General features: G+C 63.7%; 57 protein-coding genes and 1 pseudogene (2 of these 58 running past the window's edge). 28 read left to right on the plus strand and 30 right to left on the minus strand.

Annotated features, from left to right (window positions below):
• Nucleotides 1-454 carry the 5' portion of a ferritin-like domain-containing protein gene (locus CQ13_RS10420; RefSeq protein ID WP_082637403.1) on the minus strand. Its footprint begins 440 nt before the window's first position, so only the first 454 of its 894 coding nucleotides appear in the window; its start codon is at nucleotides 452-454; the stop codon falls past the left edge of the window.
• Nucleotides 455-933: 479 nt separating this feature from the next.
• Nucleotides 934-2,019 (minus strand): AbrB family transcriptional regulator, encoded by a 1,086-nt coding sequence (locus tag CQ13_RS10425; protein ID WP_430649675.1) that lies wholly within the window; start codon nucleotides 2,017-2,019, stop codon nucleotides 934-936.
• 247 nt (nucleotides 2,020-2,266) lie between these two features.
• Here CQ13_RS10425 and CQ13_RS10430 point away from each other — a divergent pair, with 247 nt between their 5' ends.
• Entirely contained in the window at nucleotides 2,267-2,737 is a 471-nt protein-coding gene (locus tag CQ13_RS10430; protein WP_057842817.1) for a hypothetical protein, read from the plus strand.
• A gap of 53 nt (nucleotides 2,738-2,790) precedes the next feature.
• Here the strand turns inward: CQ13_RS10430 and CQ13_RS10435 are convergent, their stop codons facing one another.
• Nucleotides 2,791-3,387 (minus strand): TetR/AcrR family transcriptional regulator, encoded by a 597-nt coding sequence (locus CQ13_RS10435; RefSeq protein WP_082637404.1) that lies wholly within the window; start codon nucleotides 3,385-3,387, stop codon nucleotides 2,791-2,793.
• Between the two features lie 98 nt (nucleotides 3,388-3,485).
• Here CQ13_RS10435 and CQ13_RS10440 point away from each other — a divergent pair, with 98 nt between their 5' ends.
• From CQ13_RS10440 to CQ13_RS10455, 4 genes are all read left to right on the plus strand, one after another.
• Nucleotides 3,486-3,911, plus strand: coding sequence for an acyl-CoA thioesterase (locus CQ13_RS10440; protein WP_057842818.1), 426 nt, complete (start codon nucleotides 3,486-3,488; stop codon nucleotides 3,909-3,911).
• Between the two features lie 3 nt (nucleotides 3,912-3,914).
• Complete coding sequence (locus CQ13_RS10445; protein WP_057842819.1) at nucleotides 3,915-4,400, plus strand: PaaI family thioesterase; 486 nt, start codon at nucleotides 3,915-3,917, stop codon at nucleotides 4,398-4,400.
• Nucleotides 4,401-4,491: 91 nt separating this feature from the next.
• Entirely contained in the window at nucleotides 4,492-5,277 is a 786-nt protein-coding gene (locus CQ13_RS10450; RefSeq protein ID WP_057842886.1) for a sulfite exporter TauE/SafE family protein, read from the plus strand.
• 30 nt (nucleotides 5,278-5,307) lie between these two features.
• A complete protein-coding gene (locus CQ13_RS10455; protein WP_057842820.1) occupies nucleotides 5,308-5,979 on the plus strand; it encodes a DsbA family protein in 672 nt (223 codons plus the stop codon).
• Between the two features lie 75 nt (nucleotides 5,980-6,054).
• Here the strand turns inward: CQ13_RS10455 and CQ13_RS10460 are convergent, their stop codons facing one another.
• From CQ13_RS10460 to CQ13_RS10495, 8 genes and pseudogenes are all read right to left on the minus strand, one after another.
• Complete coding sequence (locus CQ13_RS10460; RefSeq protein WP_057842821.1) at nucleotides 6,055-6,261, minus strand: hypothetical protein; 207 nt, start codon at nucleotides 6,259-6,261, stop codon at nucleotides 6,055-6,057.
• 54 nt (nucleotides 6,262-6,315) lie between these two features.
• Entirely contained in the window at nucleotides 6,316-7,173 is an 858-nt protein-coding gene (locus tag CQ13_RS10465) for a COG3904 family protein (protein WP_057842822.1), read from the minus strand.
• An 8-nt stretch (nucleotides 7,174-7,181) separates the two neighbouring features.
• Nucleotides 7,182-8,537: a hypothetical protein gene (locus CQ13_RS10470; protein ID WP_057842823.1), complete on the minus strand. Its 1,356-nt coding sequence runs from the start codon at nucleotides 8,535-8,537 to the stop codon at nucleotides 7,182-7,184.
• Between the two features lie 118 nt (nucleotides 8,538-8,655).
• Nucleotides 8,656-9,729 carry a carboxylesterase family protein gene (locus tag CQ13_RS10475; RefSeq protein WP_057842824.1) on the minus strand — a complete coding sequence of 358 codons (1,074 nt, stop codon included), beginning with the start codon at nucleotides 9,727-9,729 and terminating at the stop codon, nucleotides 8,656-8,658.
• Between the two features lie 96 nt (nucleotides 9,730-9,825).
• Nucleotides 9,826-10,797 carry a S1C family serine protease gene (locus CQ13_RS10480; protein ID WP_057842825.1) on the minus strand — a complete coding sequence of 324 codons (972 nt, stop codon included), beginning with the start codon at nucleotides 10,795-10,797 and terminating at the stop codon, nucleotides 9,826-9,828.
• Nucleotides 10,798-10,958: 161 nt separating this feature from the next.
• Complete coding sequence (locus CQ13_RS10485; protein ID WP_057842826.1) at nucleotides 10,959-12,476, minus strand: AMP-binding protein; 1,518 nt, start codon at nucleotides 12,474-12,476, stop codon at nucleotides 10,959-10,961.
• A 227-nt stretch (nucleotides 12,477-12,703) separates the two neighbouring features.
• Nucleotides 12,704-13,018, minus strand: coding sequence for a hypothetical protein (locus CQ13_RS10490; protein WP_156433609.1), 315 nt, complete (start codon nucleotides 13,016-13,018; stop codon nucleotides 12,704-12,706).
• 114 nt (nucleotides 13,019-13,132) lie between these two features.
• A pseudogene (locus CQ13_RS10495) lies at nucleotides 13,133-14,058 on the minus strand (division plane positioning ATPase MipZ).
• A 299-nt stretch (nucleotides 14,059-14,357) separates the two neighbouring features.
• Here CQ13_RS10495 and groES point away from each other — a divergent pair.
• Both groES and groL read left to right on the plus strand, forming a co-directional pair.
• Nucleotides 14,358-14,672 (plus strand): co-chaperone GroES, encoded by a 315-nt coding sequence (gene groES, locus CQ13_RS10500; protein ID WP_057842828.1) that lies wholly within the window; start codon nucleotides 14,358-14,360, stop codon nucleotides 14,670-14,672.
• A 53-nt stretch (nucleotides 14,673-14,725) separates the two neighbouring features.
• Nucleotides 14,726-16,366, plus strand: coding sequence for a chaperonin GroEL (gene groL, locus CQ13_RS10505; protein ID WP_057842829.1), 1,641 nt, complete (start codon nucleotides 14,726-14,728; stop codon nucleotides 16,364-16,366).
• Between the two features lie 98 nt (nucleotides 16,367-16,464).
• On the opposite strand, the gene CQ13_RS10510 is transcribed toward groL, so the two are convergent.
• Nucleotides 16,465-17,022 carry an HNH endonuclease gene (locus CQ13_RS10510; RefSeq protein WP_057842830.1) on the minus strand — a complete coding sequence of 186 codons (558 nt, stop codon included), beginning with the start codon at nucleotides 17,020-17,022 and terminating at the stop codon, nucleotides 16,465-16,467.
• 411 nt (nucleotides 17,023-17,433) lie between these two features.
• Entirely contained in the window at nucleotides 17,434-17,859 is a 426-nt protein-coding gene (locus CQ13_RS10515) for a YybH family protein (protein WP_057842831.1), read from the minus strand.
• Nucleotides 17,860-18,086: 227 nt separating this feature from the next.
• On the opposite strand from CQ13_RS10515, the gene CQ13_RS10520 reads away from it, so the two are divergent.
• A complete protein-coding gene (locus CQ13_RS10520; RefSeq protein ID WP_245309120.1) occupies nucleotides 18,087-18,992 on the plus strand; it encodes a LysR family transcriptional regulator in 906 nt (301 codons plus the stop codon).
• 24 nt (nucleotides 18,993-19,016) lie between these two features.
• Here the strand turns inward: CQ13_RS10520 and CQ13_RS10525 are convergent, their stop codons facing one another.
• From CQ13_RS10525 to CQ13_RS10535, 3 genes are all read right to left on the minus strand, one after another.
• Entirely contained in the window at nucleotides 19,017-19,985 is a 969-nt protein-coding gene (locus CQ13_RS10525) for a peptidyl-alpha-hydroxyglycine alpha-amidating lyase family protein (protein WP_057842833.1), read from the minus strand.
• A 91-nt stretch (nucleotides 19,986-20,076) separates the two neighbouring features.
• Nucleotides 20,077-20,748, minus strand: a complete 672-nt coding sequence (locus tag CQ13_RS10530) for a response regulator (protein ID WP_430649677.1) — start codon at nucleotides 20,746-20,748, stop codon at nucleotides 20,077-20,079.
• Nucleotides 20,749-20,759: 11 nt separating this feature from the next.
• On the minus strand, nucleotides 20,760-22,163 hold the full coding sequence (locus CQ13_RS10535) for a sensor histidine kinase (RefSeq protein ID WP_057842835.1): 1,404 nt from the start codon (nucleotides 22,161-22,163) through the stop codon (nucleotides 20,760-20,762).
• Between the two features lie 165 nt (nucleotides 22,164-22,328).
• Between CQ13_RS10535 and CQ13_RS10540 the strand changes: the two genes are divergently transcribed.
• Nucleotides 22,329-23,318 (plus strand): DUF2380 domain-containing protein, encoded by a 990-nt coding sequence (locus tag CQ13_RS10540; protein ID WP_057842836.1) that lies wholly within the window; start codon nucleotides 22,329-22,331, stop codon nucleotides 23,316-23,318.
• Here CQ13_RS10540 and CQ13_RS10545 read toward each other — a convergent pair.
• The 5 genes from CQ13_RS10545 to CQ13_RS10565 form a co-directional block, all read right to left on the minus strand.
• Entirely contained in the window at nucleotides 23,278-25,044 is a 1,767-nt protein-coding gene (locus CQ13_RS10545) for a flavin-containing monooxygenase (RefSeq protein WP_057842837.1), read from the minus strand. The two genes, CQ13_RS10540 and CQ13_RS10545, sit on opposite strands and share 41 nt — an antisense overlap.
• Nucleotides 25,045-25,142: 98 nt before the next feature.
• A complete protein-coding gene (locus CQ13_RS10550; protein ID WP_057842838.1) occupies nucleotides 25,143-26,240 on the minus strand; it encodes a DUF2855 family protein in 1,098 nt (365 codons plus the stop codon).
• A gap of 211 nt (nucleotides 26,241-26,451) precedes the next feature.
• The gene (locus CQ13_RS10555; protein WP_057842839.1) at nucleotides 26,452-27,984 is read right to left on the minus strand and encodes an acyl-CoA synthetase; all 1,533 of its coding nucleotides are present in this window, start codon (nucleotides 27,982-27,984) and stop codon (nucleotides 26,452-26,454) included.
• A gap of 30 nt (nucleotides 27,985-28,014) precedes the next feature.
• Complete coding sequence (locus tag CQ13_RS10560; protein WP_057842887.1) at nucleotides 28,015-29,202, minus strand: ABC transporter substrate-binding protein; 1,188 nt, start codon at nucleotides 29,200-29,202, stop codon at nucleotides 28,015-28,017.
• Nucleotides 29,203-29,254: 52 nt separating this feature from the next.
• The gene (locus CQ13_RS10565) at nucleotides 29,255-30,229 is read right to left on the minus strand and encodes an NAD(P)H-dependent flavin oxidoreductase (protein ID WP_057842888.1); all 975 of its coding nucleotides are present in this window, start codon (nucleotides 30,227-30,229) and stop codon (nucleotides 29,255-29,257) included.
• A gap of 206 nt (nucleotides 30,230-30,435) precedes the next feature.
• Between CQ13_RS10565 and CQ13_RS10570 the strand changes: the two genes are divergently transcribed.
• Nucleotides 30,436-31,323, plus strand: a complete 888-nt coding sequence (locus CQ13_RS10570) for a LysR family transcriptional regulator (RefSeq protein WP_057842840.1) — start codon at nucleotides 30,436-30,438, stop codon at nucleotides 31,321-31,323.
• Here the strand turns inward: CQ13_RS10570 and CQ13_RS10575 are convergent.
• The gene (locus CQ13_RS10575) at nucleotides 31,280-31,972 is read right to left on the minus strand and encodes a DNA-3-methyladenine glycosylase family protein (RefSeq protein WP_057842889.1); all 693 of its coding nucleotides are present in this window, start codon (nucleotides 31,970-31,972) and stop codon (nucleotides 31,280-31,282) included. The genes CQ13_RS10570 and CQ13_RS10575 overlap by 44 nt on opposite strands.
• A 195-nt stretch (nucleotides 31,973-32,167) precedes the next feature.
• Here CQ13_RS10575 and gluQRS point away from each other — a divergent pair, with 195 nt between their 5' ends.
• Both gluQRS and CQ13_RS10585 read left to right on the plus strand, forming a co-directional pair.
• On the plus strand, nucleotides 32,168-33,070 hold the full coding sequence (gene gluQRS, locus CQ13_RS10580) for a tRNA glutamyl-Q(34) synthetase GluQRS (protein ID WP_057842890.1): 903 nt from the start codon (nucleotides 32,168-32,170) through the stop codon (nucleotides 33,068-33,070).
• Between the two features lie 64 nt (nucleotides 33,071-33,134).
• The gene (locus tag CQ13_RS10585; RefSeq protein WP_057842841.1) at nucleotides 33,135-34,391 is read left to right on the plus strand and encodes an ATP-binding protein; all 1,257 of its coding nucleotides are present in this window, start codon (nucleotides 33,135-33,137) and stop codon (nucleotides 34,389-34,391) included.
• On the opposite strand, the gene CQ13_RS10590 is transcribed toward CQ13_RS10585, so the two are convergent.
• Nucleotides 34,315-35,175 (minus strand): YihY/virulence factor BrkB family protein, encoded by an 861-nt coding sequence (locus CQ13_RS10590; RefSeq protein ID WP_430649678.1) that lies wholly within the window; start codon nucleotides 35,173-35,175, stop codon nucleotides 34,315-34,317. The genes CQ13_RS10585 and CQ13_RS10590 overlap by 77 nt on opposite strands.
• 178 nt (nucleotides 35,176-35,353) lie before the next feature.
• On the opposite strand from CQ13_RS10590, the gene CQ13_RS10595 reads away from it, so the two are divergent.
• The 6 genes from CQ13_RS10595 to CQ13_RS10620 all read left to right on the plus strand — a co-directional run bounded on the left by CQ13_RS10595 (nucleotide 35,354) and on the right by CQ13_RS10620 (nucleotide 39,346).
• Nucleotides 35,354-35,548, plus strand: coding sequence for a twin transmembrane helix small protein (locus tag CQ13_RS10595; protein ID WP_057842891.1), 195 nt, complete (start codon nucleotides 35,354-35,356; stop codon nucleotides 35,546-35,548).
• 23 nt (nucleotides 35,549-35,571) lie between these two features.
• Complete coding sequence (locus CQ13_RS10600; RefSeq protein ID WP_057842843.1) at nucleotides 35,572-36,144, plus strand: cob(I)yrinic acid a,c-diamide adenosyltransferase; 573 nt, start codon at nucleotides 35,572-35,574, stop codon at nucleotides 36,142-36,144.
• Nucleotides 36,145-36,281: 137 nt separating this feature from the next.
• Complete coding sequence (locus tag CQ13_RS10605; protein ID WP_057842844.1) at nucleotides 36,282-37,031, plus strand: electron transfer flavoprotein subunit beta/FixA family protein; 750 nt, start codon at nucleotides 36,282-36,284, stop codon at nucleotides 37,029-37,031.
• Nucleotides 37,031-37,975, plus strand: a complete 945-nt coding sequence (locus CQ13_RS10610) for an electron transfer flavoprotein subunit alpha/FixB family protein (protein WP_057842845.1) — start codon at nucleotides 37,031-37,033, stop codon at nucleotides 37,973-37,975. Before CQ13_RS10605 ends, CQ13_RS10610 begins: the two co-directional genes overlap by 1 nt.
• Before the next feature lie 188 nt (nucleotides 37,976-38,163).
• Entirely contained in the window at nucleotides 38,164-39,045 is an 882-nt protein-coding gene (locus CQ13_RS10615) for a 3-hydroxybutyryl-CoA dehydrogenase (RefSeq protein ID WP_057842892.1), read from the plus strand.
• A 112-nt stretch (nucleotides 39,046-39,157) separates the two neighbouring features.
• Nucleotides 39,158-39,346, plus strand: a complete 189-nt coding sequence (locus tag CQ13_RS10620; RefSeq protein WP_057842846.1) for a putative motility protein — start codon at nucleotides 39,158-39,160, stop codon at nucleotides 39,344-39,346.
• Between the two features lie 12 nt (nucleotides 39,347-39,358).
• Here the strand turns inward: CQ13_RS10620 and tlpA are convergent, their stop codons facing one another.
• Complete coding sequence (gene tlpA / locus CQ13_RS10625; RefSeq protein ID WP_430649676.1) at nucleotides 39,359-40,036, minus strand: thiol:disulfide interchange protein TlpA; 678 nt, start codon at nucleotides 40,034-40,036, stop codon at nucleotides 39,359-39,361.
• A 122-nt stretch (nucleotides 40,037-40,158) separates the two neighbouring features.
• On the opposite strand from tlpA, the gene argH reads away from it, so the two are divergent.
• The 3 genes from argH to lysA all read left to right on the plus strand — a co-directional run bounded on the left by argH (nucleotide 40,159) and on the right by lysA (nucleotide 43,197).
• Nucleotides 40,159-41,550 carry an argininosuccinate lyase gene (gene argH / locus CQ13_RS10630; RefSeq protein ID WP_057842847.1) on the plus strand — a complete coding sequence of 464 codons (1,392 nt, stop codon included), beginning with the start codon at nucleotides 40,159-40,161 and terminating at the stop codon, nucleotides 41,548-41,550.
• A 107-nt stretch (nucleotides 41,551-41,657) separates the two neighbouring features.
• Complete coding sequence (gene lptM, locus CQ13_RS10635) at nucleotides 41,658-41,918, plus strand: LPS translocon maturation chaperone LptM (RefSeq protein WP_057842894.1); 261 nt, start codon at nucleotides 41,658-41,660, stop codon at nucleotides 41,916-41,918.
• A 13-nt stretch (nucleotides 41,919-41,931) separates the two neighbouring features.
• On the plus strand, nucleotides 41,932-43,197 hold the full coding sequence (gene lysA / locus CQ13_RS10640) for a diaminopimelate decarboxylase (protein WP_057842848.1): 1,266 nt from the start codon (nucleotides 41,932-41,934) through the stop codon (nucleotides 43,195-43,197).
• 92 nt (nucleotides 43,198-43,289) lie between these two features.
• On the opposite strand, the gene CQ13_RS10645 is transcribed toward lysA, so the two are convergent.
• Together CQ13_RS10645 and CQ13_RS10650 are read right to left on the minus strand one after the other, a co-directional pair.
• Nucleotides 43,290-44,180, minus strand: a complete 891-nt coding sequence (locus CQ13_RS10645) for an NAD(P)-dependent oxidoreductase (protein ID WP_057842849.1) — start codon at nucleotides 44,178-44,180, stop codon at nucleotides 43,290-43,292.
• Between the two features lie 11 nt (nucleotides 44,181-44,191).
• Nucleotides 44,192-44,572 (minus strand): carboxymuconolactone decarboxylase family protein, encoded by a 381-nt coding sequence (locus tag CQ13_RS10650; RefSeq protein ID WP_057842850.1) that lies wholly within the window; start codon nucleotides 44,570-44,572, stop codon nucleotides 44,192-44,194.
• Nucleotides 44,573-44,741: 169 nt separating this feature from the next.
• Between CQ13_RS10650 and CQ13_RS10655 the strand changes: the two genes are divergently transcribed.
• Nucleotides 44,742-47,378: a TIGR02302 family protein gene (locus CQ13_RS10655; protein ID WP_057842851.1), complete on the plus strand. Its 2,637-nt coding sequence runs from the start codon at nucleotides 44,742-44,744 to the stop codon at nucleotides 47,376-47,378.
• A 195-nt stretch (nucleotides 47,379-47,573) separates the two neighbouring features.
• On the opposite strand, the gene CQ13_RS10660 is transcribed toward CQ13_RS10655, so the two are convergent.
• Nucleotides 47,574-47,951, minus strand: a complete 378-nt coding sequence (locus tag CQ13_RS10660; protein WP_057842852.1) for a response regulator — start codon at nucleotides 47,949-47,951, stop codon at nucleotides 47,574-47,576.
• Nucleotides 47,952-47,990: 39 nt separating this feature from the next.
• Nucleotides 47,991-48,896 carry an MJ0042-type zinc finger domain-containing protein gene (locus tag CQ13_RS10665; protein WP_057842895.1) on the minus strand — a complete coding sequence of 302 codons (906 nt, stop codon included), beginning with the start codon at nucleotides 48,894-48,896 and terminating at the stop codon, nucleotides 47,991-47,993.
• 219 nt (nucleotides 48,897-49,115) lie between these two features.
• Here CQ13_RS10665 and ftsE point away from each other — a divergent pair, with 219 nt between their 5' ends.
• The 5 genes from ftsE to CQ13_RS47065 all read left to right on the plus strand — a co-directional run bounded on the left by ftsE (nucleotide 49,116) and on the right by CQ13_RS47065 (nucleotide 52,225).
• Entirely contained in the window at nucleotides 49,116-49,775 is a 660-nt protein-coding gene (ftsE, locus tag CQ13_RS10670; RefSeq protein WP_028348200.1) for a cell division ATP-binding protein FtsE, read from the plus strand.
• Nucleotides 49,768-50,739, plus strand: coding sequence for a cell division protein FtsX (locus CQ13_RS10675; protein ID WP_057842853.1), 972 nt, complete (start codon nucleotides 49,768-49,770; stop codon nucleotides 50,737-50,739). The genes ftsE and CQ13_RS10675 overlap by 8 nt, the downstream gene beginning before the upstream one ends.
• A 96-nt stretch (nucleotides 50,740-50,835) precedes the next feature.
• Complete coding sequence (locus CQ13_RS10680; protein ID WP_057842854.1) at nucleotides 50,836-51,549, plus strand: YdcF family protein; 714 nt, start codon at nucleotides 50,836-50,838, stop codon at nucleotides 51,547-51,549.
• A gap of 159 nt (nucleotides 51,550-51,708) precedes the next feature.
• The gene (locus CQ13_RS10685; protein WP_197427296.1) at nucleotides 51,709-52,005 is read left to right on the plus strand and encodes a leucine-rich repeat domain-containing protein; all 297 of its coding nucleotides are present in this window, start codon (nucleotides 51,709-51,711) and stop codon (nucleotides 52,003-52,005) included.
• Nucleotides 52,006-52,027: 22 nt separating this feature from the next.
• Nucleotides 52,028-52,225, plus strand: coding sequence for a hypothetical protein (locus CQ13_RS47065; protein WP_430649679.1), 198 nt, complete (start codon nucleotides 52,028-52,030; stop codon nucleotides 52,223-52,225).
• 89 nt (nucleotides 52,226-52,314) lie between these two features.
• Here the strand turns inward: CQ13_RS47065 and CQ13_RS10690 are convergent, their stop codons facing one another.
• A complete protein-coding gene (locus CQ13_RS10690; RefSeq protein WP_057842856.1) occupies nucleotides 52,315-53,316 on the minus strand; it encodes an NADPH:quinone oxidoreductase family protein in 1,002 nt (333 codons plus the stop codon).
• 1 nt (nucleotide 53,317) lies between these two features.
• Nucleotides 53,318-54,082, minus strand: a complete 765-nt coding sequence (gene mddA / locus CQ13_RS10695; RefSeq protein ID WP_057842857.1) for a methanethiol S-methyltransferase — start codon at nucleotides 54,080-54,082, stop codon at nucleotides 53,318-53,320.
• Between the two features lie 97 nt (nucleotides 54,083-54,179).
• Between mddA and CQ13_RS10700 the strand changes: the two genes are divergently transcribed.
• Nucleotides 54,180-55,374, plus strand: partial view of a bifunctional AfsR/SARP family transcriptional regulator/alpha/beta hydrolase gene (locus tag CQ13_RS10700; RefSeq protein ID WP_197427297.1) — the 5' portion only. It continues 341 nt past the right edge of the window; the window shows 1,195 of its 1,536 coding nt (coding positions 1-1,195); the start codon lies at nucleotides 54,180-54,182; its stop codon lies beyond the right edge, outside the window.

Genomic DNA, 55,374 nt, shown 5'->3' on the forward strand with positions numbered 1-55,374 from the left:
CGGCTGGCAATCCGGCAGCCTCAGCAGCAGCCTTGAAGCCGGCGTCGAAGTCGATCGCAGGTCTTGAAATAGCGTTTCGGCCAAGCGTCTTGCGATAGAAGCGAACATGGGCCAGTTCGTTCTCCGCCGTCTCTTCAATGAACTCGCGGATCGCTTTCTCCTTGAACTGGGCCTCGTGGCCGCCCACGACCCTGCCGGCATCCATACCGGCGTCGGTATCGCTGATGCCCTTGCCGGTCGTTGCACGCAGATAGAACTCGGCTTCCATGTATTCGAGGTTCAGCGCGAAGGTGAGAATGTCCTCGTCGTCGATCGCTGCTCCCTTCTTGCCGATCCCAACGCCCGTGGTCTCGCGCTTCTGCTGGGCATAGGCAGGTGGAATAAGCAGTCCCGCGAGTCCTGCGACGGACAGGCCGGCGATCGATTGCCGGCGAGAAATGCGCAATGCATCCATGGCGTAACCTCCTCCGTTCTGGATTGGGGGCCGCGCCACTCACTGTTCAACGCTAATAAGGGCGCTTCATGGCGCGACCTCGGTACCAGCTAGTACTGGCGCGGTACAACGTTAGGCCGCAGGCCACGTTCCAAGCGAACTCGAAATCAGGCAGGCACGACGTCGTGAGGCCGCTGAGCCATGCTTGGCCTGTGCATGCAAGAGTGGACAAAGGCGCGAAGGCGTCGTGGGCGAATCACTTCTGATTTTCAGAAATCGAGACCATGGATGCGCGCGCACCCGGTCTTCCCTGCGGCCCTCGAACGAGAGGGCGGGAGGTTGAGAGCAAACCTTGGGCAGTTCATGTCGCGAGACCGGGCGATCAGTATTCCAGAGACGTCAATGATTGAACCGAGAAGCCGCGGCGTACTGGATCCTGGATACCCCCTTGCGGGGCGTAAGGGGGAGGGAGCCCATCGTCCGTGTGGGGACGGCGTGCCCTAATCGTCCACGTCCTCCTGCGGGCGGCCGAACAGGTGCACGATGCCGGGCGTGGTGATCGAGACGAACACGAAGCGCGACAGATGATGGGCGCCGACGAAGATCGGATCGATATGCAGCGTGAGCGCCAGCGCCAGCATGGCGTCCATCGCGCCTGGTGCAAACGCCACGACGACGTCGGCGAAGCGCACATCGGTGGCCAGCATGATCAACGTGACGAAAATGGCGGAGATGAAAATCGCGACCGCAAACGAGCCGAGCCCGGCATTGATGTGGCTGAGCAGCGTCGACTTGCTGATCCGCGCAAAGCGCGTGCCGATCACGGCGCCGATGCCGACCAGCGCCACGCCGCGCATCCAGGGCGGCAGGCCGCCCTCGATCACGTCGGTGCCGTGCAGCACGGCGGAGGCGATCATCGCGCCGAACATCCAGCTCGCCGGAAATTTGGCGAGCCGCAGGAGCAGCGCGACCGCGATGGCCGCGGCCGCCAGCACGGCGAGCTCGAGCGGCGAAGCAATGAGGCTCGCCACTTCCCTCGGCGTACTCGACGCAACGCCGGTGAAGGCCAGCAGCAGCGGCAGGGCGGCGGTCAGGATGATCACGCGCATGGTCTGCACCACGGCGATTGCAGCGACATCGGCACCCTTCTCGGCGGCGAGCATGGTGATCTGCGACAGCGCACCGGGACTTCCCGCCAGCAGCGCCGAGGTCGGGTCCCAGCCGTGTACGCGCTGCAGATAGAAGCTCGAGCCGAAGGTCGTGCAGAACGTCGCCAGCGCCAACAGGCCGATGGTCAGGGGATAGGCGCTCATGTGCTGGATCAACTGCCGCGATACCAGTGAGCCCAGCGTGATGCCGAGCAGCACCAAAACGCTCTGCGTCAGGGTCGCCGGCATGGTGACCGGCCGCCCCGCCAGCGCCGCGATGCCCACCGCGACCATCGCGCCGGAAATCAAGCCGCCCGGCAGGTTGAGCCACAGAAACAAGAGGCCGCCGGCGGCGCCGATGACGAGCGTCTCGAGCGTGCCGAGAATCTTGGCGCGGTCGGACATAGCGGAGGATATCGAGGCGGGGATCAGGCTCACGCCGCCTTATGGCAAATCCTCTTGCACCGGACAAATGCGCCACGCGATTGCAGCAATGCAGGGAGGAGGCCTGCATTGCCTGCACAAACGTTCCGTGGCCTTGGCTGAACGCGGGCTGAATGCGACGGCGGATCGCGCCTATTCGCCTCAGAAAATTTTTACCGCAGGGTTCGTTCGATGCGTTGTCGCAAGCTGTGGTTGCGCTAGGATGGTCGCGCAGATGACTACTGCCCTAAGGAGACCAGGGATGACTATCGAAGCAAAAATACTGGGCGCGTGTGCGCTGTCGGCATTGGCTGCGTTTGCGATGACCTCGCAGGCGAATGCCCTGACGGCGCAGGAATGCAGCGCCAAATACCAGGCCGCGAAGGCCGCCGGCACGCTGGGCGACCAGAAGTGGAGCGACTTCCGGAAAGCCCAGTGCGGCGCCGACGCCGCGCCCGCCGCCGCCGCTGCGGCTCCGGCCGCCGCGAAGGAAGAGAAGACGGCTGCCAAGAAGGAAGCCGCACCTGCGGCGGCGCCATCCGGCCCCGCGACTTTTCCGAGCGCGGTCGACGCAAAATATTCGAAGGAGACGGCGACGAAGCAGCGCTTCCACACCTGCCTCGATCAATACAACGCCAACAAGGCCAGCAACGCCAACGGCGGGATGAAGTGGGTCCAGAAGGGCGGCGGCTATTACAGCGAATGCAACAAGAAGCTGAAGGGCTCGGCCTAGCCAGCAATCGACGCGGGCGCGGCCGGAGCTTTCGGCCGCGCTCACAATTCGGCTTACAATCCACGGAGCAACGTCTCGGCCGACTTCGCCACCAGTTGTGTGCGCTTGCGCTGGCCGCGTTCGAGAAACAGCAGGCTCTGTCCGAACACGAAGCAGTAGAACAAAAACGCCTGCGCATCGGCCTCCTCGGCCGCCAGTCCCGTCGCGCGATAGAGATGCCCGACATTCTTCAGCCGCGCGGCGTCCACGCTCGCCACCGCATTGGCTGCCAGCTCGTCGGAGCGGGCCCATTGCCGGATCGCCAGTTCGACCGCCATGCCCTCGGTGTTCATGCGCTCGGAATAAAGCGCGATCAGCGCCTTCAGCCGCTCGCGCGCGGTCGCGCCGTCGAGGCTGGTCTGTTTCTCAATCGCGGCGATGCGGCCCGCGCTCCAGTGCTGCAGCATGGCGTCCAGCAGGGCCGCGCGGTCGCGGAAGCGGCGGTAAAAGCCGCCCTTGGTGACCCCGAGGTTCTTGGCCAGCACCTCGACCCGTACGCCTTCGACGCCGGTCCGGGCGATTTCCTCAAAGCCGGCCTCGATCCAGCTCTCGTGGCGAACCTCGCCGGCGCGCGCCTCTCCGGTTCGCGCCTCTCCTTTGGCATCGCTCATGGTCCGGTCCCACGGAGTGGTTGATACGGTACCGTATTGCTAACCCGGGGAGGGCATGATACGCTACCGTATCGAGAACAAAAGAGCGGGAGCAAGCGATGGAGACGGACGCGACCTATCGCGGCACGGTCTATCCGTGGCAATGCGATCATGTCGGGCACATGAACATCATGTGGTATGTCGGCAAGTTCGACGAAGCGAACTGGAATCTGTTCGCCCGGCTCGGGCTGACGCCGTCGTACTTGCGCACCTCCGGCCGCGGCATGGCCGCCGTGCAGCAGAACATCACCTACAAGCGCGAAGTCCTGGCCGGCGATATCATCGAGGTCAGAAGCCAGGTGCTCGAGATTCGCGACAAGTCGATCCGCTTCGTCCACGAGATGCGTAACGCCGAAACCGGCGAAATCGCCGCGACTTGCGAATTCGTCGGCGTCCACATGGACCGGCAGGCGCGCAAGTCGATCCCGTTCGCTCCCGTGATCCGCGACGCCGCAAGGCGGCATCTCGAACCGGCGATGGCGTGACCCATGCCGCGCTTCGAGCCGAAGAACCCGGATTATCGCGCGGTCGCCACCGCCATGTTCGAGCAGCAGCGGGCGATGAAGACGCTGGGCATTTCGATCGCGCGGCTGGAGCCGGGCGAGGTCGATCTGGCGATGGACTATTCGGCCGATCTCACCCAGCAGCACGGCTTCATACACGCCGGCATCATCACGGCGGCGCTCGACAATGCCTGCGGCGTCGCCGCCTTCACGCTGATGCCGCCGGGTGCGGGAATTCTCACCGTGGAATTCAAGACCAACTTGCTGGCGCCGGCGCGCGGCGAGCGGTTCGCGTTCCGCGCCAGCGTCGTCAAGCCCGGCCGCACGATGACGGTGTGCGAGGGCCGCGCCTATGCGGCGGATGACGGCAAGGAGACGCTGATCGCGACCATGACCGGCACGCTGATGGCGCTGACCAGCCGCGAGGGCGCTTCGCCGGAGAAGGGGGTACGTCGTAGCCTGATCGGCTGATGTGTATTGCAGGGCAGCTTTGTGCTGCGGCCATGGCGATCTGCAGAAAATCCTTCTATGGTCGCGCCGTGCAACAGAGTCTTTCAACTTGATCATCTCCACCGCGCAAGGCGTGCTGGGACTGGCGTCGGGGATGCTGGTCGGGTTCTCGCTTGGCCTGGTCGGCGGCGGCGGCTCGATCCTGGCGGTGCCGCTGATGGTCTATGTGGTCGGCGTGGCGGAGCCCCATATGGCGATCGGCACCAGCGCGATTGCGGTGGCCGCCAACGCCGCGCTCAACCTGTCCAACCATGCGCGCGGCGGCACCGTGATCTGGTCCTGCGCGCTGATCTTCGCCGCGGCCGGCATGGCCGGCGCCTTCGGCGGCTCGATCCTCGGCAAGATGATGGACGGTCAGCGGCTATTGGCGCTCTTCGCGCTGGTGATGATCGTGATCGCGCTGTTGATGCTGAAGACGCGCTCGCGGATCGGCCTGCCTGACGTCAAGGTCTCGATGGCGAACATGCCGGCTATCGTCGGCCTCGGCCTCGCCACCGGAACGGTGTCGGGATTTTTCGGCATCGGCGGCGGATTCCTGGTCGTGCCGGCCCTGATGCTGGCGACCGGCATGCCGATCATGAACGCGGTCTCCTCCTCGCTGGTCGCGGTTACCGCGTTCGGCCTGACCACCGCCGCCAGCTATGCCTGGTCCGGGCTGGTGTCGTGGGCATTGGCGGGACTGTTCGTGGCGGGCGGCCTCGCCGGCGGACTGGCCGGCACGCGTTCGGCGCGGCACCTCGCCGAGCGCCGCGGCGCGCTCAACATCGTGTTCGCCGTGGTCATTATTGCCGTGGCGCTCTATATGCTGGCGCGTAACATATCCCTATCTCAACCGTAGACAGGAAATGCAGCCCTTGGCGAGACCCAGATGAAGCGATTGAATAATCCGGCCGGGACGATCCCAGGCCCGACGCGGCGCGAAGCGCTTGGCTTGCTCGGCGCGGGCGTGGCGCTGTTCGGCGCGGGCATGTCGCGTCCGGCGTTCGCGCAAGGCGACGACGTCCTGACCGAAGCCCTGGTGCTCCGCGACCCCGACGCTCCCGCGACCGGCAATCTCGACGGCGACATCAACATCGTCGAATGGTTCGACTACAACTGCCCGTATTGTCGCAAGATCGCGCCCGAGATCCAGCAGGTGGTGCAGGACGACGGCAAGGTCCGCCTGGTGCTGAAGGACTGGCCGATCCTGGGCGACGTCTCAAAGTACGCGGCGCGGGTGGCGCTCGCCGCCAAGTATCAGGACAAATACCTGCCGGCGCACGAGGCAATGATCGGCGTCAGTTCGAAATTGACCGAACCGCGCATCCGCGAACTGGTAGCAGGCGCCGGCATCGATATGGACCGTCTCAACCGCGACCTCACTTCCAATGCGAAGGCAATCGACACCATTCTCGCCCGCAACCACGATCAGGCGGTGGCCTTCGGATTCAAGGGAACGCCGTCCTTCATCGTCGGCAAGTTCCGCGTGCCGGGAATCCTGACCATGGCGGAATTCGAGATGGTGATTGCCGACGCGCGCAAGGCGAAGAAGAGCAATTAGAGCGTCAAAACGCCGTCGTTCGGGACGACGGCGTTTGAATGTTGCGATTGATCTCGCCAGGAAGTTATCAAGGAACTATCGCGACGAGAGCTTGACCCAATCGTCGTGGGCGCGCGTTTTCAGCGCCTTCCAGTCCTCTGCCACGACATCCCAGTTGACGAGGGTGCGACTAGCCTGCGCGACCTGGCCGCTGGCGACACTCGACGTCCGCATGGAATCGTAGACATAGACGCCGAAAACCAGCAGCAGCGCGCCCAAAATCATTCCGACAAACGTCCGCATGCGATACCTCCGTGACCGCTCACTAACGCGGAGGACGAGGGATGGTTCCCTGATCTAGGATCGCGCCTTCGGCGGCGCCGGGCGGGGAGCCGAGGCGGAAGGTGCTGCCGCCCCGGTGGCTGTCGCCAGGTTGAGCGACTTCAATTCATCGGGCTTGAACACGAAAAGCTTGTCGTGCGGCGTCTCCATCGCATGTACCCAGACCTGGAGGTTCACGCCCATATCGCCGAGATAGCGTTGGCACCGCGCCGAGACATTTTGCGCCACGTTCATCTCGTCGCGGGGCAGGCCGGCTGTGGTGCCCAGCGCCGCCACCTGATGCACGCCGACGATGGCCTTGTCGCCGACCCGGCGCTCGACGCCGCCGGCGAACATCAGCGGGCAGGATGAGGCGCAGTATTTGCCAGCCTCGATCTCGGTCGCGAAACTACGCTCTCGAATGAGTCGTCCCATCGCCAACGCATCGCTGACCGAGCCGCCCGGCGAGTTGAGCACCACCGTCTTGATGTAATCGCCGCGCTTGGCGACCTCGGCTGCAAACGCATCCGAAATCCCTGGCGTAATGGTGCCGATCGCCATCAGCTTGCCGCCACCCACCAGTTCGAAGGTCATGGGCTCGGCCATCGCGCCATCTGCTTGCGGTCGCGGCGTCAGGCGCTTGTTGTCGCCGGGTGCCAGCGGCGCCAGAATGGATGGCACCGCATTGGGAAGGTTCAGCGAAGGCGTGTCCTGCCTAAGCTCGACGGCAGGATCAGCAGTGCCGATCCATCCATTCATGCCGGCGAGGTCGGCCGCCAGTACAGCGATCGTGATCGTGACGATGCTGCGGAACAGCCAGCGCAGGATCGCTTCGTCCGGATTGGCCGCAAGAAAGGCTTGAACGCGCTGTTGAAGCGTTGCGGAGCGCTGCATCGCGACACCTACTTGGTATGCCGCGCCGACGATAGCGAGGTAACGTTTTCGTCCGTCTCCGCCGCCTGATCGGCCACAGGCTCTTCAGCGGGCGCCTTGGTCCCGGCCTCACGTGGCGCCACCTGGCGCGCGTCCTCGACTTCGCGGGCCATCTGCAGGGCCGCAACCAGTTCGCCCGCGGTCATGTCAGAGGCGCTGAACGCGGGAAGCCCCTCGCGCCGGATCGCGGCGTGCACGACACACAGGATCAAGACCAGCACCGCCGGCATCAGGTCGATCGAGATCGCGCCGGCCCAACTCGGAATGAAATCGCCGGCATAACGAAGCACGGCTTCGGCGGGCGACATGGTCTGGAATCGGGCCGGCTCGACCCGTGGCAAAGCCAGGATCTTGTCGGCCGCCCCGGCGAGCGAAGCCGCCTGTGTCGCGATGGAGCCCTCGACCTTGCCGACCACGGCAGTCTGCCGGTCGGCGAGATCGGCAGTGCGGCCGCCCGCCGCGGGCGCGATGAAGCCTGACGACAGCGACGCCGCCGCGCGCTTGACGGCGGGTGCCACCGAGGTCTGCTGCAGGTTGGCGATCACGCCGGAGAGCGCCAGCGATTCGGTCGCAAAGGCGTCGCTGCGCGTCGAGATCGGCCCCCGGTCGGAAATCAATTCGCGCATCTTCGCCAAATGCTTGCCGCCCTGCTCGAACAGGGTCGAGACGCGCTTCGCCGACGCCTGGACTTCCTGCCCGAGACTGTCGAGCTGTCCGGACATCTGCGTCAGAAGCTGCACGACGGTACCGGATCCGGAGGTGCCGGTCAGCGATCCCGCGCGTTCGGCGTCGGCCAGTTTCGCAAACCGGGATGACGCCAACTGAATATCAGGCAACAGCCCCTGCGCGGCGATAGCATTGCTGTTGGCGGTATCGAGGTCGCGGGTGTAATTCTGCACGGTGATGGCGAGATGCTGCTGGATCGCGGCCGCGCCTGCCAGCGCCGAAGCGTTGAGCCAGGATGACATCGCCACGATCATCAGCGAGCCCAGCAGCATGCAGCCGAACATCAGGCCGCGGCCGGTGCGGTCCACCACGTGGGGCATGAACTGCATCAGGAAAATCCAGAAGGCGTAAATGCCGACCGATACGGCAACCGAATAGATCACGGCGGCGAAGAACACCGTGGTCGGATCGCCGTTGAGCAGTTCGCGGACGCCGAGATAGGTGTAGACGCCGGCGGCCAGCGCGAGAATCGCAGTCGTCAGCTTCAGCGTGACTTCAAGGCGCGTGACGCCTTTCGACAGCAGCAGCGAATTGGAGGAAGGCGCGTTGGAGGCAGGCGTGGTGGCCGCGGGAGCGCCGAGGCCGGAGTTCGAGGGCATGACGTATCCTCTCGCGGTTCCAATGAACCGGCTGATCAACGCCCCCACGTTGTTGGCTAAGTCGTTCTGCTCATAGGGATAAATTCAGACGAGATTGTGTCGGCAGCATCGTCGGTGGTCAGGCTTGGCCGTTCAGCCAACGCAATATCTCTGCATTCATCTCGCGCGGATAGGTGTGGCTGAGATCGTCGAGCTCGCGATAGATGACGTTGGCGCCTGCGGCCGACAGCGCTTGGGCCGTTTGCCGCGCCACCTGCACAGGAAACATCCAGTCGAGCCTGCCGTGCACGATGTGAACGGGCAGGCCACGCAACCTGTCCGCATCGGCCATTTCGGCCATCAGCGGATGAAACGTTGCCGAGACCGGCGCGAGATGGGTGAAGGGCGAGGCGCTCTCGAATCCCGTGACATAGCAGAACGTGCCGCCGTCGCTCATCCCGGTCAGCAGCATCCGCCTGGGATCGACGTTCCAGCGCGAGCGCACGGCGTCCAGGATGCGCATCAAATTCGGCGTGTCGGTATCGTCGCCCATCAGTGCCCAGGTCGAGCCGGTCGCGGTCGGGGCGACCAGGATCGCGCCGCGGCTACGGGCATCGCGCAGCCAGCTCCACAGAAAACCGCGGCCATTGCCGCTGCCGCCATGCAGCGCCATCACCAGCGGAAGCGCGCGGTCGGGGGTGTAATATTCCGGCACGTAGGCGGAGAAGCCGCCGCGGCTGCCCGACTCGTTACGATCGTGAAAGACGCCGGTGTTTGGATTGGCTGGCGCCGCCAGCCGCGCCGCGAGATCGTCGTTGTCGCGCAGCGACGGGTCGACGAAGAATTCGCTCACCGGCGGCAATTTTGTAGCCAGCGCGTATAGCGCCTCCTGCGCACGCGGAGCGTAGCGAAGTGCGCGAAACACGCTAACGAGATCGCCATTGCCATTTTGCACGACGCGAAGACCCGCGAACGCGGCGAGTGCCGCATCGCTCGCCGCGTCGAGGGAGGTCTTGATATCTGCGAACTCCGCCGGCCATTCTGCGAGCTTCGACCGAACCGCGCGCAAGGCCTCGTCAGGCTGGCCTGCGGCCTCCATCACGCGGTCGAAATCGGGCGGGTTCAGGTAGCGCGCGATAAAGCCGAGGGCTTCCAGCGATTGCAATAGCGGTGGCAGCACGGCCACGATGTCGTCCACCACGGCCTCATTCATCACGCCATCCCTTATTGCAATGCAGCCTCAATCCAGTGAAGTCTTGATCTAGTGAAGCCTTCATCTAGTGAAGCCTTCATCTAGTGAAGTCTTCATCTAGTGAAGTCTTGGCGCCTTCAGTAGCTTGGCGCGGTCGGTCGAGGCCAGCACCACGTCGAAGGTGAGGCCCTCGTGGTAGACCGTGAGCGGTACGTCGACGCCGGCGCTGCCGAGCGACCAGAGCTTGCGATAGAAGCCGGTCTGGCTGGTGATCTTGTCGCCGTTGACAGCGAGAATGACGTCGCCGGTCTTCAGTTCGGCGAGCGCCGCGGGTCCCTTGCTGGCGATGCCGACCACCACGACGCGGTTGTCGATTTCGGTGGTGAACATGCCGAGCCACGGTCGCGCCGGCTTGTTGGCGCGGCCGAATTTCCTGATGTCATCGAGTACCGGCTTCAACAGGTCGATCGGCACGATCATGTTGACGTGTTCGGCCTTGCCGTCGCGCTCGCGCTCAAGCTGCAGCGACCCAATGCCGATCAGTTCGCCGCGGCTCGAGATCAGCCCGGTGCCGCCCCAATTGGGATGCGCGGGATGGGTGAAGATCGCCTCATCCAGCAGATATTCCCAATAGCCCGCGAATTCCTGTTTTGCCGCGATCTGGCTGGCGACTGAGCGCGTGCGCCCGCCGGCGCCGCCGACCACGACGCGGTCGCCGATTGCAGCAGTGGCGGAAGAACCGAGCGGCAGCGGATCGAGGTCGAGGTCGCCGAGCGCTTGCACCAGGCCGAAGCCGGACTCGAAATCGAAGCCGAGCGCGTGGCCTTCCACCACGCGGCCGTCGCTGCGGTGCAGCCAGACGGCCTCCGCTTCAGTGATAAGGTAGCCGATCGTCAGCACCAGCCCGTCATCGATCACGACGCCATTTCCGGCGCGTTCGGTGCCGAGCGTCTCGGCGCTAAACGCATCGGGTGGAATGATCGAATGCAGCCCGACCACCGACGACAGGGCTTTGTCGAGGTCGAAGGCGTAATCGCCCGGACGCGGCTGGTTTGCGGGCGGCACTCTCCATTCGGTCAAAGAAGGCATGGATGGTCTCCTGGCGAACCGGCGCGCGTTTCGGGCGAAAGCGCGGGAAATTCATTCACAATCTATGCTGCAAACTGCCGTCTTGAAAGTGTCCCCCAAAATGAGCCGGCATGCGACTCATAAGGGGGCAGATTCTCAATTGTTCCACGGCCAGTTAAGGATCATTCCACATTTACCCGCGCGCGGGCCGGCATGATCCGGAAATCGCGGTTCTCCTTCAACCAGCCGACGCGTTCGTCGCGCAGCAACGTGCGGCGAACCTTACCGGAATCGTCGCGCAGGCCGACATCGACGGCTTCGAAACTTTCCGGGTGCTTGTAGCGGCTGAGCCGGTCGGCGAGGAACGCAGCCATGCCGTCGGCGATAGCCTTCGCGTCTGTGCCCCGGTCGAGTTCGAGAATAGCGTGCACGCGCTGCCCGAATTCGGGATCGGGCAGGCCGACCACGACGCAGGAGCGCACATCGGGATGCGCCGATACCGCAGCCTCGACTTCGGCCGGATAGATGTTGGCGCCGCCGCGCAGGATCATGTCGGCGAGCCGGTCGCCGAGATAGAGATAACCTTCCGCGTCGAGCCGGCCGATATCGCCGAGCGATTCCCAGCCGTCAGGCCGGCGCTTCGGCTCGGCTCCGAGATAGTGATAGGTGGAGCCCGGGCCGTCATTGGGCAGGAAATAAATCTCGCCGGTCTCGCCCGGCGCTACGTCGTTGCCGTCCTCGCCGATGATCCTTAAGCGGCAGGTGTCGCCGATCTTGCCGACCGAGCCCTTGTGCGCCAGCCATTCGGTGCCGGAGATGATCGTGGCGCCCTGTGCTTCGGTGCCGCCATAGAGTTCGTAGATGCGCTCGGGCCCGAGCCACTCGATCCATTTTTCCTTCAGCCATGGCGGCATCGGCGCGGCCATGTGAAACACGATCTGCAGGCTCGACAAGTCGTAGCAGTTGCGCACCTCCTCGGGCAGCGCCCAGATCCGGTGCATCATTGTGGGCACGAAATTGACCCACTGTACCCCGCTGGCCTCGATCAGGCGCAGGCATTCCTCGGCGTCGAATTTGACGAGGCCGGTGACGCGTCCGCCGTTGAACAGCGCGGTGTGCGAAACGATGAAGGGTGCGTTGTGGTAGAGCGGGCCGGGGTTGAGCAGGGAAGCGCCGAGTGGCATGCCGAGCGCCGCCGGTCCGGCGGTATCGACCACGGCGGGCCGGTGATCGAGGATCACTTTCGGCCGACCGGTCGAGCCGCCGCTGGTCATCGCCTTCCAGTAGCGCGCCACCGGATTGTTCACAGGCTCGTCCGAGAAGCCGTCAGGCATGAAATCGGCGGGCAGCGAATTCGGCGCATTCCAGTCGGGCTGGCCGCCGACCACCAGCGACGGCTTGAGAATGTCGAGCACGGCTGCGGCTTCGCCGCGCGGCAGCCGCCAGGTCAGCGACGTCGGCGTTGCGCCGCATTTCCACACCGCAAAGGTGGTTTCGAAAAACACGTTGCTGTTGGGCAGCCCGATTGCGACGAAATCGCCGGGCTTGACGCCTTTGGCGGCAAAGGCCCGCGCGCGGCGGTTGGCGTTGCGCTCGAGCCGCTCCCAGGTGATGGCATCGGCGCCGTGACTGACCGCGATGGTGTCCTTCGGTTTCCGTTCGGCATACCAGCGTGGCACGTCGGCGATAGGAATGAGCATGGGACGTTTCCGTTGGAGCGTTGATGCCGCTCTTGTGTTCTGACGAGGCGGGCGCCTCAAAGCTATCGTGACAGAATTGGATCGCGGAGTGAAGGTGCAGCTTGCGTTCCAAGATTGCGCGCGCCGCCTAGTCCGACCCAAAGGAATTCGACGGACCGACGCGCGACGCGAAAAGAAAAGGCCCCGCTCGGCGGGGCCTTGCTGCGCGGGCCGTCTAGGCGATCGGCTTACCAGTCGGAAACGGTATAGCCGACTTCCGTGGTGTAGCCGTAGGGTCCGTAATAAGGCACCGGCGCGCCAAACGCGGGGGCCGGCACATAGGCCCGACGGCTTACCACCACGGTGCGTGGCCGTACAATCGGCGGCGCCGCGACAACCGGCGCCGGCGCGACGTAAACGCTGCCGGGAGCCACTGCCACGGGATAGGGGTCGACGTACGAATCGACATAGATTGTCTGCGCGGATGCACTGGTGATGCCAAGGGCCAACGAGCCGGCGATCGCCATGCCGGCCATCGAGCAAATGCGCGATCTATTTGTCATGTTCCGCAATCTCCTTCACTGCTTGTTACGGCTTCCAACGAACCCACACCGCGCACGGGCGTTCCGGTGCTCACGAAGTTTTTTAGACGCAAGCTCCGTAATGACGCCCCCCGCTCACGAACCGGCCAGGATCTCGGTATCCAGCGGGCTGTTGTGTGAAGCAAACCATTCGGCGCGAAGCGCTGCACGGCGGCGACCGCGATCGTTGATTGGCAGCTTCAACCCCTCGATCAGGCCCTGAACCTCGCGGCGCGCGGCGAGGCGAGATGCCTCCTCCACGTCGGTGGCAGGCATTGTCTCGCATAGCTCGTCCAGCGCGGTCAGCCCACGGGGAAAAAGATCGCGATAAATTGCCCGCTCCTGAAGGCCAGTCGCAGCCCGGAAACCTGCATTGAGGGCCAGTTCCTGCAAGCAGCCGCAAAGAACCGGGGCGGTAGATGACCGTTGCGCCGAATTGCGGTTGCGCACGACCACCCAATCGATGAGGGCGCCGTCAACCGGCCGGCGATGCCGGCGTATCTCGCGCACCAACTCGCCGTAATGGCCGACCCCGGTGACCGTCAACGTAACCGGATCGAGTGTCGCCAGCACGTCGAGGTCGAGAAAACTGTCGTTCAGCGCGTCACCAGGGTGTCCGTGATCGAATGGGCAAGCCGCATCAGGTAGCTGTCATGCGGGGGCGTACCGATCACGACGAAGTCATGGCGATCCTGCGCGGCGGCAACGGCCCGCTGGAATTCGGAGCATTCGGCGGCCTCGTTTTCCGCCACCATGGGGCGTTCGGCGCGTGCGATGCAGAAATGCGTCGGCAGTTCCAGATCGACCTGGCTCCGCCGCGCCCAACCGCGCCGGCTCTCGACGTAGTGGGTGAGGGTCCGTTGCCGGCCGTCGAGGTCGATGGTTGCGACGCGCTGGCCGGCCTTCAGCAGCGCAACGGCAACGTGCATCGCGATTGTGGTCTTACCTGAGCCGCCCTTCTCGTTTCCGACCACGACGACATGCGGCGACGGGCGTAATTGATATGCGGGCGCGGTAAGCACGGCTGCGCCTCCACGAACCGTCGGTTGCTTCTCAGCCTGCTCAGGACGGGCGCTCTGTAAAGGCGCGGCAGTCCTGTGCGGCAGGCAACGACATAACAGACGCGTGGAGCCGTTTGTTCCTGGAAACGCTTGCAACCCCCGCTGTCGTCGATCATTTTTTTGCAAGTCCCTTGAAGCGCAACTCTGAGCCACCTAGGTCGCATGCTGCAGCCGCAGACTTCCGCCTGTCTGTCGCAGACTTCCGCCTGTCGATGGCTGCGATTCCCTGTCACGTCCACAAACAGCCGAGGAGGAGCGCAATGAAATTCCGTCCGCTTCACGATCGGGTAGTCGTCAAGCGCATTGAGGCCGAGGAAAAGACTGCTGGAGGCATCATCATCCCCGATACCGCCAGGGAGAAGCCGCAGCAGGGGGAGGTCGTGGCGGTCGGGCCCGGCGGGCGCGACGAGGCCGGCAAGCTCGTTCCGATCGACCTTCAGGTGGGCGATCGCGTGCTGTTCGGCAAATGGTCGGGCACCGAGGTCAAGATCGACGACACCGAGTATTTGATTATGAAGGAGAACGACGTCATGGGCGTGCTGGTGGAGTCGGGCGCCAGTCGCAAGGCCGCTTGAAAGCCCGCCCGATGTAATGGGTAACCGATGAACAGTATCTTAGGAGCAAGACCATGGCTGCCAAGGAAGTCAAATTTTCGGTCGATGCCCGCGAGAAGATGCTGCGCGGCGTCGACATTCTTGCCAATGCGGTGAAAGTAACGCTCGGACCGAAAGGCCGAAACGTCGTCCTCGAAAAGTCGTTCGGCGCGCCGCGCATCACCAAGGACGGTGTCACCGTCGCCAAGGAGATCGAGCTCGAAGACAAGTTCGAGAACATGGGCGCCCAAATGGTGCGCGAGGTCGCGTCCAAGACGTCCGATCGGGTTGGCGACGGCACCACCACTGCCACCGTGCTTGCCCAGGCGATCGTGAAGGAGGGAGCGAAGGCTGTCGCCGCAGGCGTGAATCCGATGGACCTCAAGCGGGGTATCGATCGCGCTATCGATGCCCTGATAGGGGATATCGAGAAGAACTCGAAAAAGGTCACATCGAACGATGAGATCGCGCAGGTTGCAACCATTTCGGCCAACGGCGACGCCGAGATCGGCCGCTTCCTCGCCGACGCCATGAAGAAGGTCGGTAACGACGGTGTAATAACGGTCGAGGAGGCGAAGTCGCTGCAGACCGAGCTTGAAGTGGTGGAGGGCATGCAGTTCGACCGCGGCTACATCTCGCCCTACTTCATCACCAACGCCGAAAAGATGCGGGTCGAGCTCGAAGACCCCTACATTCTAATCCACGAAAAGAAGCTGTCGGGACTGCAGCCAATGCTGCCGTTGCTCGAATCCATCGTGCAGTCGGGCAAGCCGCTGCTTATCATTGCCGAGGACGTGGAGGGGGAGGCGCTCGCCACCCTCGTCGTGAACAGGCTGCGTGGCGGATTGAAAGTCGCGGCGGTGAAAGCGCCCGGCTTCGGCGATCGTCGCAAGGCGATGCTCCAGGATATCGCCATCCTTACCGGCGGCACCATGATTTCCGAGGATCTCGGTATCAAGCTGGAGAGCGTGACCATCAACATGCTCGGCCACGCCAAGCATGTGAGGATCGATAAGGAAAATACCACGATCGTTAACGGCGGCGGCAAGAAGGCCGACATTGAAGCTCGCATTACCCAGATCAAGGCCGAGATCGAGGAGACCACCTCCGACTACGATCGTGAGAAACTCCAGGAGCGGCTCGCCAAGCTCGCGGGCGGTGTCGCGGTGATCCGTGTCGGTGGGGCGACCGAAGTGGAGGTGAAGGAGCGCAAGGACCGCGTCGACGACGCGCTGCATGCGACCCGCGCGGCAGTCGAGGAAGGCATTTTGCCCGGCGGCGGCGTTCCCCTGCTCCGCGCCGGCAAGGCGCTCGACAGACTGAAACCAGCCAACGAGGACGAGCGCTATGGCGTCGAGATCGTCAAGAAAGCGCTTTCGTGGCCGACCCGCCAGATCGCGATCAACGCGGGCGAGGATGGTTCGCTCGTGATTGGACATATCCTGGATAAGGATACATACGCCTTCGGCTTTGATGCCCAGACCGGCGAGTTCGGCAACCTGATCGCAAAGGGGATTATTGATCCCACAAAGGTGGTGCGCACCGCGCTTGAGGACGCCGCATCCGTGGCTGGCCTGCTCGTCACCACGGAGGCAATGGTTGCTGAACTTCCGAAGAAGAAGTCGCCGCCGACAGCTCCGGGTGCGAGCATGGCCGATATGGATTACCAGATCTAACTCGCGAGTGATTGGCGGCCTGCGAGGGCGCGTCAATCACCGAAATTCAACTTCGTTATCGAACGGGTGACGCGCTTTACAGGTGTTGAACCGCTCGCTTACGGATCGAGCTCGGTATCCCAATAAAGATAATCCAGCCAGCTATCGTGCAGATAGTTCGGCGGAAATAATCGCCCATTGCGATGCAATTGATGCACCGTCGGCGCGAACGGGTGTTGCCGCGGAAACATCTTCGCCTGCTGCGGGGTTAGATTGCCCTTGCGCAAGTTACACGGCGAACAGGCCGCGACGACGTTCTCCCAGGTGGTCTGGCCGCCCTTGCTGCGCGGAATGATGTGATCGAATGTCAGGTCGTCATGCGCGTTGCAGTACTGGCAGACGAAGCGGTCGCGCAGGAAGACGTTGAATCGGGTGAAGGCGGGATGCGTGGTCGGCTTGACGAAGGATTTGAGCGACACCACGCTCGGAAGCTGGATCTCGAAGCTCGGGCTATGCACCGCGCGGTCGTAGTGCTCGACGATGTTGACGCGATCGAGAAACACCGCCTTGATCGCGTCCTGCCACGACCAGAGAGACAGCGGGTAATAACTCAGCGGCCGGAAATCCGCGTTCAGCACCAATACCGGCCAACCGCCCTGCGAGACATGTGCGTTCAAGTAACGCTCCTGACCCCCATGTTAGCTGCGAAGCAGCGTGTGCCCTGCATACTACAGGCAGCGTGACGGGATTGTGAAGAGCGTTCCGGGGCTTATCCAGCAGCGGGAACGCGTGATTCTCTGCCGACCCTGGAAAAAGCCTCGGTTCCTGACCTCGCCAATGCCGGACATTCGCGGTCAATCCATCGTGATAGGCGGCCCGGGCCGCGCGATCCGAGGGTAGGCGCGCATTGTTGAAGACTTCGGGGGAATGGCGATGGGTTATCGTCGCGCTGGCCTCTACGGCTTGGCGGCGCTGGTCAGGATGCTCTGCAGCCCGAGCAGCGCGGCCGCGCCGAAGCTCGTGCCGCCTGCTGGCGAGCGCGGCAATTCCTGCATGCCTATTCCTCCGGCGTGGGCTGTATGGCGCGACTATTCGGTGTGCGGCGGAGCTTTGACCGCCCAGCTCGGATCGGCACCGAACGGGTGGTCAATGAAGAACACCCATGTGCCGTCGGGCATCCGGCGGTGAACCTCCATTCCGTGGTGATGCACCTCGGTGCGCTTGCCGTTTTCGTCGGTGCCCTTGATCAGCCACTGCGACCGCGTCATCGCGAAGTCGCCGGAAACCGTCGTGTGATGGGTCACGACATCCATGTGCGGCTTCAATCCGACATAGGCCGCCATCGTCTTGCGGATACCGTCGGCGCCGCGCGCGACGCTGCTGCCGCCATGGACCTCGTCGACCTGAACGATCGAGGCGTCCGGGTGATACATCGCTGCCGCGGCGTCAACGTCCTGCGCATTGAACGCGCGTGCCAGCCAGAGATTGCAAAGTTCGGGGGACGGAGCACCCATTTCTCGGACTCTCCCATGTGTTGAACGTTGTCGATGCGAGGAGGCCGTGGCCTCACGCTCCGGTACAAGGCCGGATCGCGGTCACCTTAAGTTCTCATCTCGCTTCCCGTTGCGGTAGGTAACGTTTGGCGCGGCGGAAAGCACGTTGGGAATACGCCAGCGTCACTTGCGAAACTGCAAGCGGCCCTTACGTTTGCGTTATGGAGGACTGGAACGAGCCCCAACTCGTGTTGGCGGTACATCGGGCAAGCAGCCTCACCGGCGCCGCCAAAGCGCTTGATATCGATCACTCGACCGCGTTTCGGCGCCTGAATGCCCTGGAGACGCGGCTCGGCGTGCGTCTGTTCGAGCGTCTTCCCGGCGGAGCGTATCAAGCGACGCCGGCCGGCGAGCGGATGGCGGCAGCGGCCGAGCGGATGGAAGATGAGGCGCTCGCCATCGACCGCGACATTGCGGGGCGGGATCACCGTCCCTCCGGACGCCTGCGCGTAACCTCCTCGGAGACGCTGGCATATCGAAAGCTGACCAGCCATCTCGCCGCGTTCCGGCGAACCCATCCCGGCATCGTCGTCGAGCTCGTGGTCGACAACCGCGTCCTCAATCTCTCGCGCCGCGAGGCCGATATCGCGCTTCGTCCTATGCGGCCGAAGGAGGGCGATCTCTGGGGCCGCAAGCTCGCCGACGTCGCATGGACGGTTTACGGTGCAACCGGCTATCTCAAAGAAAGAGGCGGGGCCGTTTCATCCCCGGAAGATCTCGGCCGCCACGCCCTGATCGGATGGGAAGAAACCGCAGTCGGCATCATGGCGGCCGACTGGCTCAATCGAATGGTGCCGGATGATGCCTTCGTCTACCGGACCAACAGCCTCGTCAATCAGTTCATTGCTGCGAAGGCCGGCATCGGCCTTGCGCTGCTTCCTTGCTATCTCGGGGACGAGGATCGCGATCTCGCCCGCGCGCTGCCGAATGCGGTGTCGGATCTGGTTGGCGAATTGTGGATCGTGACCCATGCTGATCTGAAGAGGACCGCACGGGTGCGCGCCTTCTTCGATATCGTCGGAGAAGGCCTCGCGCGTGAGCATAGCCTGTTTGACGGGGGAGGTCGGCCCCGCGCTTCCGGCCTCCGGCGCTAGCAAGGCCTTGCCCTTAGCACCGCCCTAGATCTTCTCCAGCTTCTGCAGGCAGCGCGTCACCCCGACCTCCGGCGGCATCGGCGTATCCGGAAAGCTGGTCTTCCAGTCGGTGACGCCGACCTCGCCGATATAGATGTCGCCCTTGGAATCCAGCGCGATGCCGTGGGGTGCGAGGAATTTGCCGGCCTCCAGCCCTGGGCCGTTTTCGCCGCCGAGGCGGGCAATGCGCTTGCCCTTCGAATCCACGATCGAAAGCCGTGGACCGAGATTGGGCACCTTGCGGTTCACAGCCATGCCGGGGCCGAGCTCGCCGACGATGAAATTCGGCTGCTTGCCGCCGCAGCAGCACAGCGCGCACGGCCGGTGCAGATAGTTCCACTGCGTCTCGTATTTGCCGTTACCGTCGAACACCTGCACGCGGTGGTTCTCGCGGTCGGCAACATAGACCCAGCCGTCGGAATCGGTGGCGATGTTGTGAACGATGTTGAACTGGCCGGGATCGGTGCCGGGCTCGCCCCAGGTCTTCAAGAGCTTACCGTCATGCGAATATTTGTGAACGCAGGCATTGCCGTAGCCGTCGGAGACGTAGATCTCGCCCTTCGGCGACAGCGCGGTATGCGTGCAGCGGTGAAACGGCTCGCCGCTCATGAATGGGGCGGGCTTGTTCGGGATGCCGATGGTCAGCAGCACCTTGCCGTCGGTGGAGCACTTGCGCACGGTGTGGTCGCCGTCATCAGTGCAATAGAGATTGTCGTCGGCATCGATGTGCAAACCGTGAGCGCGGTTGAACAGGCCTTCGCCCCAGCTCTTGATGAAATTCCCCTCGCGGTCCAGCACCACTATCGGATGGGCGCCGCGGTTGAAGACGTAGATCCGGTCCTTGCTGTCGACGGCGACGGAGGCGACGTCGGTCAGGCTCCAGCCGTCGGGCAGCTTCGCCCAGTTTTCGACGACGCGGTAACGGTGCTCGCCCGAGCCTAGGATGACCGGCATGCGTTTCTCCCCATCTGTTTGTTGGCCAAGAGTGTTGCAGAGACCCGCCCGAAGCACGAGGGGGATTTGCGCATGGCACGTTTCTTCCAGACTAGCCCCCGATATCCTCCGCCGCGATGATCCGCTGGCGAAGCGCCAGGCGTACCAATTCGATGTCGGAGGCGACGCCGAGCTTGGCGCGGATCTGGTAGCGCGTGTTGGCCGCGGTCTTCGCGCTGATATGCAGCGTGTTTGCAATCTCATCCACGGATTTTTCCGCCAGCAGCATGCGCAGGATTTCGAATTCCCGTGGGCTCAGTGCGTCGACGGCCGAAGGCTCGTCGGCGAGCCGGTTGATGGCGAGTTCGTGGTCGATATCGGGGCTGAGCGCGATGCGTCCGGCCATGACTTCGGCAATCGCGCGCAGCAGCGCGTCGGGCGGATTGCTTTTGGTGACGAAGCCACATGCGCCTGCCTTGATTGCCTGGACCGCATAGGCCGCGCTCTGGTGCATCGTGAAGACCAGGATGCGCGCCGACTTGTCCCATTGCCGGATGCGCTTGATGGCTTCGACCCCGCCAATTCCCGGCATCGACAGGTCCATGATGACGAGGTCGGGCCTGGCTTCCTTGTAGACGCGATAGGCGTCGGCCCCATTGTCGGCTTCAGCGACGACTTGCAGGCGATCCTGCTTCTGCAACAGCGAGCGATAGCCCTCGCGCACGATGGCATGGTCGTCCACCAGCATCACGCGCGTGCGGCCACCGGCGTCCGCCAAATCCAAGGCTGCCATGTCTAAGACTCCACCCGCATCGTGGGAATGCGCGCGACAAGTCGGGCGCCGCCCGCTTCTCGCCGCTCAAACTGCAAGGTCCCTCCGAGCGAAACCACGCGCTCCTGCATGCCGAGCAGTCCCATGCCGGCTTTCGGCGTCAGGCTGGCGCTGGCCGATTCGCCGTCGTCCTCGACGGTCAGGACGATCTCGGCGTCTCCGGCCTCGAGACGCAACTGCACGCACCTAGCCTGCGCATGTTTTGCCGCATTGGTGATCGCCTCCTGCGCGATGCGATAAAGACTTGCGCTGACACCGGGCGCCAAATCATCGGCCTTGCCACTGGCGGAAATCTCGAATCGGGTGCGGCCCTTCTCAAAACCATTCCAGCTCGCAACCAGGCTTTCGAGGCTGAGGGTGAGGCCGAGTTCCTCGACGTCGGGCGGCCGCAGGCGCACCAGCGCGCCGCGCAAGGTTTCCATCATATGCGCCGTCGTACGCGAGATGCCCCGGCATTCCTCGTACAGTGGCGGGCATTGGCGCTCCGCGGTGTGAGAGGCGGCGGCAGCCTGCGCCGCGATGGCGGAAAGCGACTGGCCGAATTCGTCGTGCAGCTCGCGCGCGAGATGGCGCCGCTCCTCGTCCTGCACTTCGATCAGTTTTCGCGTCAAGGCGTTGCGTTCGGCAAGCGTTGCCTGCAGCCGCTGTGCAAGGGTGTTGAAGACGCCGGAAATCGCCGACAATTCCGCAAGGTCGAAACGCGGCAGGCGCGCGGAAAGATCGTTCGCCGCCAGTTGCCGGAGGCCAGTGGCAATGGCCTGGGTCGGCCGCAGCGCCCGCGCCAGCGCGGCATAGACCGCAACACAAAGCCCGGCCAGCGCGAAAGCCATGATGGAGAGCAGCCGGCTCACCTCGCGCCAGCTCTGGCCGATCTGTGTAGCGGGGTCGAAGGTTGCGACCGCCATGCCCCGAGCGCTGCCGGCAACTAGGACCGGCATCGAGACCGGTTCACCGGGACGAAAGACGGTGCGATAGAGGGAGGCGAAGCTTTCGGGCGCGGCCATGTCGTCGGCGGGCGCTCCGCTGCAGACGCCCTGGCGAAACGCGCCGGTATTGTCGCGGTAGGCAATGCAAAGGCCCGGCTCCATCAGCGCCGCGATTCCCTGCAAATCCGGCGTTGCGTTGATGGAGACGGAGAGCCATTGCGCCTGCGATTGCTGCAACGAGAGATCCCGGGCAACGATCTCGGCGATTCGGCTCGCTTTGGCTCTGGTGGTACGGTCGCTGTCGAACAAGGCGTAGGCCGCGACGGCGATGAAGCACGCTGCCGCAAGCGCCGCGACGCGTAACGCCAGCCGCAGCTTCAGATCGATGGCGGGCACAGGCCTCGCCACGGAGTTGGATGCCTGTCGCAAGCTCCCTCCCATCGGCTTAGACTATAGAAGCAAATTTCCCCGGGAAGAAAGCGGGGCAAGCCAAGATCGGGTATTTCACCCGGCCAATGCAGGGACAGTTGCCATTGCGGCGGGGCAGCAGATCGGGCGAAATCGCGGCGAGTAAGGCAGCTCCGCGTTAGCAGTTCGAGGTGATCCATGCGCTCCATCGCCACCATCCTCGCTCCGGCCATTGTGCTGGCCACGCTCGCGACGGCTGAGGCCGCTGAGACGGCCGCGCCGCCTCCAATTAAAATTGCAGTCTTTCCCTTCGAACTGGAGGATTTCAGTGCCGCGGCCGCCTACGTCCCTCCTGATGACATCGACCGCGAGCAATTGCGGCTTTCGACGGAGGAAGCGCGCCGGCTGATCGCGGCGTCCGGGCGCTACAATATCATCAATGGCAGCGCTGCGAACGACCCGGCGGCGAACGCAGGCAGGTTGCGGGACTGCGATGGCTGCGAAGCCAGTATCGCCGCCGGCCTCGGCGCAGATCAGTCGATGATCGGGATCGTCACGCGCATCACCCGAACGGAATACGCGGTCACCTTCAAGATACGCGACGCCAGATCCGGGGCGATCGTCGCGGTCGAGCAGACGGATTTGCGCATGGGCGCCAATGTGGCCTGGAGCCGCGGGGCGCGGTGGCTGATCCAGAACCGTCTGCTGGATCGGGCGCAGGACAAGCCGCTCTTCTTCGCAGTCGCCGAAATCGAATATATCGACACCTCGGGCGAGGTCATCGATCAAAGCGCCGACCATTTGCGGCGCCGGCGCACCTTCGAAGCCTCGCTACGTACCGATCTGGCGGCGAGTGGAAAGCTGCGAAGTGCCGATCTCGATTGTCCGCCGAATGCCTGTTCGGTCGGTGACCTCACTGCCGCTCAGTTGCTCGGCAAGGCGCAGGCGGCCGGCGCCGACCTTCTCCTGATCGGCAGCGTTCAAAAGATGAGCACGCTCGTGCAATGGGCGAAATTCGACATTATCGACGTGAAGGCGCGGAAGGTGGTGTTCGAACGCCTCGTCAGCTTTCGCGGCGACAACGACGAAGCCTGGCGCCGCGCGGCAGCCTTCATCATCAGGCAAATCAGCGATCGCGAGGCAGAACTCACGCGCCTCGCGGCAACAGCCCTTCCTCGATCGCCTTGATCTGCAGCGCCAGATGTTTTGAGCCGATGCGGCATTGTGCGAGGCCGCCGGCGATGAACCACAGGCCTGGCTGACCGGTCCGCCTGTACATGTTGCGCAGTTCCTGCTCCTCGCCAAATCCCCAGATCGTGCCGACGCGCTTTTCCACCGCCTCGCCGAACAGCTTTCGCACCAGCTCTTCCTGGCGCTTGTAGCCCGTCGCCAGCACGACGAGATCCGCGGCGATGGTCTCGCCGTCCTTCATTTTCGCGCCTGCGGCCGTGAATGTGCCGAGATCGGCAAATTGCTTCAGCGCGATATCGCCTTTGATGATCAGGTCCGAGCAGCCGACGTTGAAGTAATAGCCGCCGCCGCGGGTGAGATATTTGAACTGCCAGCCGGTATTGTCCTCGCCGAAATCGAGCTTGAAGCCGACGCCCTCCAGGCCATGGAGCAATTCCTTATCGAGCGCCTTGGATTTCTCCGCGGTCAATGCGTGGCTCTTGCGCGCCAGCTTGAGCGGCATCGAGACAGTGATCAGGTCGTTGTCCTCGAGCGTGCCTTCATTGTAAGGCGCATAGACCAGTTGCGCCGATGGCTCGATGCTGACGACCAGCGTCGAAGAGCGCTGGAACAGCGTGACTTTTGCGCCGCTGGAGTGGAGGTCCTGTGCGATGTCGTGGCCGCTATTGCCGGTGCCGATCACGATGGCGCGCTTGCCCTTCCAATTCTCACCGTCGTCATACTGGCTGGAATGCATCACCTTGCCGGCGAAATCCTTCAATCCCGGAATGTCAGGCACGCTCGGAATGCCGCTGACGCCGGTCGCCAGCACGACATGGCGTGGATGCATGCTGCGCTTAGCTCCGTCGGCGCAGCGCAGCGTCACCGTCCACCGACCTTCCGTCTCGTCATAGCTGCCGCCCTCGAACTCGGTCTCGGTCCAAAAATTCAGCTCCATGGCATCGACATAGGCTTCGAACCAGTTGGCCAGCTTGTCCTTCGGAATGTAGGTCGGCCAGTTCGGTGGGAACGGCATGTAGGGCAGGTGATTGACCTGCACCTGGTTGTGCAGCGTCAGCGCATGATAGCGCTTGCGCCAATTGTCGCCGATGCGCTTTTCGCGGTCGACGATCAGCGTATCGACATTCAACTGCTTCAGCCGCGCGGCGATGGACAGTCCGGATTGCCCGCCTCCGATGACCAGCACGGTGGGATCATGATCCGAATATCCGGCTGAGGCCTTGCGCAGGTCGAGCCAGTTCGGCCCGCGAAAGTCCCGCGAATAGGCGTTGCCGCGCGGGCGATTCACGCCGAGCTGTTCCTCAAAGCCTTTCAGCTCGCCAAGCTCGGTCAGCAGCGTCCAGGCCTTCAGGCGGTTGCCATCGTCCGCATCTGATATCAGGCGGATGATGCCGTTGCCGCGCCCGACCCTGGTTTCGAACCTGAAGATCGCCTCGATGGCGTTGGTGCCCGCCCGCATCACCTTGCGCGGTGCGGCGCGATCGGGGGCGATGGCAAAGCCTGCGGGAGCCATGCGGTGAGCCAGCGGCGGAAGGGCTTCCAGAATGGCGTCGGCGCCATTCAGCGTCTGGATATTCCAACTCAGCGCCAGCACATCGCGCCAGTAGCTGTCGGGATGGAACAGCGTCTTCAACAACCCTTCGTCGGGTTTTCCGAGCGCTTCTTCAAACTGCGCAAGCCAAGTGTCGGCGGCAACCGCACTGTCGTCCGTCCTGTCGAGCATGGGCGTTTCCCATCACCGGCCGTCTTCGCGGCGTTTTCCTGTGGGCGAAAGCCTATACCTATTCCCGACGGTGCAGGAAGGGCGCAAGGAGATGCCGCCTATTCCGAGAGCGACAGGATCAGCCCCTGATCCGGCGGTACGCGGCCGTTGAGGGTGTCGAGATAGGTGCGTTGAACCGCCGCGGGCCCATGGTTCTCGATCACCTTCATCCAACGTTCCAGGTTCGGGACGAAGCCGGACCATGCGGCGCCGAACCGGATGTCGACGCCGCCCGGTCCCCACTCCTTGGCGCGCTTGCGGATCTGGTCCGGCGCGAAGAAGAATTGCGGCTTGGCGCCGGGTAGTGCCTGTGCCAGCTCATCGGGCGATGACCTGCGATGCGTGAGCCCAACGATTCCGCTGTATTTCATTTGCTCGCCGAAGTGCCGGTGCAGCGTCGCACGTAATGGAGTATTGCCGGTCATGTCGACATAGGCGACCGCAGAGTTTGTCGGCAGCGAGCTTACGTTCTCATAGGTTACGACCTCGTCGTAACAGCCGAGCGATTTGACGAAGGACGTGTTGCCCGGCGAGGTCAAGCCGATCGACTTGATGCCGTTGCCTCTCGCGTGCAGGAGATGCGCGAGCCCGTAGGCGGTCTTGCTGGAAGCCGACGACAGCATCACGCTTTTTGCGCCATAAAATTCGTTCTCGGCGAGAAAGTCATCGACCAGGAACGACAGCATGAACAAGGGGCGCAGCAGCGCCTGATAGGCGCCCTGCCTGTCTGCGAATGCCGGATCGCCGCTGACCCGAGCATAGGCATTATAGACCGGCGCCACGCCCTGCCGGTGCGCGGCGGCATCGCGCAAGGCTCGCTTACTGACGTCGGCGGCTTCGATCACGAGATGCGTCGACATCGGGAAATAGCCGAACAGGATTTCGCCAACGGCAATCCCGGAATGCTTCGAGGCGATCACCTCGCCAAATCCCCATACCGGAACGTTGCCGAAACCTTCGGGCGCCGGAAACAACTGCCAATATTTTAGACGATCGCCGAGCACGGCATAAGTGATGTTGTTGGCGGTGAAGGCGAAGCGCGTCACCTTTACCAGCAGCGTCTCGTCAGGCAGCGCCGCCGCGTCGGGCAGCGGCGTTTCGATGGTCTTGCATTGCTGCAGATCGTTGCGGGCGACGACGAAGTCGGTGGATTGCATTGTTTCGATCCTAGCGCTTCACATGACCGATCTTTGCGCCGACCGATGACCGTTTTGCAACAGCCATGATGTTTAAAACGCTGTTTGGATTGGTTGCGGGAAGGCTACACCCGTCATTGCGAGGAGCGGAGCGACGAAGCAATCCATCTATCTCCGTGTGGAGAGGTGGATTGCTTCGCTTCGCTCGCAATGGCGCGGAGGGATACACTGCTCATCCAATCGCCCGCAACCTGCCCTCGGTATACAGATCGCGCAGCTTGCGCTTGAAGATCTTGCCGGTGGCTTCGCGTGGCATGGCATCCATGAACTGGATGTCCTTGGGCACCTTGAAATTGGCAAGCTTGCCGCGCAGAAACTCCTGCACGGCTACTGGCGATAGTGCCGCATCCGCTTCCGGCTCGATGCAGGCAAAAAGCCGCTCTCCGAATTCGTCGTCGGGAATGCCGAACACCGCGCAGTCGCGCACGCCGTCCATGCCGATCAGCGCGTTCTCGATCTCGGCGGGGTAGATGTTGACGCCGCCCGAGATCACCATGTCGCGCTTGCGGTCGCACAGGAACAGATAGCCGTCTGCGTCGAGAAAGCCGACGTCGCCGACGCTGACGAGGCCGTCGCGGCCGGCTTCGGCGCGGGCCTCGGCCTTGCCGTGGTAGTCGAAATCCGGCACCGACATTTGCCGCATGAAGATTTCGCCGGGCTCGCCAACGCCACACGGCTCGCCGTCAGGGCGGAAGATTTTCACGACGCCGCCTTCGATAGCGCGGCCGACCGTGCCGGGTTTTGCCAGCGCCTCTTCGGCCGAATGCCACACCGGAATGCCGGTTTCGGTCGAGCCGAAATATTCGTTGATGACCGGTCCCCACCAACTGATCATGGCACGCTTGACCTGCGGCGGGCAGGGCGCAGCCCCATGCACGACGAAGCGTAGCGACGACAGATCGTAACGGCGCTTCACCTCATCCGGCAGCCGCAGCAGGCGGACGAACATCGTCGGCACCATGTGCATGTGGGTAACCCGATGACGTTCGATCAGTTGCAGCATGTCCTCGGGATCGAAGCGCGGTTCGAGCACGATTGTGCAGCCGCTGCGGAATGCCAGCATGCCGTAAGAGTTCGGCGCCGAATGGTACATCGGGCCGTTCATCAGGATGACCTGCTCTTCGTTCGGCTTGACGCCATAGGCGATGCCGCCGACCCGCGCGGAAGCCGCAGCCTGTTCCGGCGTCATCGGCTTGCGGCGCACGCCCTTGGGCAGGCCGGTGGTGCCCGAGGTATAGAACATCGGCGCGCTGCCGATCGGCGATTCCTGCGAGGGCGCATGCGTGTCGCGCCAGCGGTCCCAGTCGATCATGCCGTCAGGGACCTGTGTCAGTGCGGGTGCGACGTTGAAGGCGGCCGCGATTTCCGGCGGCGTAGCCACCACCAGGAGCCGCACGTCGGCGGGCAGGCCATCGCTGATCTGCGGCAGCAGGTCGGCATGGCAGACCAGGATTTTCGCGCCACTGTCGGCGAGGATGTAGGCAACTTCCTCGGCCTTCAAATGCCAGTTGATCGGCACCACCGGGCTGCCTAGCGCGGCTGCGCCGCCCGAGACTTCGAAGAACGCAAAATCGTTGCGCAGCATCATGCCGACAGGCACGCCGCCGCTGACGCCGAGCGCCTTGAAACCCGCCGCCGCCCGCGCGATGCGGGCGTGGATGTCGGGATAGCTGATCTGGCGTTCGCCGCTGATGATCGACGTCATATTCCCTCCCGGACTAACCGGACGCGCCGCTTAGCGGTCGTCCAGAATTTCACCGAAGCCGACCCAGCTCTTGCCGTCGAAGCGGCGCAGCCGTAATTGCTGGAACGGCAGGTAGTCATCGGCTGCGGTCGTTACCGTGATGCCCGGCAATAGCAGTGGAAGCGCCACATCACGCAACGAGGCGGCCTGCTTCATGATGTTCTCGCGGCTGAAGTCGTCCTTGCAAGCCATCAGAACTTTCACCATCAGGTTCGCATAGTGATAGCCGGCGGCGTAGTTCGAATTGGAGAGGTCTGCATTCGGCAAATATTGCTTCATGAACGCGAAATACTCTTTCACGCCGGGGTCATTGGCCCATTGAACGTCCATCGTGTCCTTCTGGTTGCTGGACGAGATCAGGCCGACGGCGTTCTCCAGCCCGGCCGGCTCCAGGAACGAGATCGATGACGCCGAGGTCGGCACGAAAAACAGATCCGGCTTCCAATTGATCTCGGCGACGCCCTTGATCATCTGCGAGGTGAACTTGCCGAGCACGACACCAAACATCACGTTGGCGCCCGAGGCCTTCAGTGTCGCAAGCTGCGAGCTGATGGTTGGCGCGCTGGTCTCGTAGGTTGCCTCCGACACGATCATGGTCGCGGCCTTGTCGCCGAGTGCCCGCTTGAAGCCGGCGACGTAGTCGCGGCCGAAATCGTCGTTCTGCGACAGGATGGCGATCTTGGCGTCGGGCTTGGTCTGCAGGACATGCTTGGCGTAGACGACGCCTTCGGACTGATAGGTCGCCATTCCCGGCATGGTCCACCGAAAATTCTTCGGGTCGGCCCATTTGGTTGCGCCGCTCAGCACGAACAACTGCGGCACCTTCTTGCTATTGAGGTAGCGATGCACGGCGTTGTTGGTGGCGGTTCCGAGCGAGCCGAAGGTCAGCAGCACCTCTTCCTGCTCGACGAGCTTTCGGGTCTGCTCGACCGTCTTGGGCGGCGAGTACGCGTCATCAAGGCTGAAGAACTTGATCTTGCGGCCGTTGATGCCGCCCCCGGCGTTGATCTTCTCAAAATAGGCTTCCTGCGCCCGGCCGATGATGCCGAAGCCGGATGCCGGACCGCTATAGGGCAGCGTCTGGCCGATGCGGATTTCACCCTTGTCTCCTTCGGCGAGAGCCGTGGTGCTTCCCAGCAACGCGAGTGCGATAGTCAACACAGGTCGCGACAGTCTCATGATTCCCATCCCTCTGTTTATTTGATTGGCTTGTCGTTGAATCCGGCGTGTCTTACGCACGCGCTCGTTTCAGAAATTCCTCGCTGGCGTCGGCGAATTCGCACCTGAGCCGCTCCACCAACTCGGCTACCGGCGGCGCGTCGGCGATCTGGCCGATGCCCTGACCGGAGCCCCAGATGTCGCGCCACGCCTTGGCCTTGGTGTTGCCGCCGGAGCCGAAATTCATCTTCGACTTGTCGCTTTGCGGCAGATTGGCGGGATCGAGCCCCGCGGCCACGATCGACGGGCCGAGATAATTGCCGTGCACGCCGGTGAACAGGTTGGAATAGACGATATCGTGCGCGGCGTGGCCGATCAGCGCGGCCTTGTAGGCCGGATCGGCATTGGCTTCAGCGGTGGCGATGAAGCGCGTGCCCATGTAGGCCATGTCGGCGCCGAGCGCGAGCGCCGACGCGATACCCCAACCATCCGAGATCGCACCCGACAGCAGCACGGTGCCCTTGAACCACTGCTTCACCTCGCGCAGCAGCGCGAACGGCGACAGCGTGCCGGCATGTCCGCCGGCGCCGGCGCAAACCAGAATGAGACCGTCGACGCCATGTTCGGCGGCCTTCCGCGCATGCTTGACGTTGATCACGTCATGGAAAACCACGCCGCCATAGGAATGCGCGGCCTCGACGATCTCGATCGGCGGCCGCAGCGAGGTGATGATGATCGGAACCTGGTGCTTCACGCAGGTCTCCATGTCCTTCATCAGCCGGTCGTTGGAAGCGTGGCAGATCTGGTTGACCGCGTAGGGCGCGACCTTCTTTTCCGGATGCAGCGCCTTGTACTCGCCGAGCTCGTTGTCGATGCGCGTCAGCCACTCGTCGAGCTTTTCGACCGGTCGCGCGTTCAGCGCCGGAAACGAGCCGACGATGCCGGCCTTGCACTGGGCGATGACGAGCTCGGGCCCGGACACGATGAACAAGGGTGAGCCGACCACCGGCAGTTCGAGCGAATTGGCAAGCGAAGCGGGCAACGGCATTCGGTCTCTCCCTTGATCGCGCAAGGCCGGTAACGGCCGGAGCGCGTCTGTTGCTGTGGATTTGCGAGCGTCGGGCTGGGCGAAGCCGCTGGCCTGCACTTGATTGACGTTCATTATAGGACTGGACGGGAGGCCGCGGCCGTTCAATATTGAACAGCTCGCTCGCCAGAAATGAACATGAGCCGCGCGTCGCGGCGGAGGAGCGGATGGATTGGAACCTGTGCAAGACCTTCGTCGCGGTGGCCGAGACCCGCAGCTTCGCGGCGGCCGCGCGGCGATTGCGCTCCAGCCATCCGACGGTCGGCCGCAAGATCGCCGAGCTGGAAGACCAGCTTGGCATTCCCCTGTTCGCCCGGTCCAACGAAGGTCTTTCGCTGACTTCGCAGGGCCGGAAATTTCACGAGCATGTCGAGGCGATGGCGGCGGCGGCGTTGCGCGCCGAAGCGGCGGTCTCGGCGACCGGTGCGCAGGCACGCGGCGTGGTCAAGCTGTCGATCGGCGCCACGCTCGCCTCGCACTGGCTGATGCCGCGGCTCGGGCCGTTTCTGCGCCAGCACGACCATATTCAGCTCGAGATCATCACCCATCCGTATCCGGCGAGCGTCCGACGCCGTGAGGCCGATGTCGTGCTGCGCCCCGTAGACAGCGGCGAGGAGAATTTGATCGGCCGCAAGATCGGCCGGCTCGGCACCGGCTTTTACGCCTCACGCGATTATGCCGCGCGGCGGCGCCTGCCCGAGCGGCGCGACGAATGGAAGGGCCACAGCGTCATCGGCTTCGCCGACCGGTTGTCGAACGAGCGGCTGGCGCGCTGGAGCGACGCGATCACGCGGCAGGGTTCGATGGTGATGCGTTGCTCGTCGCAAGGCGACATGCTCGCCGCGGCGCGCGCGGGCCTTGGGATTTCGACGCTGTCCTGCTTTGTCGCGGCCGCCTATCCGGACCTCGTCCGCGTCGCGCCACAGAAGCTCGCCAGCGTTGCGGACCTCTGGCTGCTGGCCCATCCCGATCTCGTCGACCTGCCCGCCGTGCGGGCGCTGATCGACTTCGTCACGGTTTCCGCGCGCGAGGATCGGGTACGACTGCGGGGGTGATCTTGTCGGGAAGCACGCCCTCGCGTTTCTTCAGCACGCGATAATAGCTCCACCACAGATGCGCCGCCGCACCGCGCAGGGGACGCCACGGTTCCGCCAGCGGCGCCATCTGCTTGACGGTCGGGCGTGCCTTCAGGCCAAGCCCGATCTTCACGGCCTCCTGCACCGCGAGGTCGCCGGCCGGCCAGGCGTCGCCATGGCCGAGACAGAACAGCAGGTAAATGTCGGCAGTCCAGGGGCCGATGCCGGGCAGCGCGGTCAGCGTGTGGTGGGCGGCATCCGCATCCTCTTCCGCCAGCACCTCGAGATTGAGCCGCTCGGCGGCCAGTTCGCGCGCGATGTTCTTCAGCGTCTTGATCTTGGCGGCCGAAAGCCCGAGCCGGCCGAGGCGGTCGGCGCGGGTCTTGCGGATGACCTCGTGATCGAACGGATCGAACGCGGCCGTCAGCCGCGCCCAGATCGCCCCGGCGCTGGCAGTAGACAATTGCTGACCGCAGACGATTGCAGCTAACCCCGCGAACCCCGGCGCGCGCTGCCGCAGCGCCGGCATGCCCGTGAGCTCAAAAATCGGCTTGAGCCTCGGGTCTTGCTTGACCAATGCATGGACGGCGTCTTCGAGATCGGACTGGCTGTTGAGGTGGATGGTCATTTCTCTCTCTTCGTCATGGCCGGGCTTGTCCCGGCCATCCACGTCTTCCTATCTTGCCGATCAAATGAGATTCTCGGTTATGACAACATACAGGAGGCCGTCGCTCTTGGCTCATGGTCTCGACATGCATCTCAGTTTGCGACACGGTAAGACGTGGATGCCCGGGACAAGCCCGGGCATGACGACGGCCGCGTAATGTCGCCACCCGTTTTCCGATTTGCCCCCAGCCCGAACGGCTATCTCCATCTCGGCCACGCCTATTCGGCGCTCCTGAATTTTGATCTCGCGCGCGAGCTCGGCGGGCGGTTTCTGCTGCGGATCGAGGATATCGATACGACGCGTTGCCGGCCGGAATTCGAGGCGGCGATCTATGAAGACCTCGCCTGGCTCGGGATTTCCTGGGAAACGCCGGTGCGGCGGCAATCGGAGCATTTTGCGCGCTATCGCGAAGCGGTCGAAAAATTGGCAGGCTTGGGCCTGATCTATCCGAGCTTCGAGAGCCGCGCGGAAATCGCCCGTCTGGTCGCGCAGCGCGAGGCCGGCGCGCCCTGGCCGCGGGATCCCGACGGGGCACCGCTCTATCCGGACGTCGCGAAATCGCTGCCGCCGGACCGGCGCCAAGAGTTGATCTCGCAAGGTGCGCCTTATGCGCTGCGGCTCGATATGCAGGCAGCGCTCGCGCGCACGAAGGAACTGGCCTGGCAGGAAGAGGGTGCTGGGCCCGGCGGCGAGACCGGCGTCGTCGCCGCGCGCCCTGAAGCGTGGGGCGACGTTGTGCTGGCCCGAAAGGAGACGCCGACCAGCTATCATCTCTCCGTCGTGATCGACGACGCCCTGCAGGGCGTGACCGACGTGGTACGGGGAAGGGACCTGTTCTGGTCGACGAGCGTCCACCTGGTGTTGCAACAGTTGCTCGGTATGCCGCAACCGGTGTATCGGCACCATCGCCTCATCGAGGATGCGTCGGGACTCAAGCTGTCGAAATCGACGCAAGCTACGGCCTTGCGCGACTTGCGTGGGCAAGGTGCGACGCCTGCGGATATTCGCAGCCTCGTCGGCTTGCCCGACGATTCCTGTAGTACTACTGCGGGTTGTTGAAAACGTCTCCGTGACACCGGCCGCCATCGCGTGTCATGCTGGTCGCGGCAGAGGAAGGGGGATCATGGCGGCAAAGCGGCGCTCACCAGGCACCACGGGAACAGTCAAGAAGCGGCGAGCGAAAAAGCGCGTATTCGGCGCCGCGGTCAAAAAACGCGGCACGCGCAAGTCCGCCATCGCTGCGCCCGGCATGGTCGAGACTGCGCTGGCGGCCTTTGCGCACGAGGTCCGCACGCCGCTGACCGGCATTCTCGCGATCAGCAATCTGCTCGCGACCTCGGACCTTGACGAACGCGAACGGCGCTGGGTCGACACCATCAAGGCGGGCGCGGAACATCTGGCGAGCCTTGCGACCCTGTTCGTCGACGCCGCGCGCAGCGGCGGCCCCGGGCTCGAGGTGCGGCAGGACTTCTTCGACCTGCAGGCGCTTGCCCGCAATGCCGGCGATTCGCTGACCGGGCGCGCCGCGGCCAAGGGTCTGCAGTCGTCGGTCGATATTTCCGAAAAGCTTCCAGGGTTTGCGATCGGCGATCCCGTCCGCCTGCGCGCCGCGCTCGAGAACCTGATCGACAATGCGGTAAAATTTACTCAACAAGGCAGTGTTGGGCTGCAGGTCAGGCCCGTGCGGGGTCCGAAGGGCAAGGTCGCCGTCTCGTTCGCGATCTCCGACAGCGGGATCGGCCTTGCGCTGAGCGAAATCAAGCGCCTGTTCCGGCCGTTCTCGCAGGCCAATGCCTCCATTGCATCGCGCTTCGGCGGCGCCGGGCTCGGATTGTCGTCGGTCAAGCAACTGGCGCGTGCCATGGGCGGCGACATCACCGTGACGCAACGCCGGGGCGGCGGCGCCACCTTTACCCTCAACGTCGCAATGTCGCCCGCAAAGGACGCCGTGACGGCGGCGTCCGGTGCCGGTGGCGAGGTATCGATCAGTTCGCCTCGGCCATTGCGCCTGCTCAGCGTCGAAGACAATCCGTTCGGCCGCGTCGTGCTCAACACGATCCTGACTGAACTCGGTCATCAGACCGACTTCATCGGCCAGGGCGAGGCGGCGCCCGAGCGGCTCGCGCAAGGAGCATTCGATGCGGTATTGATGGACATGGTGCTGCCGGGTATCGATGGCGTCGAGGCGATCAGGCGCATTCGCGCGCTGGAGCCGCCGCTCGGGCGCATTCCGATCATCGGCATATCAGGCCGCAGCGAGGACGAGGCGGCGTCGCGCGCCGCCGGCGCCGAGATCTTTCTGGTCAAGCCTGTGAGCCCGCGCGCCCTGGCGACTGCGCTGCATGCAGCGACATCCCCTTCGGCAGTTGCGACTTCATGATGGCTGCGTTCAGTTCGCCGCCGAAGACGAAAATCGCCGAAATGAAATACAGAAACACCAGGGCGATGATGACCGAGGCAAGTCCCGCATACATCGTCACATAGTTGCTGGCGAAGCGCGCCAGATACTGGCCGAACACGACGCCCGAGATCAGCGAACCCACCATCGTAAAGACGATACCCGGAAGGATCTGAAGAAAACTCCGCCGGCCGCAGGGCAACCAGGCATGCAGCACGAACAGCGCCACTGTCATCGCCGCGATCGTGATGCCGTAGCGGGCGAAGGTGAGAAGGCTTTCGTTGGACTCGACGAAGAAGGGAATGTGGCGGCGCGCCGTCTCCAGGATCAGCGGACCGAGTACGATCAGGAACGCCATCAAGAGCGACGTGACGGCGGCGACCAGCGTGTAGCCGATCGATTCCAGCCGCAGCCAGTACCACGCCCGCGGCTCGACCACCGAATAGGCGCGGTTCAGCGCGACCCGCAGCGCCTCGACGCCGTTGGAGGCGAAATAGACCGCCAGCACCGCGCCGACGGTCAGAATGTCGCCGCGCGTCGTCGTCAGTACGTCGTGGATTTCGCCTGACAGCGCGTCGGCGACCTGTTGCGGCCAGGTTTGAAGCAACAGTCCGACGGCCCCATCGGCGAGCTCCTTGGAGCCGAAAAAGCCAGCCAGCGACGTCAGCACGATCAGGAACGGAAATAGCGCCATCAGCGTCGACAGTGCGATATGGCTCGCGATCGCCCAGCCGTCATCGGCGAGGAACGTGTAAAACGCCTCCATGACGACGAGGTAGACGTAGCGAATGAGCTTCACATCTCACCTCGATCGGGGTATCGCGGTCCGGTCCTAAGCCGGAGCTAGCATCTGATATTATTGGGTTAAAAGCCAGATCGTCGAGCGGTGGTGCGAGAGTTGTGATCGTGTGGAAGTCAGCGCCTCGCGGTGTTATGTACCGCCGATGGCATCCTTTCTGAGTTCGATCGTCCTCCCCATCGCGGTTGCGGCCGTGGCCATCGTGCTGTTGCTTGGCCTCGTCAACATGATGCGGGGCGGCTCGCCGAACCGCTCGCAGCACCTGATGCGGCTTCGGGTGCTGCTGCAGTTCATTGCCATCGTCATCACCATGGTCGTGGTGTGGGCGTTGGGTAGATAAGGATCAGGAAAGGGGAAGCGTCGATGGTCGTGCTCAACCGCATCTATACGAAGACCGGCGATGACGGCACCACGGCGCTCGGCAGCGGCGAGCGCCGCCCGAAATACGATCTGCGCATTAGCGCCTACGGCACCGTAGATGAAACCAACGCCGCCATCGGCGTGGTGAGGTTGCACCTCGGCGATGCCCGCGAACTCGATGCGATGCTCGGCCAAATCCAGAACGATTTGTTCGATCTCGGCGCCGACCTTGCGGTGCCCCAGCGCGACGGCAAGGCCGAGCGGCTCCGGATGCTGTCGAGCCAGGTCGAGCGGCTCGAGCGCGACATCGATGCGCTGAACGATCATCTCGCGCCCCTGACCTCGTTCGTGATGCCCGGCGGTACCCCCGCTGCCGCATACCTGCACCTCGCCCGTACCATATGCCGCAGGGCGGAACGGATCATGGTGGAACTCGCCGCGCACCCGGAGGAGCCGGTGAGCCCGGCTGCCATTCAGTATATGAACCGCCTGTCCGATTTCCTGTTCGTGGCCAGCCGCGCCATGAACGATAATGGAGCCGGAGACGTGTTGTGGGTGCCGGGTCAGAACCGTTAAGGTAAGCCTTGAAGGTAGGGCCTTCCGGGGCCGATTTTTGGCTTTCGCGCGTTGACCGCCGATAGCGGGACCTTTAGGTTCCGCGCCCAAGCTAATAACAAGCTGATCAACCCCAGAATTCAAGCGAAAGAGGATCGATGAAGGTTCTTGTGCCGGTAAAGCGGGTGGTCGATTTCAACGTCAAGGTCCGCGTCAAGAGCGACGGAACGGGCGTGGAACTCGCTAACGTGAAGATGTCGATGAATCCGTTCGACGAAATCGCCGTCGAGGAAGCATTGCGGCTGAAGGAAGCCGGCAAGGCGACCGAAGTGGTGGTGGTGTCGATCGGCCCGGCGCAGGCCTCGGAGACGATCCGGACAGGTCTCGCCATGGGCGCCGACCGCGGCATCCTGGTCAAGGCCGAAGGCAATGTCGAGCCCCTGGCGGTCGCGAAGATTCTCAAAGCCGTAGCGGATGCCGAGAAGCCCGGCCTCATCATTCTCGGCAAGCAGGCGATCGACGACGATTCGAACCAGACCGGCCAGATGCTGGCCGCGCTGCTCGGCTGGTCGCAGGCGACATTTGCGTCCAAGCTCGAAGTTGAAGGCGCAGACTTCAAGGTCACGCGCGAGGTCGACGGCGGCCTGCAGACCCTGAAGCTGAAAGGACCGGCGATCGTCACCACCGACCTGCGGCTGAACGAGCCGCGCTATGCGTCGCTGCCCAACATCATGAAGGCGAAGAAGAAGCCGATCGACGACAAGAGTGCCGCCGATTACGGCGTCGATCTCACGCCGCATCTCGAAGTGCTCAAGACATCGGAACCGCCCGGCCGCAAGGGTGGCGTCAAGGTCAAGGACGTCGCTGAGCTCGTTTCCAAACTCAAGACCGAAGCCGGGGTTCTCTGATGACGACGCTATTGATTGCCGAACACGACAACACGTTGATCAAGGATGCCACCAACAAGACGCTGACGGCGGCCGCTGCGCTCGGCGCCGACGTGCACGTGCTGGTCGCCGGCGAGAACGCCAAGGGTGCGGCCGATGCCGCAGCCAAGCTTGCCGGCGTCAAGAAGGTGCTGCTCGCGGACAATGCCGCCTATGCCCATGATCTCGCCGAGCCGCTGGCCGCGTTGATCGTGTCGCTGGCCCCTAACTATGACGCCTTCGTCGCGCCTGCGACCTCGCGCTTCAAGAACGTCATGCCGCGCGTCGCAGCTCTGCTCGACGTGATGCAGGTGTCCGAGATCATCAAGGTGGTTTCGCCCGATACCTTCGAGCGGCCGATCTATGCCGGCAACGCGATCCAGACGGTGAAGTCCAAGGACGCCAAGAAGGTCATCACGGTGCGGACCTCGACCTTTGCCGCGGCGGGCGAGGGTGGCAGTGCGCCGGTGGAGGACGCCGCCGCTGCGGCCGATCCGGGCCTCTCCAGCTTCCTCGGCGAAGAGGTGGCAAAGAGCGACCGTCCGGAACTGACCTCGGCAAAGATCATCGTTTCCGGCGGCCGCGCCATGCAGAGCCGCGAGAACTTTGCCAAATATATCGAGCCGCTCGCCGACAAGCTCGGCGCGGGCGTCGGCGCCTCGCGCGCCGCGGTCGATGCCGGCTATGCGCCCAACGACTGGCAGGTCGGCCAGACCGGCAAGGTGGTCGCTCCGGAACTATATGTCGCAATCGGCATCTCCGGCGCGATCCAGCATCTCGCCGGCATGAAGGATTCCAAGGTGATCGTTGCGATCAACAAGGATGAAGACGCGCCGATCTTCCAGGTCGCCGATTACGGCCTGGTCGCGGACCTCTATCAGGCGGTTCCTGAACTGACCGACGCGCTCGGCAAGCTCGGAAAGTAACGGAGCACCGGCCGGACGCGCAAACGTCCGGCCGGTGTTTACCTTAAGGGGATGCGGGCGAAGGGGATTAAGCTTCGCGTGAAGAATACGTGCCAATGGTGGGACTGAAACCTCGCGTCTGGTGATATCGTAGCTGAGGTTTAGAGATGAACAGGCGCGATATGCGCGCCGTTCCGGTGGATGACAAGATGGCGGTGACAATCAAGAAGGTCGGCGTGATCGGCTCGGGCCAGATGGGCCACGGCATTGCGCATGTGGCGGCGCTCGCCGGCTTGGACGTGGTGCTCAACGACGTCTCCGACGAACGGCTGAAATCGGCGATGGCGACCATCAACGGCCATTTGTCGCGGCAGGTTGCCAAGCAGGTCATTACCGAGGACGCGCGCAAGAAGGCGCTGGAGCGGATTACCTCCTCCGAGACGCTCGACGGGCTTTCGGATTGCGACCTCGTAATCGAGACCGCGGTCGAAAAGGAAGAGGTCAAGCGCAAGATCTTTCACGAACTTTGCGCGGTATTGAAGCCGGAAGCGATCGTCGCCACCAACTCCTCGTCGATCTCAATCACCCGGCTCGCCGCCTCGACCGATCGTCCCGAGCGCTTCATCGGCATTCATTTCATGAATCCGGTGCCGGCGATGGAATTGGTCGAACTGATCCGCGGCATTGCCACCGACGATATGACCTTCGACACCGCCAAGGAATTTGTCGGCAAGCTCGGCAAGCAGGTCGCGGTATCGGAGGATTTCCCAGCCTTCATCGTCAACCGCATCCTGCTGCCGATGATCAACGAGGCGATCTACACGCTCTATGAGGGCGTCGGCAACGTCGAGGCGATCGACGCTGCCATGAAGCTCGGCGCGCACCATCCGATGGGGCCGCTGGAATTGGCGGATTTCATCGGGCTCGATACCTGTCTGTCGATCATGCAGGTGCTGCATGAGGGGTTGGCGGATTCGAAATACCGGCCATGCCCGCTGCTGGTGAAATATGTCGAGGCCGGCTGGCTGGGGCGCAAAACCCAGCGCGGTTTCTACGACTACCGCGGCGACAAACCGGTCCCGACGCGCTGACGGTCGCGAATTCGTAGGTTGCACTCAGCTCACTTCTCCACCGCTCAGTTTTGCCAAGCATTCATTAACCGGTGCCGGGGTACGGTGCCCTCAGGTTTGAGGAGTGCTGCGTATGGATATAATGGCTATGGTTTCGAGCATGCTCGCGATGCAGGCGGCAGGCACGCAGCAGCAGATCCAGACCTCGATCATCAAGCAGAATGCGGACGCCGAGAAGGCCGCGGTTCAGACGCTGCTCGGCACGCCCTCGACCGCCAATCTCGCCCCCGGCGTCGGCGGCAACCTCAATATTGCGGCCTAAACTAGCCCCTACCTAACTCCCCGCCTTCATCGGCTGTATCGCGCCCTTGATCAGCTTGATTGCGTCCTCGCTGGCCCATTCGGCGGGGCCGGCAAGGGTGGCGATCTCGCAGCCCTGGGCGTCCACCAGCACTGAAGTGGGCATGCCCAGCGCCTTGCCTATGTTCTTAAGATCTTGAAAAACCTTGGCTTTCTGGTCGGCGAAATAGCCGAGCCGAGTCAGATTGGCCTCTTTAAGAAAGTTTTTCGGCTTCTCGGGGTCGCGGGTGTCGATGTTAATGGCGACCACCTCGAAATCCTTGCCGCCGAGCTTGGCCTGCAGGTTCTCCAGCGCCGGCATTTCCTTGCGACAAGGCACGCACCAGGTGGCCCAGAGGTTCACCAGCACGGTCTTGCCGCGCCATTCCGACAGCTTCCTCAGCTTACCCTCGGCATCCTCGAAGGCGAGGTCGGGCAGCCGTAACGGCGTCGTCGCCATGGTCAGCGCGGCCACCTCGCCATGCGCCAGTGGCGATATCTTGCGGGCCAGTTCGACGGCTCCCGCACAGGATGGATCGCCACCCGTTCCGCGCTTGAAGCTGCCGAGCCCGTAAAACGCGCCCAATCCGACCACGCCCGCAGCCGCCACCGCGCCGATGGCGATCGGGATCCGGCGCCTCGTGGCCGGGCGGGGCGGGGACATTTCGGGCATATCGTTTGTCATCCTGTGTCAGTTACGGCTATGCAGGGCTCAAGGTTACGGTCGAATTACGGTCGAAACCGCCACGGCGTTTCGCTTACTCCGACGGTATAGATGGCAGGGCTTGGGAAGTCATGAGCAACAAGATGTGGGGCGGCCGGTTCAGCGAGCGCCCCGATGCGATCATGGAGGAAATCAACGTCTCGATCGACGTCGATCGTCACCTCTATGCCCAGGACATCGCCGCGTCCAAGGCCCACGCTGCAATGCTGGCCGCGCAAGGCATTATCACCGCGAGTGATGCGAAAAATATCGGCAAGGGTCTAGACACGATTTTGTCAGAAATCGGCAAGGGCTCGTTCGACTTCAAGCGCGCGCTCGAAGACATCCATATGAATGTCGAGAGTCGGCTTTCCGAATTGATAGGGCCGGCCGCCGGGCGGCTGCACACCGCGCGCTCGCGCAACGACCAAGTGGCTACCGATTTCCGGCTCTATGTCCGCGACACGATCGACGAGACGGACGCGGCGCTGGCTGCCTTCCAGCACGCGCTGGCCGAGCGCGCCGTGGAGCATGCCGCAACCGTGATGCCGGGCTTCACCCATCTGCAGACCGCCCAGCCCGTCACCTTCGGGCATCATCTGCTCGCCTATGTCGAGATGGCGGCGCGCGACCGCGGCCGTTTTGCCGACGCGCGAAAGCGGCTGAACGAATCGCCGCTCGGCGCCGCGGCGCTCGCCGGAACCTCGTTTCCGATCGATCGCACTGCCACCGCCAAGGCGCTCGGCTTCGACCGCCCTATGGCCAATTCGCTGGACGCAGTATCGGACCGCGACTTCGTGCTCGAAACCCTGTCGGCGGCGTCGATCGCGGCCGTGCACATGTCGCGCTTTGCCGAGGAAATCGTGATCTGGACCTCGCCGCTGGTGGGGCTGGTGCGGCTCTCCGACAAGTTCACCACCGGCTCCTCGATCATGCCGCAGAAGCGCAATCCGGACGCGGCCGAACTGGTGCGCGCCAAGACCGGCCGGGTGATCGGCGCGCTCAACGGGCTTTTGATCGTGATGAAGGGGCTGCCGCTCGCCTACCAAAAGGACATGCAGGAGGACAAGCAGGGTGCGATGGAGGCGTTTTCCGCGCTCTCGCTCGCGATTCGCGCGATGACCGGCATGGTCCTCGATCTCGTCCCCGACGAGGCGCGGATGAAGGCCGCGGCCGGCGAGGGCTACGCCACCGCCACCGATCTCGCCGACTGGCTGGTGCGGACGCTGAAGATGCCGTTCCGCGACGCCCATCATGTTACCGGGCGAATCGTCGCCCTCGCGTCGGAGCAGGGCGTGGCGCTGCACGAGCTTCCGCTCAAGGCGATGCAGGAAGTCGAGCCCAAAATCACCGCGGACGCCCTGCGGGTTCTTTCGGTAGAGGCTTCCGTCAAGAGCCGGACCAGCTATGGCGGCACCGCGCCGAAGAACGTGCTTTCGCAGGCCAAAGCCTGGCTGAAACGGCTGGAAAAAGAGCGAAAATAGGTGTGAAGAGAAAATTTCGCTGCTATTTCATGACTGTCCGTGGCCCATCGGCACTCGCCAGACTGAAGCAATCTTTGTATGGTGCGGCGCGCATTGGGGATTTCGTCGTGATCAATAACTACCGCCCATCATCGTCGGGATGGGCCATTATCCTGCTGAGCGTGACCGCGCTCGCGCTCGGCGGCTGCGGACGCAAGGGCGGGCTCGATCTGCCGCCAAACGCGCCGCAAGTGTCGGGCACGTCAGATACTGAGGCCGAGCGCGCGGCGCAGCCCGGCGTCTTCAATTCGACCTACGGGTCCGAAGCCGCGCCCGCGGCCCCCAAAGGCAGCAAGAAGAAATTCGTTCTCGATCCGCTGCTGGACTGAGACTGAGCGCGCTATGAATCACTTCGACTATCGCAACGGCGTGCTGCACGCCGAGGCCGTGAACCTGTCCGAACTGGCGGATGCCGTCGGCACGCCGTTCTATTGCTATTCGACGGCGACGCTGGAGCGTCACTACCGCGTTTTCACTGAGGCCTTTGCCGGCGAGAAGACGCTGGTCTGTTACGCCATGAAGGCCAATTCCAACCAGGCGGTGCTGCGCACCCTGGCAAAGCTAGGCGCTGGCGCCGATGTCGTCTCCGGCGGCGAATTGAAGCGGGCGCTGGCGGCGGGGATTCCGCCTGGCAAGATTCTGTTTTCCGGCGTCGGCAAGACCGAGATAGAACTGCGGGCGGCGCTCGCGGCCGATGTCCTCTGCATCAACGTCGAGTCCGAACCCGAACTGGAGCTGCTGTCGAAGCTTGCGGTCGAGACCGGCAAGACCGCGCGGATTTCGTTGCGGGTCAATCCGGACGTCGACGCCGGCACGCATGCCAAGATCGCCACCGGCAAGTCCGAGAACAAATTCGGCATTCCCATTGCACGCGCACGCGAGGTCTATGCCCGTGCGGCCAGCTTACCGGGGATCGAGGTGACCGGTACCGATATGCACATCGGCAGCCAGATCACTGATCTCTCTAAAATGGAAACCGCGTTCCGGATTCTGTCAGAATTCGTGCAGACGCTGCGCGCCGATGGCCACAGGATCGAGCATATCGATTTCGGCGGCGGGCTCGGCATCCCCTATCACGCCGACCGCGAGGCTCCGCCATTGCCGTCGGCCTATGCCGCGATGGTCAAGCGTGTCACGCACAATCTCGGTTGTACGCTGATGTTCGAGCCCGGGCGGATGATCGTCGGCAATGCCGGCATCCTCGTCTCCCGCGTCATCTATGTGAAGCCGGGCGAAGCCAAGAACTTCGTCATCATCGACGCCGCGATGAACGATCTGATCCGCCCGACGCTTTACGAAGCGCACCACGATATTCTCCCCGTTCGCGAGCCAGCGCAGGGCACGCCAACGATCACGGCCGACGTGGTCGGACCCGTCTGCGAGACCGGCGACTATCTTGCGCTCGATCGCAATTTGCCCGAGCCCAAGGCCGGCGATCTCCTGGCCATCATGACCGCCGGCGCCTATGGCGCGGTGCAATCCGGCTTCTACAACACGCGGCCTTTGGTGCCGGAAGTCCTCGTCAAGGACGACCAGTACGCCGTGGTCCGCCCCCGCATCGAGGTCGAGGAATTGATCGCGATGGATAAGCCGGCGCCGTGGCTGTGATTTCGTAGGATGGGTGGAGCGAAGCGATACCCATCAATGTCAGTGCGGAAACGTGATGGGTATCGCTTGCGCTCCACCCATCCTACGCCACCTCACTTCGCGCCGCCGACCACCACGCCCGCCGCCTTCTCGATCGGCTTGATCGCCGCGGTGAAATCCGACTCCGCGCCCTCGTCGCGGATGATGACTTCCCACAAGCGCCCGACCGCTTCGGCGACTTCCATCGATAGCCCCAGCGATTTCATCTCCTCCAGCGCGAGCCGCACGTCCTTCACCATCAGTCCCGTGGCAAAGCCGAAATCGAAACTGCGCGGCAGCACCGAGCGCGGAAACTTGTCGCGGCTCGCCGTGTTGAGCCCGGAGCCTGCGTTGATGACGTCGATCATCACGGCCGGATCGAGCCCCGCCTTGACGCCCATCACAACCGCCTCCGACGTCGCCACCATCGCGGTCGCCGACAGGAAGTTGTTCGCCAGTTTCATTGTTTGCGCCGAGCCGGGCTTCTCGCCGATGAAAAACACTTTTCCGATGACGTCGAGCGCGGGTTTTGTCAGCTCATAATCGGCGCGCGGGCCGGAGACCATCACGGCCAACGTTCCCTTCTCGGCGCCTCCGACGCCGCCGCTGACGGGGCTGTCGATCTGCACGATGTTATTCGTCGCTAGAAGACCGTGAATTCTGGACGCCATTTGCGAGCCAACGGTAGAGAGATCGACGAAGCGTTTGACGCGCCTCCCTTCGACCACGCCACCTGCGCCGGTCGCCACGTCAAGCGACGCCTGCAGCGACGGCAGGCTCGCCAGCACCGTCTCGCAGCGGTCGGCGATATCCTTCGGCGACGATGCCGCCTGCGCGCCGAGCGCGACGAGCTTGCTTATGGCTTCCTGCCGCGTATCGAACACGGTGAGTTGATGCTTGGCCTCGATCAGGCGGCGCGCCATCGGGAAGCCCATCTTCCCGAGGCCGATGAATCCTATTTCCATGGTGCTACGCCTCAGCCCTTGTCCAATTCCGCGAACACCTCGCGCGCGATGCGAAAGCTGTCGACGCCGGCGGGGATGCCGGCATAGATCGAAGCCTGCATGAAGATCTCGCGGATCTCGTCGCGACTGACGCCGTTGGTCAGCGCGCCCCTGATATGTGCCTTCAGTTCATGTGGGCGGTTTAGGATCGAGATCATGGCCAGATTGAGCATGCTGCGGGTCTTGCGCGGCAGTTCCTCGCGGCCCCACACCGCGCCCCAGCAATATTCGGTGACGAGTTCCTGGAACGGCTTGTTAAAACTGTCGGCGTTCTTCAACGCGTTGTCGACATAGGCCTCGCCGAGCACCGCTTTGCGAATTTCCAGTCCCTTGTCGTGCGTCTTCTGGTCCATGTCGTTTCCTCGTAGTTTTACGGTTCGGCGCAAACGTTACGGCGTGGGATGCCCTCAGTCACGCCTTCGTGTTATGTTATGCGCATTTCCGGGTGTGGGTTACCCCGGGAACGGGTGCCTCATTGCCGCCGTTGTGATAGGCTGACTTATCGATAACCCGGAGAGATTGTTGAGCGGCGCTTCCCCCGATCCCACAAAGCCAGCGCGCGAGCCGGATGCTGTTGCGCGGCTTCAACTGACGCAGGCTCTGCAACGAGCCCAATACGCGATTGCGTGGGAACGTAGCTGGCCAGGGCTCGTCCGGTTTCTGAGCGTCATTGGGCTGTTCCTGGTGGTGTCCTGGGCCGGATTATGGCTGGCGCTGCCGTTCCTTGCACGCGCGATCTGCCTTGGCCTGTTCGCCCTCGCGGCGCTGGCCGCATTGTTCCCGCTCGCGCGATTTCGCTGGCCGAGCCGCGAAGAGGCGTTGAGCCGGCTCGACCGCGGCACCGGCATTCGCCATCGCCCGGCGACCGCGCTGACCGATACACTCTCGACCAATGATCCGATCGCGCAGGCGCTGTGGCGGGAGCAGCGCGAGCGCACGCTGGCCTCTATCAAACGGATCCGCGCCGGGCTGCCTTCGCCGCGGCTGGCGATCCACGACCCCTGGGCGCTGCGTGCGCTGGTCATGGTAATGCTGGCGGCCGCCTATGTCGCCGCGGGCGACGAGCGCCGGCTACGAATTGCTGCGGCATTCGACTGGAACGGCGTGCTGGCGCCGGCCAACGTCAGGGTCGATGCCTGGGTGACCCCGCCGCTCTATACCGGCAAGCCGCCGGTCATTCTGTCTGCCGCCAACAGGGATGCGGCTTCTCCCGATAGCGGGGCACCATTGCCGGTGCCTGGAGGCAGCACGCTGCTGGTGCGCTCCAGCGGCGGCAATATCGACGTCGTGGTCGGCGGCGGCGTGACGGAGGTCGCGCCCAGCGAGCAGGCGCCGAAGGGCACCAACGAACGGCATTTCAAGATCACGGGTGACGGCACCGCGCATGTCCGAGCGCCCTCCGGCCAGCCACTGTGGCGCTTCGCGGCGACGCCCGACCGTGCCCCGACCATCTCGTTGGCGAAGGATCCGGAGCGCCAGGCCCGCGGCTCGCTGCAGACGTCCTACAAGCTCGAGGATGATTACGGCGTCACCGAAGCACGCGCGCAATTCGCCGTCCGTGTCCCCGATTCCGGCAAGGAAGGGAATAAGGAAGGCAACAAGGAAGACAAGAACAAGGAGGCCGAGAAGGCCGAGCCACGGCCGCTGTTCGAGCCGCCGCAGTTTGCGCTGGTGCTGCCGAATGCGCGCACCCGCAATGGCGTCGGCCAGACCGTGAAGGATCTCAGCGAGGATCCCTATGCCGGCGCCGATGTAACGCTGACGCTCACGGCCAAGGACGAGGCCGGCAATGAGGGCAAGAGCGAGCCGTTCAACATGCGGCTGCCGGAACGGCTGTTCACCAAACCCCTCGCCCGCGCCCTGATCGAACAGCGCCGCATTCTGGCGCTCGATGCCAATCAGAATTCGCAAGTCTATACCGCCCTCGATGCGCTGATGATCGCGCCGGAATTGTTCACTCCCGAAGCCGGTCACTATCTCGGTCTGTTCAGTGTTAAGCACCAACTGGAGGAGGCGCGCACCGATGCCGCGCTGCGCGAGGTCGTCGCCAGCCTGTGGGCGCTTGCCGTCACCATCGAGGACGGCAACATCACCGATGTCGAGAAGGCGTTGCGTGCGGCGCAGGACGCGCTCAGGCAGGCGCTGGAGCGTGGCGCCACCGATGAGGAGATCAAGAAGCTGACGGATAATCTGCGCGCTGCGCTGGATAATTTCCTGCGCCAGCTCGCCGAGCAGTTCCGCAACAACCCGCAGCAACAGGCGCGCCCGCTCGATCCCAATACGAAAATGCTGAGCCAGCAGGATCTCAAGAACATGCTCGACCGGCTGGAGCGGATGTCGCGTTCCGGCGACAAGGATGCCGCCAAGCAGCTATTGGAACAGCTACAGCAGATGCTGGAAAACCTGCAGATGGCGCAGCCCGGCCAAGGCGGCGACAACGAGATGGAGCTGGCGCTGAACGAGCTCGGCGACATGATCCGCAAGCAGCAGCAATTGCGCGACAAGACCTACAAGCAGGGTCAGGATTCGCGGCGCGACCGCATGCGCGACAAGCAGGGCGACCAGAGCATGGGCGACCTGCAGCAGGACCAGCAGGGCCTGCGCGACCGCCTGAAGAAGTTGCAGGAAGAGCTCGCCAAGCGCGGCATGGGCCCGGGCCAGCGCGGCCAGCAGGGCCAGCGTGGCGACCAGCAGGGGCAGCAGGGCCAACAGGGTCAGGGCCAGCAGGGTCAAGGCGGCGAGCAAGGCGATGGCGAGGACGGGCTCGACCAGGCCGATTCGGCCATGGGCGATGCCACCGGCCGACTCGGCGATGGCAATGCCGAGGGTGCGGTGGACTCGCAGGGACGTGCGCTCGACGCGCTGCGCAAGGGCGCCCAGAGCCTTGCGGAAGCCATGCAGCAAGGTGACGGCGACCAGCCGGGCGACGGCCCCGGCAACCCCAGAGGCCGCCAGCAGGGCGCCGCCAACTCGACCGATCCGCTCGGACGGCCGATGCGCCATAACGAATTCACCGACGACTATTCGGTGAAGATCCCCGGCGAGATTGACGTGCAACGGGTCCGCCGGATTTTGGAAGAACTGCGCCGCCGTCTCGGCGATCCGGCCCGTCCGCAGATCGAACTGGATTACATCGAGCGGCTGTTGAAGGATTATTGAGCGCTCGCCTCGCACTCCGCCGTCATCGCCCGGTCGAGCCGGGCGACCCAGTATTCCAGAGACGCCGGTGATTGAGCCGAAAAGCCGCGGCGTACTGGATACCCCGCCGGAGCCTGTCATCGGGCGCACATTCGCGCGACCCTTTGGCGGGTATGACGAGTTGAGGATGCGGGCGCCGTCGCCCGCTTTTCTGGCTTACCCAGCCTTCCGCGCCGCCAGCGCATCGGCCACAGCCGTACGGATGTCGTGCACCGAAAACGGTTTCGTCACCACGTCGTGCACGATCGCATTGAGGCCGGAGGCGCGTTCGCGCTGGTCGGCGAAGCCCGTCATCAGCAGGATCTTCAGGTTGGGAAAATCGCGCGCCGCCGTCAGCGCCAGCGCGATGCCGTCCATGACCGGCATCTGGACGTCGGTCAAGAGCAGGTCGAATAGGCCTTGCTCGCGCGTCAGGATATCGAGCGCGTCGGCGCCGTCCTCGGCGGTGACGGTCTCGTGGCCATCCATGGCGATGGCGCGTGCCACCAGCGAGCGCATGGAGTCTTCGTCATCGGCAATCAGCACGCGTGGCATGAAGCCTTGATCTCTCGCCTTGCGGAAGCGCGGCCAGATTCAGGCGTGGCCGGCCAGATCCCGCTTGTTGAAAAAGCGTACGTCAATATTACGGCCTTCGGGCGGCGGCGAAGCCAGCCGCGACTTGAAATAGGCGCGCTCGCCGGGCTTGAGCACCGGCTGTTCCAGCACCGCGTTCCAGGCGTAGATCTCGGCGCCCTGCGCGTCGCGGACGGAGAAGCGCAGCCGCGGCAATTCGACCGGTTTTTTGGTCTCGCCGACGATCACGCCCTCGATGACCAGAACCGGCTTGCCGTCCACGGTCTCGTTACTAATCTTGATGTCCTTGAACGCCAGCCCACGAAGGTTCACTTCCAGCCCGACCATCTTGTAGAACGTCGCGGTTTGCGGTAGCAGCCGCACAATTTCGATGCGCCAGATCATCAACCCCAGTATCAGCGCGCCCATTGCGGCGCAGGCGGTCGGCAGGCCGACGGAGGGGATGAACGGAATACGGGGCAGGGAGGGCAGCCGGAAAAGACGGGCCAGCCGCTCGCGGTGCGTGGTGATCGGGATATCCCCATGGTCTTCCGCATCGTGCCGGGCAATCGATGGCCAGTCGCTGTCGCCGCCTCTGTCGCCACCTTGGCGCGACCCTTCGCCCTCGGCCGGCCAGCCTGCCGAAATCGAGGGACTGTCGACCACCGGGGTGTCCTGTTCCTCCTCCTCGCGCGCCATCGCCTCCCATTCGGCCGCGGCATCGTTTGCGGCCGGCTGGCTCGATTGCGCAGGAGCTAGCGGAGCGCTTGGCATGGCTGCCGGCATGGCGGCCAGTTCGACCGCGTCCTCGGGCCGCGCCAGCCAGGTTTCCTTGCAGCGGGAGCAGCGGACGGTGCGCCCGCCGGTGCCCAAGGTGGTCGGATTGATGGCGTAAGATGTTGTACAATGGGGACAAACGATATGCATGGAGCCCATCTCACCAGTGTCTTCGCCCGGATGCTACATACCGACCGTTAACGAATCGGAAACCATAACGGCCGCAAAACCGTTTTGTCGGGTTGGCGCCCAGACCAGCGGGCCACGAGCCCAAAGTTCAGGTTCGGGTCCAGGTTCAAGTCCGGGGTTTCCGGCCACCGTCCACGCCGAGCGGAGCTCGGTCATGGTACATGTCGAGCGGAGCTGAGCTTGGTTCGGTTCGAAAATGTCGGTTTGCGGTACGGGCTCGGCCCGGAGATTTTGCGCGACCTTTCCTTCGTGATTCCCGCCCATTCCTTCCAGTTTCTCACCGGTCCCTCGGGCGCGGGCAAGACCTCGCTGCTGCGGCTGTTGTTTCTGTCGCTGCGGCCGACCCGTGGCCTCGTCAACCTGTTCGGCCAGGACGTCTCGCTGCTCGGCAAGGATCAGATTGCCGGTCTGCGCACGCGCATCGGTATCGTGCTGCAGGATTTTCGTCTGCTCGACCACATGACGACCTACGAGAACGTGGCGCTGCCGTTCCGCGTGATGGGCCGTGACGAATCCAGCTATCGCCGCGAGGTGATCGATCTCCTGAAGTGGGTCGGCCTCGGCGAGCGCATGGACGCGCTGCCGCCGATCCTGTCCGGCGGTGAGAAGCAGCGCGCGGCGATCGCGCGCGCGGTGATCTCGCGGCCGCAATTGCTGTTGGCGGACGAGCCGACCGGCAGCGTCGATCCGACGCTCGGCCGGCGCCTCTTGCGGCTATTCATCGAATTGAACAGGCTGGGCACCGCGGTGATCATCGCGACCCACGACATCACGCTGATGGACCAGTACGAGGCGCGGCGGATGGTGCTGCACCAGGGACGGCTGCACATCTATGAGTAGGGCCGGTGACGAGCATGGGCCGCTGGTGGACCTCGGCAACGAACGTCCGCAGGTGCCGGCGCGGGCGCGCAACATGTCGCCGATCGTGCCGCGGGCGTCGATTTCCGGCCGCGCGCTGGTCGCCGTCGTCGCGATCATGACGTTCCTCGCTTCCATCACCACCGGCACCGTGCTGCTCGTCAGCGCATCGGCGGCGGAATGGCAATCCGAAGTCGCCAGCGAAATCACCGTTCAGGTGCGGCCGCAGGCAGGGCGCGATCTCGAGCGCGACGCGGCCGCGGTGGTGGAGGCGATGCGGACGCAGCCCGGCATCGTCCAGGTTAAACCGTTCAGCAAGGATGAATCGGCCAGTTTGCTGGAGCCGTGGCTCGGCAGCGGGCTGTCGATCGAGCAATTGCCGGTGCCGCGCGTTGTCGTCGCGCGGGTCCAGCCAGGCACCACGCTCGACCTCGCTGCGTTGCGCTCCAGGGTGACGCAAGTGGCGCCATCGGCGAGCGTCGACGATCACCGCGCCTGGATCGAGCGCATGCGCTCGATGACTGGCGCCACCGTGTTTGCCGGCATCGGCATTCTCGCACTGGTGATCGTGGCGACGATCATTTCGGTGTCGTTCGCGACCCGCGGCGCGATGGCGGCGAACCGCCCGATCGTCGAGGTGCTGCACTTCGTCGGCGCCGGCGACCGCTATATCGCCAACCACTTCCTGCGGCATTTTCTCAGGCTAGGGCTGGAGGGCGGGCTGATCGGCGGCGGCGCCGCGATGCTCGGTTTCGGGTTCTCCGAATCGATCGCGAGCTGGTTCTCGGGCACCCCGGTCGGCGATCAGTTCGCAGCGCTGCTCGGGACATTTTCGCTGCCGCCATCCGGCTATCTGGCGCTGGCGGTACAGGCCGTGGCGATTGCCGCCATTACCGCCTGGGCGTCGCGGCGGACGCTGTTTGCGACGCTGGACGATATCGACTGAGCCGGCCAATGGTGCTGTTGATCGGGGTCGACCGGGACTCCACTTCGTCTGAAAACCTTTTAGAATTGTGCACGGGAAGAGGGATTGCCGGACTACATGAGTTTGCAGCACGACGACAGCACGCCGAGGAGGCCGGCCGCGCGGCCGCGCGGATGGCTGCGCGCCGTCATCGTCGGCTCCATGGCGATCCTGTTCGTCGGCGCGGCGCTGGGCTTCATCGCCTTTCTCTCGCAATTGCGCGGCGCCGAAATCAAGCCGGCGCGCACCGCCGACGGCATCGTGGTCTTCACCGGCGGCTCGTCGCGGGTGTCGGATGCGATGGAATTGCTGGCCGGCGGCTACGGCAGCCGGCTGTTGATTTCGGGGGTGCATCCGACCAACGCCGTGCGCGACATCTCGCGCTCGCTGCCCGACAACCAGTCGCTGCTCGGCTGTTGCGTCGATCTCGACCGCTCTGCGGTCAACACGCGCAGCAATGCCGCCGAGACGCGGCGCTGGGCGCAGGAGCGCGGCTTCAAGTCGCTGATCGTGGTGACGTCGAATTACCACATGCCGCGGGCCATTCTGGAATTGTCGCATGCGATGCCTGATGTTACGCTGATTCCGTTCGCGGTGATCGGCGAAAAATGGCGCGACGAGCCGTGGTGGACCAGCGGCGCGACGCTACGTCTATTGCTGTCGGAATATGTGAAATATGTCGCCGCCGAGGTGCGCGTGCGCCTCGCCGGTGCGGGAATCGATCTCGTGCCCGAACTTTTCGATCAGCCCGCGCCAGCGCCGCGTCGGCCGGCGACGGCGCAAGTCAACTAGGGCACGTACATAAACTCGCGAATGGTGTCCGGCTTGTCGGCTTTGTAGTCCCACGCAGCACGTTCGCGTTCACGAAGGGCGCGCCGCGCTATTTCCGTTCTTCGCCAGGCGTTCGGCGTGGTTTCTGTGAGAATTGTGGGTCACCCCTCACATATGAGAATGAGCGCCCTGAGGACGCTGGACCCGGGCCACAACCAGTTGCGGCGGATTCCGGCTGCGCTAGGCGAACTCGTCGATCTGAGCGACTTCCTTTACTTGCACGACAACGCACTGAAAGAGCTTCCGCCGTCTTTGGGGCGTCTTACCCGGTTGCGCTATCTCAACATCAGCGAAAACGAGTTCGAGAGCCTGCCCGACGCGGTTACCGAGATGTCAGGACTTCTCGAACTTCGTGTAACCGACAATCGCCTGACCACTCTGCCTGCGACCATTTTCCAAGCTGACGCGGCTGCGTGAGCTGCATCTCAGGAACAACAGCCTGACGCACTTGCCGGGAGAGATCGGTGCAATGGTGGAGCTGCGACAGATCGATTTGAGAGGGAACCCTGTCGCCACCTTGCCGGAAGCGCTGCTTAAGCTTCCACGTCTCGAAAAACTAGATCTGCGCTGGGTGACGATTTCACGCCCGAGTTGGTTCGCTGAGCTCGAAGAACGAGGTTGCGCGATTTACCTGTAGCGGTTGCGTTCGCAACGTCAGCAGTGGGCTTGGCCGTGCAATGGGCCGACTTGGCGGACCGTAGAAGCGTTGCTCGATCACGACGGATTTCATGAACCTCCTTTCGATTCGCCGCGTCTGACCTGCAGCACGATTCGCCCCATCGCACTCCGGTTGGCAACCAGGCCCATCGCCTCACCGGCACGCTGAAGCGGAAGCACCCGGTCAACCTGAGGGCGGAGCTTGCCGTCGCCGACCCACGCCATGATGGTTTCCGCCGCGCGGGCAGCTTCGTCCGGATAGCGCTCCATCCAGGCGCCGACGAAGACACCGACGACCGAATAGTTCTTGAGCAAAGGCAGATTCATGGCGAGCGACGGAATCTCGCCGCTCGTGAAGCCGATTGGGAGCAGCCGGCCATTCCAGCCCATAAGCCTTGCAAGGATCGCGAATAGCGCGCCGCCGACATTGTCAACGCAAATGTCGAGGCCTTTATCCCCTGCAAGAGCCTTCACGCGATCACGCATCTCTTCGCACGAATGGTCGACGACCTCGGCGGCGCCATGCGTGCGGACCATGGCCGCCTTCGCAGCACTGCCCACGACGGCAATGACCCGCGCGCCGATCAAATGCGCGATCTCGACGCAGGCGAGGCCAACCCCGCCAGCGGCCCCCGTCACAAGCACCGTCTCACCGGCCTGCAGCCGCGCCCGCTCAATGAGTGCGTACCAAGCCGTGAGATAGGTGTGCATGACTGTTGACCCCACGGTGAAATCAACGTTGACCGGGAGCGACGCGACGCTGCTTTCCTTGGCGACCATGCGCTCCGCAAACGAACCGAACCAGTTTCCGCAACAGACCCGATCGCCGGGCCGGAAGCGCCTGACCCGGTCGCCACAGGCTAGCACTACACCGGCGGCGTCCGTTCCTGGCACATAGTGAAGGGAAGGCCGCATCTGATAGCCGCCACAGCTCATCAGATAGTCCATGTAGCTGACGGACGCGGCGTGGACATCGACGAGAACCTCGTTTGATGCCGGGCGAGGTTCGGCGATCTCGGTGAAGCTCAAGGCTTCGATGCCTTTGAAGGCGTTGCAAAGAATGGCGCGCATCTCAGCCTCCGCGGCGCGTCTCTGGAGCGATGGAGCCGCCGCCGAAGAGACGCGGCATCAGCATCGGAACGCGTCGGCGATAATGCTCGTAGCTCGCGCCGAACTCGGCAACCAGGTCTCTTTCCTCGAGCCTGACGCCGACAAGGATGTAGGCGGTATTCATGATGGCAAACAACAGATGCCCGGCCGTCATATGCGGCGTCGCCCAGAAGGCGAGCAAAAGACCCAGCATCAGCGGGTGGCGCACCAGGCGGTACAGGAGCGGCGTCTTGAACGCTTTCACACGATCGGCTGCTCCACGCAGCGCGTCGATGACCTGACGCAATCCGAACAGCTCGAAATGGTCGATCTGGAATGTCGAAGCCAGCGCGATCAGCCAGCCCATCCAAAACATCGCCGTGAGCATTGCCTCCGGCCAGCCCTCGACGCGCCAGACTGGCGCGACGATCGGACGCCACTGCCAGAAGATCAGGATCAACAGAAGACTCGAAATCAGCACATAGGTGCTGCGCTCACAGGAAGCCGGTATAATGCGCGTCCACCAGCGCTTGAAGGCTGGACGCGCCATGACGCTGTGCTGAATCGCGAATACGCAGAGCAAAATCACGTTGATCAGGACCGCTTGCGCGAGCCCGCCGTCCGGTCCGACGTCGATCGTCTTCGGGACGAGAAAATTGCCAAGGAAGGCTGGCGTGTAGGCAAATGAAAGAAAGAAGATGAGATAGCTCGCGAGGCCATAGATGAGAGCGGCGGCGCGTCCGGTCATGACGTTTCTCCAGAAGGTGACGGTGCAATGCCAGCGGTGCTATCATCGCAGCGTCCCTTGAGCGTCCCCGGACGCCATCATTGAAGATCGCATCGCCATGGCTTCGTTCAACGTCCGGACGCTCGGATTCCCAGAGGTTCGTTGTGATGACCGCCTGTGCCCGTTAGCGCTGCGCAAGGGCCTTGCGCTGCTGGTCTATCTGGCTGAAGCGAAGGGCCCGGTCGGGCGCGATGCGATTGCGACCATGTTGTGGCCGGAAAGCCCCACGGAGGTGGTAAGGGCACGGCTGCGTCGGTTGTTGCATCGCCTTCAGCTCGCGCTCGGCGATGTCCTCGCATCCGACAGATCCACGGTTCGGCTGTCGGCGTCGATCAATCTGGAGATCGATTCACGCCTGTTTGAAGAGGCTTGCGACCGCGGCGAGTTCGAGCGCGCCTGTCGGCTCTATCAAGCCGACTTCCTCGACGGCTTCTCGCCCGGCGGCTGTCCGCAATTCGACGAGTGGGCGTTCTTTCGCAGGGAGGCGTTACGCGGCCGCGCGATCCAGGCACTCGAGAGGGTGGTGCAGGAGAAGCAGGCGGCGGCCGACTACGCGTCCGCCGCCGCGCATGCCGGCCGTCTGGTCGCGCTCGATCCGCTCAGCGAAATCTATGCCCGCCACCTCATCCGCAATCTCATCCTGGGCGGCGATAGAGCCGGGGCCGAGCGCCAGCTCGAGGCGTTGACACAGCGTTTGCGCGATGAACTCGACGTGGCGCCCGAAGCCGAGACCAACGCGCTGCTCGAGGCCGGCGCCGCGGAGCCGCCGCCGACGCAATATGTCAGCGGCGGCCGAGTGCATCTCGCGTTCCAGACCTATGGCAGAGGGCGCACCGACATTCTGATGCTGGCCGGCTTCGTGTCCCACGTCGAACGGGTCTGGGAGGACGCAAGGTGCCGGGCCTTTCTTTCCGCGCTTGCGGCGATGGGCCGTCTCATCCTGCTCGATCGTCGTGGCGTCGGCCTGTCCGACCGGGTCGGGTTCAGCCCCAGCGCGGAGGCAACTGCGCAGGACATCCGCACCGTGCTTGATGCCGCAAGCTCGCGCCGGGTCGTGTTGTTCGGCGCATCCGAAGGCGGACCGGCCTGCATCAGGTTCGCGGCCGATCATCCCGACCGCGTCGCCGGGCTGATCCTGTTCGCTTCGCTCGCGAAGGGAAGCTCTGCACCCGACTATCCGCATGCGTTGCACGCCGATCAATATGATGCGTGGCTGCAGCAGCTCGCTTCGGCCTGGGGCGGGCCTGCCGGAA

It is taken from the genome of Bradyrhizobium retamae (genome assembly GCF_001440415.1).
In the GTDB taxonomy this organism is placed as follows: Bacteria; Pseudomonadota; Alphaproteobacteria; order Rhizobiales; family Xanthobacteraceae; genus Bradyrhizobium; species Bradyrhizobium retamae.

Bases quoted from the DNA above. Each gene is read 5' to 3' on its own strand.
- CQ13_RS10430 (WP_057842817.1), top strand. From the start codon at position 2,267: ATGACTATCGAAGCAAAAATACTGGGCGCGTGTGCGCTGTCGGCATTG.
- CQ13_RS10435 (WP_082637404.1), bottom strand. From the start codon at position 3,387: ATGAGCGATGCCAAAGGAGAGGCGCGAACCGGAGAGGCGCGCGCCGGC.
- CQ13_RS10440 (WP_057842818.1), top strand. From the start codon at position 3,486: ATGGAGACGGACGCGACCTATCGCGGCACGGTCTATCCGTGGCAATGC.
- CQ13_RS10445 (WP_057842819.1), top strand. From the start codon at position 3,915: ATGCCGCGCTTCGAGCCGAAGAACCCGGATTATCGCGCGGTCGCCACC.
- CQ13_RS10455 (WP_057842820.1), top strand. From the start codon at position 5,308: ATGAAGCGATTGAATAATCCGGCCGGGACGATCCCAGGCCCGACGCGG.
- CQ13_RS10460 (WP_057842821.1), bottom strand. From the start codon at position 6,261: ATGCGGACGTTTGTCGGAATGATTTTGGGCGCGCTGCTGCTGGTTTTC.
- CQ13_RS10465 (WP_057842822.1), bottom strand. From the start codon at position 7,173: ATGCAGCGCTCCGCAACGCTTCAACAGCGCGTTCAAGCCTTTCTTGCG.
- CQ13_RS10470 (WP_057842823.1), bottom strand. From the start codon at position 8,537: ATGCCCTCGAACTCCGGCCTCGGCGCTCCCGCGGCCACCACGCCTGCC.
- CQ13_RS10475 (WP_057842824.1), bottom strand. From the start codon at position 9,729: ATGAATGAGGCCGTGGTGGACGACATCGTGGCCGTGCTGCCACCGCTA.
- CQ13_RS10480 (WP_057842825.1), bottom strand. From the start codon at position 10,797: ATGCCTTCTTTGACCGAATGGAGAGTGCCGCCCGCAAACCAGCCGCGT.
- CQ13_RS10485 (WP_057842826.1), bottom strand. From the start codon at position 12,476: ATGCTCATTCCTATCGCCGACGTGCCACGCTGGTATGCCGAACGGAAA.
- CQ13_RS10490 (WP_156433609.1), bottom strand. From the start codon at position 13,018: ATGACAAATAGATCGCGCATTTGCTCGATGGCCGGCATGGCGATCGCC.
- groES (WP_057842828.1), top strand. From the start codon at position 14,358: ATGAAATTCCGTCCGCTTCACGATCGGGTAGTCGTCAAGCGCATTGAG.
- groL (WP_057842829.1), top strand. From the start codon at position 14,726: ATGGCTGCCAAGGAAGTCAAATTTTCGGTCGATGCCCGCGAGAAGATG.
- CQ13_RS10515 (WP_057842831.1), bottom strand. From the start codon at position 17,859: ATGGGTGCTCCGTCCCCCGAACTTTGCAATCTCTGGCTGGCACGCGCG.
- CQ13_RS10525 (WP_057842833.1), bottom strand. From the start codon at position 19,985: ATGCCGGTCATCCTAGGCTCGGGCGAGCACCGTTACCGCGTCGTCGAA.
- CQ13_RS10535 (WP_057842835.1), bottom strand. From the start codon at position 22,163: ATGGGAGGGAGCTTGCGACAGGCATCCAACTCCGTGGCGAGGCCTGTG.
- CQ13_RS10540 (WP_057842836.1), top strand. From the start codon at position 22,329: ATGCGCTCCATCGCCACCATCCTCGCTCCGGCCATTGTGCTGGCCACG.
- CQ13_RS10545 (WP_057842837.1), bottom strand. From the start codon at position 25,044: ATGCTCGACAGGACGGACGACAGTGCGGTTGCCGCCGACACTTGGCTT.
- CQ13_RS10550 (WP_057842838.1), bottom strand. From the start codon at position 26,240: ATGCAATCCACCGACTTCGTCGTCGCCCGCAACGATCTGCAGCAATGC.
- CQ13_RS10555 (WP_057842839.1), bottom strand. From the start codon at position 27,984: ATGACGTCGATCATCAGCGGCGAACGCCAGATCAGCTATCCCGACATC.
- CQ13_RS10560 (WP_057842887.1), bottom strand. From the start codon at position 29,202: ATGAGACTGTCGCGACCTGTGTTGACTATCGCACTCGCGTTGCTGGGA.
- CQ13_RS10565 (WP_057842888.1), bottom strand. From the start codon at position 30,229: ATGCCGTTGCCCGCTTCGCTTGCCAATTCGCTCGAACTGCCGGTGGTC.
- CQ13_RS10570 (WP_057842840.1), top strand. From the start codon at position 30,436: ATGGATTGGAACCTGTGCAAGACCTTCGTCGCGGTGGCCGAGACCCGC.
- CQ13_RS10575 (WP_057842889.1), bottom strand. From the start codon at position 31,972: ATGACCATCCACCTCAACAGCCAGTCCGATCTCGAAGACGCCGTCCAT.
- gluQRS (WP_057842890.1), top strand. From the start codon at position 32,168: ATGTCGCCACCCGTTTTCCGATTTGCCCCCAGCCCGAACGGCTATCTC.
- CQ13_RS10585 (WP_057842841.1), top strand. From the start codon at position 33,135: ATGGCGGCAAAGCGGCGCTCACCAGGCACCACGGGAACAGTCAAGAAG.
- CQ13_RS10590 (WP_430649678.1), bottom strand. From the start codon at position 35,175: ATGGAGGCGTTTTACACGTTCCTCGCCGATGACGGCTGGGCGATCGCG.
- CQ13_RS10595 (WP_057842891.1), top strand. From the start codon at position 35,354: ATGGCATCCTTTCTGAGTTCGATCGTCCTCCCCATCGCGGTTGCGGCC.
- CQ13_RS10600 (WP_057842843.1), top strand. From the start codon at position 35,572: ATGGTCGTGCTCAACCGCATCTATACGAAGACCGGCGATGACGGCACC.
- CQ13_RS10605 (WP_057842844.1), top strand. From the start codon at position 36,282: ATGAAGGTTCTTGTGCCGGTAAAGCGGGTGGTCGATTTCAACGTCAAG.
- CQ13_RS10610 (WP_057842845.1), top strand. From the start codon at position 37,031: ATGACGACGCTATTGATTGCCGAACACGACAACACGTTGATCAAGGAT.
- CQ13_RS10615 (WP_057842892.1), top strand. From the start codon at position 38,164: ATGGCGGTGACAATCAAGAAGGTCGGCGTGATCGGCTCGGGCCAGATG.
- CQ13_RS10620 (WP_057842846.1), top strand. From the start codon at position 39,158: ATGGATATAATGGCTATGGTTTCGAGCATGCTCGCGATGCAGGCGGCA.
- tlpA (WP_430649676.1), bottom strand. From the start codon at position 40,036: ATGCCCGAAATGTCCCCGCCCCGCCCGGCCACGAGGCGCCGGATCCCG.
- argH (WP_057842847.1), top strand. From the start codon at position 40,159: ATGAGCAACAAGATGTGGGGCGGCCGGTTCAGCGAGCGCCCCGATGCG.
- lysA (WP_057842848.1), top strand. From the start codon at position 41,932: ATGAATCACTTCGACTATCGCAACGGCGTGCTGCACGCCGAGGCCGTG.
- CQ13_RS10645 (WP_057842849.1), bottom strand. From the start codon at position 44,180: ATGGAAATAGGATTCATCGGCCTCGGGAAGATGGGCTTCCCGATGGCG.
- CQ13_RS10650 (WP_057842850.1), bottom strand. From the start codon at position 44,572: ATGGACCAGAAGACGCACGACAAGGGACTGGAAATTCGCAAAGCGGTG.
- CQ13_RS10660 (WP_057842852.1), bottom strand. From the start codon at position 47,951: ATGCCACGCGTGCTGATTGCCGATGACGAAGACTCCATGCGCTCGCTG.
- CQ13_RS10665 (WP_057842895.1), bottom strand. From the start codon at position 48,896: ATGCATATCGTTTGTCCCCATTGTACAACATCTTACGCCATCAATCCG.
- CQ13_RS10675 (WP_057842853.1), top strand. From the start codon at position 49,768: ATGAGTAGGGCCGGTGACGAGCATGGGCCGCTGGTGGACCTCGGCAAC.
- CQ13_RS10680 (WP_057842854.1), top strand. From the start codon at position 50,836: ATGAGTTTGCAGCACGACGACAGCACGCCGAGGAGGCCGGCCGCGCGG.
- CQ13_RS10685 (WP_197427296.1), top strand. From the start codon at position 51,709: ATGAGCGCCCTGAGGACGCTGGACCCGGGCCACAACCAGTTGCGGCGG.
- CQ13_RS10690 (WP_057842856.1), bottom strand. From the start codon at position 53,316: ATGCGCGCCATTCTTTGCAACGCCTTCAAAGGCATCGAAGCCTTGAGC.
- mddA (WP_057842857.1), bottom strand. From the start codon at position 54,082: ATGACCGGACGCGCCGCCGCTCTCATCTATGGCCTCGCGAGCTATCTC.